The sequence below is a fragment of the Nosocomiicoccus sp. HMSC067E10 genome (assembly GCF_001810835.1).
In the GTDB taxonomy this organism is placed as follows: domain Bacteria; phylum Bacillota; class Bacilli; order Staphylococcales; family Salinicoccaceae; genus Nosocomiicoccus; species Nosocomiicoccus ampullae_A.
Map to the genome: position 1 here is coordinate 115344 of NZ_KV802761.1, position 55188 is coordinate 170531.

Genomic DNA, 55188 nt, shown 5'->3' on the forward strand with positions numbered 1-55188 from the left:
CGTTTGAAACAAAAAGAAACGCAAATTAACTTTAATGATGACATGACATTTCTCATGAATGATTTAGATAATGAAATTCAAAAAATTAAACGTCACGGTCATGAAGTGTTATGTGAAAAAACAGAAGATGAAGATACGTATATCATTAATATAAAAATTAAAAAGTAGGAGAGATGCAGAAATGAGTCGTATAGAAAGTATTCGTGTTTCTGACATCAAACCGAATCCATATCAGCCGAGACTGCATTTTGACGAAAAAGAGTTAAATGCATTAAAAGTTTCTATACAAGAAAACGGACTACTTCAACCGATTATTGTGCGTCAAACTGTTATCGGGTATACGTTAATTGCTGGAGAGAGAAGATGGCGTGCGTTTAAAGCGTTAAACTTAGAAACTATCGATGCGATTGTCAAAGAAATGTCAGATGAAGAAATGATGACATATGCGATAATTGAAAACTTACAACGTGAAGATTTAGATCCATTTGAGGAAGCGATGAGTTACAAAAAATATATGGAAACGTTGAATCTCAATCAATCAGAAACGGCTAAAAAGCTTGGTAAATCGAGATCATATATCGCGAACATGATTCGTTTATTAAATTTACCTCATTCAGTAATACAACTTATACAAGATGGTAAACTAACAACAGCACACGGACGAACATTACTCAGTTTAAAAAATCAGTTACATATTGAAGAAATCGCTAAACGAATTGTCGATGAAAAGTGGAATGTTCGTGAGACAGAACGTTTTGTACGTAAATTCGAAGCGACTAAAAAAACAGAAAAGAAATATGTCGAAAAACCCGCACCAATCGCACGTGTGGAACAGTCCTTAAAACGACGGTTAGGTACGGATGTCGATATTAAACAAGTCGGCAAAAAGGGACAAATTGTTTTATCTTTTACGAGTGTTGAAGAGTATAAGCGACTCGTCACATTACTGAGTGAAATAGGAGAGGATTAAATGATTCTAAAATGGCTAACGTTGATGGCAGTCGAAGCGATCGATACACCATTAGATACGAGTTTTTTAGATACGATATGGAAAAAAATCACATCTGTAGAACTATGGGTTAACGTTGGAGAACGTGTATTATGGTCAATTTTTATAGTCATTTTAGGGATGATTATTATAAAAATTGTCAATCGGATTATCGAAAATTTCTTACTAAAAAAAATATCGCTACGTCCTGGTAAAGCACAAATTAGTTTAAAGCGTAATAAAACACTTCTAAGTATGTTACAAAATAGCGTGACGGTATTTGGATGGTTCGTTATTGTCGTGACAATATTAGAAATATTTAACATACCTGTTGGAACACTACTCGCTGGGGCAGGGATTGCTGGTTTAGCAATCGGTTTTGGTGCACAAAGTTTAGTTAAAGATATGATTACTGGGTTCTTTATCATTTTAGAAAATCAGTTCGACAAAGGTGACTTTGTTAAATTTACTAATCAAGGATCACCAATTGCAGAAGGACAAGTCGTATATCTCGGACTGAGAAGTTCGAAAGTTTTAGGTTATAACTCTGAAATGTATATGGTGCCAAATGGTACAATAGGAGAAGTTGTGAATTTTTCTAAAGAAAATTCGATTGCGTTCTTAGAGTTTTACTTACCGATTGACACAGATATTAGTCGAGTTGAGAGATTATTAAGTGTATATGTTGAAGAAAATTGGCAGAAAAATGAAAGTATCGTAGAACCACCACAATTACTCGGTGTTCAAGATTTCATTAGTGGTCAATTACAATATAGAATCATGTTTATTACGCGTCCAATGGAACAATTCCAGGTGCTACGTGATTATCGTAAAAATATTCAAACACTTCTTAAAAACAATGAAATTATTCTCGGTGTTCCATCTGTGGAATTTAATGAAGAAAAGAAGTAAAGAGGTTAATATATGAGTAAAGAATTCCAGCTTGGCAGTATTGTTGAGATGAAAAAACCACATCCATGTGGAAATAATGAATTTAAAGTCACGCGTCTTGGTGCAGATATCAAAATTAAATGTACAGCGTGTGATCGTACGATTATGTTACCGAGACCAGAGTTTATAAAACGTATAAAGCATGTCAAACAATTTTAATTTGAGGAGAGAAAATAATGGCATTAACAGCAGGAATCGTCGGATTACCAAACGTTGGTAAATCTACTTTATTTAACGCAATTACTAAGGCAGGGGCACTTGCTGCGAACTATCCATTCGCAACAATCGACCCAAACGTCGGAATCGTAGACGTACCAGATGAAAGACTTGATAAGTTAACTGAAATCGTCGTACCAAAAAAGACAGTCCCAACAGCATTTGAATTTACAGATATCGCAGGTATCGTAAAAGGTGCATCAAAAGGGGAAGGTTTAGGTAACAAGTTCTTATCTCACATCCGTGAAGTAGACGCAATTTGTCAGGTCGTTCGTGCATTCGATGACGACAACATTACACACGTTTCAGGTAGAGTCGATCCAATTGATGACATCGAAGTAATTAATATGGAGTTAATTTTTGCAGACTTAGAAAGTATCGAAAGACGCTTACCACGTGTTGAAAAAATGGCGCGTCAAAAAGATAAGGACGCAATGTTTGAAACAGATGTATTAACTAAAATTAAAGTCGCACTTGAAGAAAACAAACCAGTACGCTCAGTTTCACTGACAGCTGAAGAAAAAGCAGTTGTAAAACATTTAAACTTCTTAACACAAAAGCCAATTATATACGTGGCAAACGTTGCTGAAGATGAATTAGCTGATTTAGAAAAAAACGAATATTTAAAGAAAATCATCGATTACGCAAAAGCGGAAGATGCACAAGTTGTACCAGTATCTGCGCGTGTCGAAGAAGAAATGGCAGTACTCGACGATGAAGATAAGAACGAATTTTTAGAAGCACTCGGCCTTGAAGAATCAGGACTTGATAAATTAATTCGTCAAACATACGACTTATTAGGACTTGCGACATACTTCACAGCGGGCGTTCAAGAAGTACGCGCATGGACGTTTAAAAAAGGAATGACTGCACCAGAATGTGCTGGAATTATCCATACAGATTTCCAAAAAGGATTTATCCGTGCGGAAGTAATGAGTTACGATGATCTCGTAGAACTAGGAAGTGAAGCGGCTGTAAAAGAAGCGGGTAAATCACGATTAGAAGGAAAAGATTATATTATGCAAGACGGAGACGTCGTGCACTTTAGATTTAACGTATAAAAACTAGTCAATAACTGCATCACTAAATGATGCAGTTTTTAATTTATTAATTTTAAATGTAGGTTTATAATAATTATAAATTTATAGAGGGGTGATTGTGATAAGAAAAATTATAAAATTCGTTTCAGTAATAATTTTGAGTATTTTACTAATTAGCCAGGATTATAAGTATTCTTTTGCGCAAAACCAACAACCAAATTTACATAAATTCAAAATTGAAGAAGACATATCTGTTTATTCTAAAAATGAACATTTAAAAGGACTTGACAATGGCGCAGGTGCTATCGCAAGAAGTCTTGGATATTCACGTACAAATTACTTATCACACGGACAAAGAGTTTATAAAAGTAATAAAAATAAAACTCCTCTCTACATTACTAGAGATATAGACTCACATAGTGGAGGCTACTGGAAAGGTGCTAAAACTGTAAAAAATCTTCAAAGTAAAAAAACTAGAGACGGTACTTATGATAAAAATCTTAGACGTCTGGGTGATTAAATGAATACACCATTTAACATTGATCTTAGTCAAACCAACATTAGTCCTTACCTGCATGCAAGAAAAACAAATAGAGTAAGATTCGATTTTGATTGTGTAAATGAATATATTTTTAACTTTATTATAAGTTTATTTAAAGAAGATGAATCCTTTCATATCTTTTATCTAGACAGTTACTCAATTAATGGATTATCACGAGAAATATTAAATTTAAAATTAAAAAGTTATATGGATGCGTTTAAGAATAAACATGATTTTAAACTAAAACAAGTGAACTATACAGAAGAGGACGACTTAATTGAATATATTTTTGCTGAAATTAAAAATGTAAGTCCTGAGGTAATTCGTTATTATTATCAATATATGAAATCATTAGATGCTGAAGATAATTATCTTTATTTTTATAATAAAAATTTCATTGTTTATATAACTACAGATGTATTGGATGTTGTGAGTAGTGATAAGGAATTTATTAAACGTATAAAACATTCAATTATTTCATATGATAAATATTATGAGTGATTTAATAGTTAAATATAAAAGAATATCTCACATTAACAATTGTATTTCGTAAACCTAACTGGTATAATATCTGATTGTGAGTAATGAAAATTATTCCTTGCCAAAACGAATGTTTTGGCCGCAAAGTCCATAAGGAGGTGTAAAGATGAAAAGAGCATACGAGATTTTATATATCGTACGTCCGGATTTAGAAGAAGACGCAGTAAAACAACTCGTTGAGCGTTTTGACGAAGTGCTTACTTCTAACGGTGCTGAAATCATCGAATCTAAAGAGTGGGGTAAACGTCGTTTAGCTTACGAAATCGAAGACTACAAAGACGGTTTATACCAAATTGTTAAATTAGATGCAGAAGATTCAAAAGCAGTTGACGAATTTGACCGTCTTGCTAAAATCAGCAACGACATCATTCGTCACATCGTAGTTCGCGACGAAGAACGCGAAGAAAAGTAATGAATAGAAAATGGAGATGATTACATGCTGAATCGTGTCGTTTTAGTTGGCCGTCTCACAAGAGATCCTGAACTCCGCGCTGGTCAAAGTGGTGTACAAGTAGGTAACTTTACCTTAGCAGTCAACAGACCATTTACTGACAGAAACGGAGAACGTGGTGCTGACTTTATCAACTGTGTTGTATTTAGAAAACAAGCAGAAAACGTTAAAAACTACGTTCAAAAAGGTAGTTTAGTAGGCGTTGATGGAAGACTCCAATCACGTAGCTACGAAAACAAAGAAGGCCAAAGAGTATATGTTACAGAAGTAGTATGTGACAGTGTTCAGTTCTTAGAACCGAAAAATCGACAAAACAGCAGTAATCAGGCAAGTCATGCGGCAGAAAGTTATTCTGAGCCGTATAACAGCGGAAATCAATCTTACGGTTCACGTCCACCTGAGAATCCATTTGCGAATTCTACAGGAAACGTAGACATTAGTGAAGACGATTTACCGTTCTAACATAGAGAATTTAATTTTATAACTACGAATTGTATGTGTATTAGTAGTGTTAAAACTGAAATCAATGTGTGGATTTCGGTGTGTGCAAACCGAGACAATCGTCTCGGTTTATTTTTTTACATAAGTTATTTTAAAATATTTATATAGTGTGTTTAATGCTAATTTTAAGGAGTTTAGTTATGAGTTTTATAAATAAAAGACAGTCGATCATACTGTTTGTACTTATGTCGGTGACATTTGTATTGGTCGCATGTCAAAATAATTCATCTTCAAATAAAGAGGAATCACCGAGTAAAGACAAAACGGTAGAAGAAAAAGAAGAAGAAAAAGTAAAAACGATAGAACCAGAAGTTGTAACGATATATGTACGTGAAAACTTACAAGAACCATTTGAGGAAATTGCGAAAAACTTCCAAGAAAGTCATGAAGACATCATTCTCGACGTTAAATATTTAAAAAATGATGAAATGATCGATGAAACAATCAATAATGATAAAAATGCAATTGTATTTACAACAGAAGATATTGTAAATGAAATGATTGATGAAAAATTAATCGAACATAAAGACACTGGTGTTGGCATGATGGATGAGCTTGTATTATTTACAAAAGTAGATTCACCAGATATTCAAAAGACATCAGATATCGATGAAGATACGCGTATTGCTATCTTAAACCCTGAGCTTTATGAAGAGGGTGAGTTGAGCAAAAAAGTATTTGAAGACGATGAATTTAAAGATGTAAGCACGACAGACAATCTAATTCTCGGCGATAGTGTAGACGATGTAAAACAAGACATTGCAAATAACAATGCATCTGTTGGAGTCTTATATCTATCAGAAGTTGAAGCAGATGAAGATTATCATGTCCTGAAACGATTACCACGTAACATTGTTGAACCGTATATCTACAAAGTAGGAATTATAAAAAAGGAAGAGCTCGAGAGTAGCACACGAACTGTTTATAGTTACCTATTATCAAACGATAGTTTAGATGTATTCTCTGAGTATGGGTATATTATTTAAATGAAAAGAATACTATTCTTAATCTCACTTATTTTTGTATTAGTATTAACTGCTTGTAGTAATGATTCAAAACAAGAAAGTAAAAAAGAGACAAAAGCAGAAACGATTACAGTATCTGCAGCAGCAAGTTTACAAGATGCGCTAAATGAAGTAATCGAAGAGTACAACAAAGAAAGTGACGTAAAAATCGATCTCAACTATGGTGGTTCAGGCGCGTTACGTGAACAGATTTTAAAAGGTGCACCAGTTGATCTATTTATTTCAGCGTCACAAGATGATTTTAAACAAGTCGATGACGAAGGGTTAATTTTTGAAAAGAAAGATTACCTTGAAAACAAACTCGTTTTAATTCGTCCTGAAGACGGTACTGTAAATTCAATTGATGATTTAAAATACGTATCACAAATCGCAATTGGTGAGGTAGAAACAGTACCAGCAGGAAAGTATGCAAAAGAAGCGTTCACATCTCTTAATTTGTTTGATGAATTAGAGAGTAAATTTATATATGCAAGTGATGTACGTGCAGTACTCACTTACGTTGCTCAAGGTGAAGTAGACGCTGGGGTTGTTTATGAAACAGATGCTGAAACTGAAAAAGACAACGTCGATATCGTCGATGAATTTGGTAGCGACACACATAAACCGATCATTTATCCGATTGGGACACTAAGTGAGTCTGAATCAGTAAAGGAATTTTATGATTTCTTAAATAGTGACGCTGTATTAGATATCTTTAAAAAGTACGGTTTTACTGTAGAGTAGGGTTTATATGAATATTACTGATATGGCCTTTTGGACCCCGGTAATTTTATCGCTAAAAGTGGCGTCAGTTGCACTTATACTTGCATTTATATTTGGTGTACTTGCAGCGCGTCTCATGACGAAGTATCAATTTAAAGGTAAAGTCGTTTTAGAAACGATACTCATGTTGCCAATTGTACTTCCACCAACAGTAGTTGGATTTATACTCATTATCGTATTTGGTAAAAAGTCGTATATCGGTCAGCTGATACATATGATTTTTGATCACGGAGTACTCTTTACGATATATGCAGCAATTATCGCGAGTACGGTTGTTGCATTCCCTTTAATGTATCAATCGGCGAAAAATGGTTTTTTATCAATCGACCAACATATTATTGAAGCGGCACGTGTTGATGGGAATTCAGAAGCACGTATATTTTTTAAAATAATTATCCCGCTGTCAAAAAATTTACTCATTACAGGTGCGATGTTAAGTTTCGCACGTGCACTCGGTGAATTCGGAGCGACGTTAATGTTTGCAGGTAATATCCCTGGTAAAACACAGACGTTACCTACAGCAGTATACTCAGCGATTCAATCTGGTAACATGACACTCGCTTGGATGTGGGTGATTTCCATTATTACAATTAGTTTTGTAATGATGCTATTTATCCGCGTAAAAGAAAATTGACATTAAAAATTAAACACTATATAATAGTAAAGCACATAAAAACACACTACTATACACGTTTTGAATATGTAGTTATAGATACGAATATCGATCACATACATCGATAGTGAATCTATAATCAAGAGGAGGATTACTATGGCAGGTCCAAGAAGAGGCGGTCGTCGTCGTAGAAAAGTTTGCTACTTTACTGCAAACGGAATTACGCACATCGACTATAAAGAAGTAGATCTTCTGAAAAAATTCATTTCAGAACGTGGTAAAATTTTACCAAGACGTGTTACAGGTACTTCAGCGAAGTATCAACGTCAGTTAACAACTGCAATTAAACGTGCACGTCACATGGGATTACTTCCTTTCATTAAAGAAGAAGCTTAATCTTAACACCCTCACTGTACTAGAGGTTACAGCGAGGGTATTTTTTTGTTTTATCTTGAAAACGGTTGCTTTATAGGCTAAAAATATTTTATGATTACTATAACTATAAGTGGAGGTGTCTTCCATGGAAAACACTAAAAAAAGTCTATTTCAAAAAATGTTAGACGTGATTGAAAAAATTGGATCACGTTTACCGGATCCCTTTGTACTATTTTTAATATTTGCAGTCTTAATAGTTGTTATATCAGTTATTGCAACAAGTCTTGGTGCATCAACAGTACACCCTTCAACAGGTGAAGTTGTTGAAGTTAAAAGTTTACTGTCACGTGAGGGTATTGAATTTATATTAACTGAGACAGTGACGAACTTTACAGGATTCGCACCACTTGGTCTTGTTTTAGCGATGATGCTCGGTGTCGGACTTGTAGAAAAAGTCGGATTTTTTGATTATGTAATTAGAAAAACATTACTTAAAGCACCACCATTTATACTTACGTATACAGTTGTGTTTGTTGGTATTATGGGGAACATTGCGTCAGATGCTTCCGCAGTTATCATTCCACCACTCGCTGCGCTCGTGTTCTATAAAGTAGGTCGTCACCCACTTGCTGGTCTTGCAGCAGGTTTCGCGGGTGCAGGTGCCGGATTTACAGCGAACTTATTAGTCGCGGGTACAGACGTATTACTTTCTGGTATTTCTACAGAAGCGGCGAGAATTATCGATCCAGAATTTGTAGTAACTCCGTTAGATAACTACTTCTTTAACGTAGTATCAGTATTTATGCTAACGATTATCGGTGGGTTAATTACAACAAGATTCATTGAGCCAAGACTCGGTACATATGAAGGTGCAGTAGAAGATGAAGAAGAAACTGAAGTCCAAAATGGTGGACGTGGTGTACTATTAGCGGTAATCGCATCAGTGATTTATTGGGGACTTATCGTTGGTGGATTCTTCTTACCAAACTCATATTTAGCAGGAGAAGACGGTGGATTTTTAAATTCTCCATTATTAAAAGGAATTGTACCTGTTATTTTAGTATGGTTCATGATTGTTGGTGTGACGTTTGGCTTTACGACAAAAGTGTTAAAGACTTCAACAGATGTCACTAATAAAATGGCGGAAGCGATAAAAGATATGGCACCTTATATCGTATTAGTGTTTGCGATTGCTCAGTTCATCGCGTACTTTAACTGGTCTAACTTAGCAATTTGGTTAGCAGTAAACGGTGCAGCATTCTTTGAAAGTATCCAATTCACAGGTATTCCGCTAATTATTCTATATGTCATATTTACTGGTTTATTAAACTTCTTAATTACTTCAGGATCAGCAAAATGGGCATTAGAAGCACCGGTATTTATACCGATGTTTATGCAACTCGGTTATGACCCAGCATTTGTACAAGCAGCATACAGAATCGCAGACTCTAGTATGAACATCGTAACACCACTGTATCCTTTAATGATTGTTATTATTTCATTTATGAGACGTTACGATAAAAATTCAAATATTGGAACATATATGTCATTAATGATTCCATACGCATTCTCATTCTTATTTGCATGGATCATATTACTATTAGTGTTCTACTATACAGGCCTGCCACTCGGACCAGGTGCATATACGTTATTAGAATCTAGAGGATAGAAGGGATATTTATGGACGAGCTAATTAAGTATGCAAAAGAAAATCGTAGGTTACTACATCAAGTTCCAGAAGTTGGATTTACAGAGTATATTACGACATACTTAATTTATGAAAGACTGTCTCAAACAAACTTTAATTTATATGTTGGAGACGACGCACTCGATATTGACACGCAAGTCGGTTTACCGAGTGATGACGTAATGGCAAACACATATCAACGTGCATTAGATTACGGAGTACCGTCTTCATTTCTAGAAAAAATACACCCGTATAAAACAGGTGTAGTTGCGACAATCGATACAAATCAAAAAGGACCTCATGTGGTCCTTCGATTTGATATCGACGCGTTACCAATTAAGGAAAGTAATGAGATTGAACACGTTCCGTTTAAAGAAGGATTTCAGTCGAAACATGACGGTGAGATGCATGCTTGTGGTCATGACGCTCATGCAGCGATTGGAATTAGTGTAGCGACGTATATCGACGAACATATCGATGAGTTAACAGGAAAGTACACAATTATATTTCAAAACTCTGAAGAAGGCGTTAGAGGTGCGGCAAGTTATGCTAAAAAAGGTTGGTTAGATGATGCGGACTACTTTTTAAGTGGACACGTCGGGACAATCAGCGAAGAAGTCGGTACAGTAGGAGCGACGGCGACAAACTTTTTAGCAAGTACAAAGTTCAACGTTGAGCTTTTCGGTCAGTCATCTCACGCGGGGTCTAATCCGCAAGACGGCAACAACGCACTTCTCGCAGCATCAGCGATTGCTTTATCATTAAATACGATCGCACCACATAGAGAAGGTGCAACAAGGCTAAACGTCGGTACACTGCAAGCAGGACAAGGTAGAAATATTATACCGGATTATGCAAAACTCGAATGTGAGTCACGTGGAGAAACGACACAGTTAAATGAATATATGTTTGAACGTGCAAAAGAGATTATCGAAAACGGTGCAAAGATGTACGGCTGTGAGAGTAAAATTACGATTGAAGGATTTGCACCGAGTGCGACATGTTCTAAAGAGATGATCGATGTTGTGAAAAGTGCGACTGTAAATAACGATGCTGTAACAACGATTGTCGACGAAGTTTCTATGGACGCATCAGAAGACGCAGCAGTATTTATAAATATTGTTCAGGGAAATAATGGAAAAGCAACGTATTTAATTTTTCCATACTACTTAAAGTACGGTCACCATCATCCGTCGTTTGATGTTGATGAAGCGGTTCTAGAAGTTGCGATTACGACATTTATTAATATTTTAAATGAGTTAAAATGAAGGATTTGAAATTAATGAAACATGAAGAATTTATAAAAGATATTATTGAGTCAAAATCAAAATTTTTAAACGAGGTTAGTACGTATATATTTGAACATCCAGAGACGCGCTTTCAAGAATATAATTCATCAAAAAAGTTAATCGAAACGTTAAAACATGAAGGATTCGAAGTTGAAGAAAATGTCGCAAATATCGATACGGCATTTTTAGGAAAATTTGGTTCTGGGAAACCAGTCATTGGTTTTCTTGGAGAATTCGATGCATTATCTGGTTTAAGTCAAGAGCCAGGCATTGCTGAGCATAGTCCTATTGAAGATGGAGGGAATGGTCACGGTTGTGGACATAACCTACTCGGTATCGGGTCACTTGCTGCAGCAATCGCTGTAAAAGAATATCTCGAAGCTAATAATCTAGAAGGAACTGTAATTTACTACGGAACGCCAGGAGAAGAAGGCGGATCTGGTAAAACATTTATGAGTCGTGAAGGCGTATTTGATGATTTAGATTATGCATTTTGTTGGCATCCAGCGCCAATTAACGCTGTAATGATGAACAAAACACTCGCAAACTATCAAGTGAAGTTTAAATTTAAAGGTACGAGTGCACACGCTGCACAATCTCCTGAACTTGGTCGTAGTGCGTTAGACGCTGTAGAACTTATGAACGTTGGCGTTAACTATATGCGTGAACATATGAGTGACACGGCGCGTGTCCATTACGCAGTGTTAAATACAGGAGGAACTTCTCCTAACGTCGTTCAATCAGACGCAGAAGTGTTGTATTTAATCCGTGCAGAAACGTTAAAAGAAACACGCGAATTATTTGAACGTGTTAAAAAGATAGCTCAAGGTGCTGCATTAATGACAGAAACAGAATCATCATTTGAAATTCAAAAAGCATGTTCAGACTACGAACCGAACCGCGCACTTGAAGCGGTCATGTACGATTATCTTAAAAAAGAAGAAGCGGAAATTACTTTTACAGATGAAGAACTCAAATTCGCTCAAAAAATTGTCGATACACTTTCAGATAGTGAAAAAGAAGGAGCAATTAAAGCCAATGAGAGTTTTGGTGCGGCTGTAGATGGCGAAAAAGTAATCGGAAAACCATTAAGTGACGTCGTTCATGATTACGTTGTAACGGGCAAGGTAATGCTCGGATCAACAGACGTTGCAGATGTAAGTTGGGTCACTCCAACTGCACAAATATCTGCAGCAACGTCAGCATTTGGAACACCACTTCATACGTGGCAAATGACAGCGCAAGGTCTATCAAGTTATGCATTTAAAGGGATGTACAGAGCAGCGAGAGTGATGGCAAATACAGCAGTTCACGTACTTCATGACGAAACACTTCTAAGTGAAATGAAAGAAGAACACGAAGAAAAACTAAAAAAACAACCATATGAAAACCCGATTCCAAAAGATGTAAACCCGCAACCATAAAAAACGAAGAGAGGATATTATCCTCTCTTCGTTTTTTTATTATTCCCTTCTATAAATGAACGCTCAGAGTTCAGCCCATAGCTATCCAGTATTTCTACAAATTCTTCATCTTCTAATACGTGATTCGCCTCAGATTTTGGCTTTAAATCTGTTTCATCATCTATTTCGACTTCTTTTTTACCATCATTGATAATAAGTATAAACTCACCGTTTATAAGTGCTTCATGATACGTATTTAAACTCTCGCCATCTAGGTTAAAGCGGCGTGATATGAGTGATTCTGGAGATTTGTTAAAAAGCCCTCCAACGGTTCTTTCCCATATCGTTCCATCACCTTTTACAAATTCAACATCTGTATTATGTTTAAATTCTTTCGTTGGTCGTTTATTACTGACTACAGTCATTTGGCGCGTCTTAATAAAATTTAATTTTAATTCAGTAATTTTATCAACGAGCGATTTTTCGTCTTGGAATGTATATAGCGTCATCATTTCAACCCCTATTATTGATCTATGTACTTAAATGATACCATAATCGTCTATATGATAACTCGCTCTGTTATAAGTTGTACTTTTATAATTTATAGGATATGTTTATATCAAATATATTTATGAGGTAAAAATAATGTTGAAAGAATTGATGTTCTATTTAAAAGATAAACGACAACGACTCAAATGGACTCAGCGCGATTTATCTCTTGAGAGTTCAATTAGCCAAACGGTAATTTCACGCATTGAAAATGGACACGATACGGGAAGTGTACGAGAGTTTTTTGCCTTGTTAGAAACGTTAGATATCGACAGAGAAGAATTCATCATGCAACTCGATTTAATTAGTCCGAGAAAGCAATTAGATGACGCAAGAAAACATAAAGATTTTACTAAAATGAAACAAGTACTTGAAGGTATTCCAAGCTACATACGTGAGAAAAATTCATACTTAAATACATATTGTATATACCATGAAGCACTTTTAAGCTATAGAGCAGACGATTTAGTTCGTGCAATCCACTTGTTACAAGAAGCTAAATCAATGCTAGAAATATACAATCCTATCGACGTGATACTCGCAGAGGTTCATTTAATGATAGGGATTATAGAGTTACAGTTAGGACGAGAAGCGTTTCAACATTTTAAAAAAGCGAATCATGTTATCAAAAATGTCCTTGTTACTCGACAAAACTTTAAACATATCATAAGAGTTTATGGTAACTTAGCAGCAATTTATTGCCGTAAAGGATGGTTTCATCTTGTAAAAAGAGAGTTAGACAATGCAACAGCGCTACAAAAGCAATTCGAGTCGACGTATTTAAAAACAGACATCGAGTATTCACGACTGTTGTTATACATGAATACAAAGGACCCCTTACTACATGATCAATTCACGTATATGAAATGCTTATTAAAAGATTATCCAAATGAGAAAATCAAGCAAAGCTTAAGCAATATTCGTATACGAATAGATTAAAATTAATCGATAACATTTAAAATACGCTCTGCTATAATCGATTTAAATTTACAATCATTTAAATTAAGAGGAGAGATATTTAATGAGAATGTTATATTTAGTCACTACGATGTTAATTACAATACAACAGTTGGACGACTGCATCTGTCCGGATTTTATTATTTTTTAAAATAGTGAGGCATATTGATGAAGTCGTTAAATGATCGATTATTGATATGTGATATTTTAGAATGCAAGAAACGTGAAAGCAGCTGCGACGAAGTAAAGCGTTACTGTGATTATTGTATCGATATTATTAAAAGCGGAATTAGCAGTATGTATAAAGAAGTGTTCCAGTTTTTAGAAATGGATGAAGAAATTAACAACCAACTGATTAAAGAAGTAAATCGAATTATTAAGATGTATGAAGAAGTTGAACATTTATTAAAACACAATGATGCGTTATACAAACGATATCAACATCAACTATTTACTGGATTTACAGACCATCTATGTGAGAGCTATTATCTATTTTTAAAACGTCATAACAAAGTAACGATTCCGCGTCACCCTGGAAAACGTAAATCATTAAAAGAATATCGAAACTTTTTAAAGCGCTTTAATTACTCGATACGAGAGGAATATTTATTTGTAAATGAAAAAGAAGATACGAATTGATGTGCTACCCTAAAGTTGGATTTTAGTGTCCAACTTTAGGGGTGCAGCTCAAATTAACGTCTCTTCTTTTTCATTAATTTTAGTAATTGTCTCTTTTACTTAGATCGATTTTTTCTTCATCTTCAAGTTGTACTTGCGCTATACTCTGATACGGAATATAAAGTACGTATTGATCAGCATCCATAGCGTTACTAAACTCTGTTTCTTCATAAGGAGTAAATTGTAAATCTTCAGTAGCTCGCTCTTCGCCGTCTTTATCAGTAAATAAAGACTCAAACTTTTGCCATAAATTTCCTTCTCCCATACGAATTTCTACATCATGCTCGCGAGTAAATTCTGTCGGAGGAGAATGTTTTGAGAAAAGAATGACACGTCTTTCATCGACACCTTCGTGTCTTAATTGTTGTACTCTTTTACTTACGTTACCGATATCATCATACACTTCTATATTTCTATTTTGTTCCATAATAGAACACCTCGTTTATTTTATAGTCATACTTATATCTACCCTAAATAAGTTCATGTAAACAGATATAATTAAATTCATACACAATTTAGACAATTTAAAATATTTAATCTTGAAAATAATATACTTTAAATACGTTTTAGACTGGTCTATAATAGTACTAATCTATTTTAGGAGGCTAGTTCAATGTGGGAAAACAAATTTACTAAAGAAGGATTGACGTTTGACGACGTACTACTTATGCCAGCTCATTCAGAAATTCTACCAAGAGAAGTAGACACAAGTGTGCAACTGACTGACAAAATTAAGCTCGGCATTCCAATAATCTCTGCAGGTATGGATACTGTTACAGAGTCTAAAATGGCGATTGCGATTGCACGCCAAGGTGGTTTAGGTGTTATTCACAAAAATATGTCAATCGAAGCACAATGCGAAGAAGTAGAGAAAGTTAAACGTTCAGAAAACGGTGTAATTACAGATCCATTCTTCTTAACAAAAGAAGAAAAAGTATTCGCAGCTGAACATTTAATGGGTAAATATCGTATTTCAGGTGTTCCAATTGTAAATAATCCAGAAGAGAAAAAACTCATTGGCATCCTAACAAATCGTGACTTACGTTTTATTACAGACTATTCAGTAGTAATTGATGACGTAATGACTAAAGAAAATCTGATTACAGCACCAGAAGGGACTACGTTAGAAGATGCACAGAGCATTCTTCAACAACATCGTATTGAAAAGCTTCCAATTGTCGATGAAAACAACGTATTAAAAGGTTTAATTACGATTAAAGACATCGAAAAAGTCATCGAATTCCCAAATGCTGCTAAAGATGAGCATGGACGCTTACTTGTAGCTGCAGCAGTTGGTATTTCTAGAGATACAGACAAACGTATTGAAGAATTAGTAAAAGCTGGTGTAGATGCGTTAGTTATCGACACAGCACACGGACATTCAGCAGGCGTTTTAAACGCAATCAAAAAGATTGTTGAAGAATATCCAGAAGTCGAAGTAATCGCAGGAAACGTTGCCACAGCTGAAGGTACGAGAGCTTTAATTGAAGCGGGTGTTGACGCAGTTAAAGTAGGTATTGGACCAGGATCTATTTGTACAACGCGTGTCGTTACAGGTGTTGGTGTACCACAAATCACTGCAATTTATGACTGTGCAACTGAAGCACGTAAACATGGTAAATCAATCATCGCAGATGGTGGTATTAAATTATCAGGAGATATCGTTAAAGCTTTAGCAGCAGGCGGACATGTCGTAATGCTAGGTAGTTTACTCGCAGGTACGACAGAATCTCCAGGTGAAATTGAAATGTTCCAAGGTCGTCGTTATAAAACATATCGTGGTATGGGATCGCTCGGTGCAATGGAACAAGGTTCAAGTGACCGTTACTTCCAAGATGAAAAAGAAGCGACTAAATACGTTCCTGAAGGTATCGAAGGTCGTACAGAGTACAAAGGACCTGTAGCAGATACAATTTATCAGTTAATGGGTGGATTACGTTCAGGTATGGGTTACACAGGCTCTAAAGACCTTAAAGCATTAAGAGAAAACAGTCGATTCACACGTATTACGTCAGCTGGACTTATCGAAAGTCACCCACATAACGTTCAAGTTACTAAAGAAGCTCCGAACTACTCTATTTAAGAGAGAGGCTATAAACTTATGGAAATGGCAAAAGAACAAGAACTTATTATTGTAATAGATTACGGTAGTCAATATAACATGCTTTTAACACGTCGTATTCGTGATTTAGGTGTATATAGTGAATTACGTAATCCAAGTATTACTTTAGAAGAAATTAAAGAACTAAATCCTAAAGGTATCGTATTATCAGGTGGACCAAAATCAGTATACGAAGAAGATGCATATACTGTTGATAAAGGTATTTTTGACTTAGGAATACCAGTTCTCGGTGTCACGTATGGTATGCAGTTAATTGCATACAATAACGGTGGAGAAGTAAAACCATTAGACAACGCATTTTCAGGTGTTGATACGATTGAACTTAATACTGAAAGTCCATTATTTAAAGGATTAGACAAAGAAGTTAACGTTGCGATGAGTTACCACGACGAAGTGGCGTCAATCGGTGATGACTATGAGATCATCGGAAGTACGAAAGACTCAAAATACGCAGCAATTCAGCATAAATCAAAACCTATTTACGGTATTCAGTTCCACCCAGAATCAAAATCAACAGAGAATGGTGATACATTCATCGAAAACTTCGTAAGAGATATTTGTGAATGTCACGGTGAATGGACGATGGGTAACTTTATCGACATCGAAGTTGAGAAAATTCGTGAAGAAGTTGGCGACAAAAAAGTAATCTGTGCGATGAGTGGTGGAGTAGATTCATCAGTTGTTGCGGTACTTATGCAAAAGGCGATTGGCGACAATTTAACATGTATCTTTGTAGATCACGGCTTACTTCGTAAAGGTGAAGCGGAAATGGTAATGGAAGCGTTCGGTAAAGGATTTAACATCAACATCATTAAAGTCGACGCACAAGACCGTTTCTTAGGAAAATTAAAAGGTGTGTCTGATCCAGAACAAAAACGTAAAATCATCGGTAACGAATTTATTTATGTATTTGACGATGAAGCGGCGAAACTTAAAGATATCGACTACCTTGCACAAGGTACGATTTACTCAGACGTCGTTGAATCAGGATCTGAAACGTCAGAAACAATTAAGTCACACCATAACGTTGGTGGATTACCAGAAGATATGGAATTTAAACTCATAGAACCAATCGCGACACTCTTTAAAGACGAAGTGCGCCAATTAGGACTTGAGTTAGGTATTCCTGAAGAACTCGTATGGCGTCAACCATTCCCAGGACCAGGTCTAGGAATTCGTGTCCTCGGAGAAGTGACAGAAGAAAAATTAGAAATCGTTCGTGAAACAGACTATATTTTACGCGATGAAATTCAAAAAGCAGGCTTAAATAAGAGCATTTGGCAATACTTCACAATATTACCAGGTATCCGATCAGTCGGTGTAAAAGATGATAAAAGAACGTACGACTACACAGTAGGAATTCGTGCAGTACACAGTGTAGACGGAATGTCATCAGACTTTGCGAAAATCGACTGGGATGTACTTGAAAAGATTTCAAAACGCATGGTAAAAGAAGTTAAAAATGTAAACCGTGTCGTGTATGATATTACTAGCAAACCACCAGCAACAATTGAGTGGGAATAATAACAAAACCGTAGCCAAGACAGATGTGCTACCGAGAAGTTGGGCTTTTAGAAATAAGCAGATTGTAAGGCATGTTTCCTGAATTGTTCAGGTGACATGCCTTTTAATTTTATCTTTATCATATTGTCTATACTATTAAATTATTAGGAGTTTATAATTAATCGGACAAATTCATCGACAACTTTTAAGTTTAAGCTCTCTTCTTTATAAGCTAGCCACGTATTTCTATAAATGTTTTCATCATTATCTTGGATTGGCATCGTATATAAGCTATTTTCATTTTGAATGTTAATGCCTGGAACGATTGTATAACCAAGTCCTCGTTTTACCATTTCAATGCTCGTTTCTATTCGGTCGACTTCCATTGTTGTATAGATTGGAGAATTATAATTATCTCTCCACCACTTATCGATTGTGTTTTTTAAACTGAGGTCTGTTAGATATTGTATATAGTTTTCTTCTGGTAATGATTCTAAATCAATTTTGTTTGTAGAAATAATATGTAGGTTATCCTTTTCAAGTATGTGCTTTTTACTGTTCCACTTAAAATCTCCTCTTAGAAATGCGACGTGGATTGTTTCGTTTTGGAGCTTTTCTAATATTTCACTACTCCATCCGGTTACGAGTTCAACTTCAATATTCGGATATTTTTTAATAAAATTTTCCAGTAAATCTGGTAATTCATAATGCGCATAGTTACTCGAAGACCCGATGCGAATGGTCCCTTGAAGTTCATCTTTCATATTTTTTAAATGATCCAGTAGCTTTCTTTCTTCTTTTAACATTCTCTTTGAATGTTCAACTAAATAAATACCTTCAGCAGTAAAAGAGATTCCTTTATTTCCTCGATGTAAAATTTGTATTCCAAGAGATGATTCGATTTGTTTAATTCTGTAAGTTAATGATGGTTGTGTCGTGTACAATCGTTTAGCGGTGCGTGTTAAATTCATTTCTTCATATAGAGTAATTAATAATACCCAATCTTTCGTATCCATTTTTAACCTCTTGATATAAATAAATTCTATTAGTTTATATTTAATATATATATTTTACTTATGTCAAACGATTTCATAAAATTTATATAAGAGAACTTTTAAAAGGAGTAATAAAAATATGGAATATAAATTTGACATTGTCGTTGTAGGTACTGGTAATGCTGCGTTATCAGCAGCAGTTGCTGCAAGTGAAGAAGGTAAAAAAGTATTGATGTTAGAAAAGGGACCAAAAAATAATAGAGGCGGAAACTCGTTTTTCACAGACGGCGCGATACGCTTTGCATATAAGGATTTAGATAGCTATAGAGAAATCGTGTCGGATATTTCAGAAGATGATGAAATCGTACTTCCGAAATACGATAGTGAAGACTTCTATAATGACATGATGAAAGTCACGCAAGGTAAATCGAAACCTGAACTCGCAAGACATCTCGTAGAAAATTCATATGACACAATTCTTTGGATGAAAAAACAAGGCGTAGAATTTATAGCAAATGAAAATCAGTATTTTGAAAAAGACGGTGTAAAAACGTTTTGGGGAGGATTACCTACAAAAACATATCGTAAAGGGATTGGTTTAGTAGAAGCATTATTTAAAAAAGCTGAAGAGAACGGTGTAGAAATATGGTATAGCTCACCTGCAGTTAAACTTGAAGCAAGTAATAATAAAATTACTGGTGTACACGTGAATAAAGACGGTGAGAACGTACAAATTGCTGCAGATGCAGTCATATTAGCATGTGGTGGATTCGAAGCAGACGCTAAAAAGCGTACAGAAAATCTAGGTGAAGAATGGTCTGAAGCAGTCGTTCGAGGCACAAAACATAATACAGGTGACGGTATTTCTATGGCGTTAGAAGTCGGGGCTGTAAAAGCTGGACAGTATGATGGATGTCACGCACATACGACAGATTACAATGCACCAAAATTCGGTGATTTCGAAAAGCCTGGCGATATATACAAAAAATCCTCATATCCACTCGGTTTAATTGTAAACGCTGAAGGTAATCGATTTGTAGATGAGGGTGCGGATTTTAGAAACTATACGTACGCAAAATATGGAAAAGAGACGTTAAAACAAACAGATCATAAAGCGTTTCAAATTTACGATAGCCAAGTAAAACCACTCCTACGTGTAGAATACGAAATAGACGAAGCGACTAAAATCGAAGCAAATACTTTAGAAGAACTTGCTGAAAAAATGAATGTCGATACAAAACAATTTTTAAAAACAATTGAAGAATATAACAACGCGGTTGTTGATGGTGACTACAATCCGAGTGTTAAAGATGGTAAATCAACATCTGGTCTCGACCCTAAAAAATCAAACTGGGCATTAAAATTTAACGAAGCGCCGTTTTATGCATATCCTGTCACTTGTGGAATTACGTTTACGTTCGGTGGTATTAAAGTAAACGACAAAGCAGAAGTATTAAATGAAAATGACACACCAATCACAGGGCTATATGCAGCTGGTGAGATGGTCGGTGAATTATTCTATCATAACTATCCAGGTGGATCAGGACTCATGTCAGGATCAGTATTCGGAAAAACAGCAGGGAAAAATGCTGCGAAATTATAAATAGAGACGATATCATCGTATAATGAATAAATAACAATCTAATTAGGAGAGATACGATGAATATTGGCTTAATTGGTGCAGGTGCGATTGGACAGTTTTTATTAAAACATACGAAAGAACGTAGTGACTTACGTATTACGAATATTTTAGTACGAGATAAATCTAAGTATCAGCATTTAGAAGAGGCGTATAATGTAGATCTGTATACGGATCTGAACGAATTTTTAAACTCAAACATTGATATTGTAGTAGAAGCCGCGAATGTTGAAGTAGTTAAAACGTATTTAAAAGATGTCTTAAACGTAAAAGATATGATGGTAATCAGTATCGGTGCGTTTAGTGACACTTCGTTATTAGAGAGTGTAAGTGCGAGTCAACATAAACTCTATTTACCATCAGGCGCAGTTGGTGGTCTAGATTTAATACAAAACGTAAACACTCTAAATCATTTAAGTAGTGTCACACTTACGACGACAAAACCAGCATCATCACTTGTAGACGATGAACTATCAGAACCAACAGTCGTATTCGAAGGTGATGCAAAAGACGCCATCGACAAATTTCCTAAAAACATGAACGTATCAATTATTTTATCTCTCGCAGGATTAGGGATAGAAAAAACAAAAGTTCGACTCATCGCGGATCCGAATGCGACAGAAAATGTACACCACGTAAAAGTAACGGGAGAATTCGGAGAAGCGACAATTGAAGTTAAAAATCATCCGTTAAAAGAAAATCCAAAGACAAGTGCACTTGCAGCTCTTAGTGTCTTAAGTTCGTTAGAGCGTCTTGATAGTAATGTTTTTATTGGATGAACTTCGTAGAATAAACAAAGGACGTATTCTAAAATGTTTTAGAGTACGTCCTTTTAATTATGAATATTATTCAACTTCATAGAATCCCATATATTCATTTCCAGAATAATTTCGTAGTAGTATATTCAGACCATGATTTTCAAGGTGAGTAAAATCTGAGAAAATACCTGTATATAATTTCTCGTTTTTAGGATGCTTTTTAAAATCTGTAAATAATAAAGAGACTTCATTTTTATCTTTATCCAGAACATCTATGGATAAATTCGTGCCATTTAATTTATAAGAGCCAGGATAACTTTCACCAAGATATTGAATAGAAACTTTATTGTTTTTATTAAAATCAAAGATTAAGTAAGCACTGTTTGTCGAGAGATCATCTAACGTATTACCAATCTGAATCACAGTAAACACAGAGAGCTTTTTGTCGGTTAATTCATTAGCTTCTGAAGAACATCCGTTCAGCAGGAAAGCTACAGATAAGATAAGAGCAATACATAGTTTCTTCATTATGAAATCCTCCTTATATATAGTAATTTTATTATAAGATAAAATAATTTTAAATTTCAATTATTTTATCTTATAAAACACTTTTTACTTAATGAATACCAAACATATTGTTTAAATACTTGCTGATTATATTTACTTTAAATTCAAACTATACTTTCTACACTAAGTATAAAAATACCCTTAAAGTTGATTGTCGTTTTCAACTTTAAGGGAGTAGGTCATTGTGATGTACCTGTTATTTTTTGTTCTGCTCTTGTTCTAAGATATGATCAATGATTAGGTCGACCATTGCTTCTACACCGTCTGCGTTTAAGTGAATACCGTCTGGTTCAAAGTATTCGACATGTCCTTCTGATGCTTTGTACCAGTCGATGACTGTGACGTTTTCAAATTCTTCTCCTGCAGTGTGTATTTTTTTGTTAACATTGCCTTCCCAGTCTCTTGGGACACGTATTGTCACGAGGTAAATGTTTGCACGGTTAAATGTTTGAATGAAGTCTTCAAGTTGTTCTAATGAAAAGTCTCCGTTTGTTCCAAGTTCGAGTACGATGTTTTCGTTTTCGCTATTAAAGTGTGGGTATTTCGTTCTTGAAATTTCAATTGCTTGGTACATTTGACGTCCGACTTCACCGTTGATGACGGCGTTTGGTATACGGTATTGTATGTTACTACCGATATTTACCATGATTGAGTCTCCGATAAATAGTGGCGATGCATGTGATAAATATTCACTCGCAAAGTCTTGTTTTTCTTTTTCAAGTTCGGCTTGTTCTTCTTTGTCAGCTTCTTCTTGAGCGATTCTCGCTTTTTCATCGGTAAATTGCTTATGATTTTTCTTTATGTTCCATGCAACGCTTTTTGGTGTACTAGAAAACTGCATCGTACCATCTTCAGTGTTGAATGATGATTGTTTGTTCACATCTTTATGGAGGTGATCAAAAATTCCGAGCAATGTGACGAGTAAACCTGCGACTAAAATGACACTTACTGTGGATTTCACAATGAGTGCGCGACTCGTGTTATATGCGGGCTTAAAGAAGTTAAACCCTTGTTTACGAATCGGTGTTTCAACAAATCTAAATGACAACTCTGCAGCAATACAAGTCAGTACTACTTGTAATAGGATGACGTGAAGCGGGATTTGTCCTGCTACGTAATGCATGTTCATAAAGACGATAATCGGATAATGCCATAAGTAAAGACTATATGAACGTGTTCCGATCCAGAGCATCACCGGGTTTGATAATGCATGACCAAGTTTTGACACTGGATGTACACTCGCAGCAATTGCTGGAAGTGTTAATAGAGTGACAAAAAACAGTCCGCCGGCATATAACCAGTTTGAGTAATCTTTTGTAAACATCATAAACAAAATGAGTATGATGAGTGACGTAATACCAATAGTATCAATCACTTGTTGATACCTTTTAGGTGTTTCTGTTTTTAAGTTAAATGGTGGCCAAATGAATGCAAGTAATACACCGAGTAAAATCGTATGTGCACGTGTATCTGTTCCGAAATACACGCGTGAGTTGTCCATATCTGGCACCATGAATAAAGTCATTAAAAAGAGAGACACAAAAGTCATTAGTAAAACAGCTATCGGCATCGTTTTATTTGAACGCCCGAATTTAAGTAATAAGACGAAAATCACAGGCCAAATGATATAAAACTGCTCTTCAATTGCTAAACTCCATAAGTGCATTAAAGGTTTTGGTTCACTTGCTTCGAAGTAACTCACATCTTCAAATATGTACCACCAGTTCGACACGTAAAAGAGTGCAGCGAGTGAATCGTGTTTAATTGTTTTAATCATTTGAGGTTCAAATATTAACGTATAAAGGATGACGACCCCGATTAAAAAGAACACAGCCGGGATTAGTCGTTTAATACGGCGAATCCAAAAGGCGATTAAATCGATAGATCCTTTTGATTGGTACTCATGAATGAGTAAACTTGTAATTAAATATCCTGAAATTACAAAGAACGTATCTACACCTAAAAATCCACCAGGAAGCCATAGTGGATTTAAATGATATATAATAATCGCAATAACAGCGATTGCCCGTAGGCCATCGAGTCCTGTTAAATAGCGTTTCGGTTTTACTGAAAAATGAAATTTATCCGGCATGAGTATCTGTGCCTCTCTATAATATGATTCAATATAATAATTTTATAATATAGAATGTTACTGTACCATGTCAATTGTTACACGAAAAAGACAAAAATAAATCGTTATCATTACTAATTATACCATTTTTATTATTTGATATAATGAAATTGTGTAAAAATAAATTGACGAAAATTCAAAATAACGGGGGTTACATTATGTTTAATCAAACAGATACTTTACAGTTTTTAGAAGACTTACTTAATATCAATAGTCCAACAGGATATACGAAACAAGCGATAGATTTCTTAAGAACTGAAATAGAAGCACTCGGTGTAAAAACTTCGACGACACATAAAGGGAATTTAATTGCGTATATCGAGGGAGAAGATACGTCAGTGACGCGTGCATTATCTGGACACGTGGATACGCTTGGTTTAATGGTACGCTCTATTAATAGTGACGGTACGTTAAATTTAACAAAACTTGGAGGTCCTCTGACACCAACATTAGACGGAGAATACTGTGACATTATTACGAGAAGCGGTCATGTTTATACAGGTACGATACTATCGACGTCACCATCGATTCACGTATTTAAAGACGCGTCTAAAAAAGAAAGAGAAATCGATAACTTAGTCGTAAAGATAGACGAACGTGTCGCGTCAAAAGAAGATGTTGAACGTAAACTTGGTATTCAAAACGGTGATATCGTCGCGTATGATCCGAAGACTGTAGTGACATCATCTGGTTTTGTAAAATCGAGATTTTTAGATGATAAAGCATCTGTAGCGTTATTAGTAAGTCTCATTAAAGCAATTAAAGCAGAAGACGTTAAACCGAAAACAAACTTACAGTTTATATTCACAGCGTACGAAGAAGTCGGTCACGGTGCATCATATTTACCTGAAGAAATTACAGAGCTTCTTGCGGTAGATATGGGCTGTATTGGAGAAGACCTAAGCTGTACAGAATACGACGTCAGTATTTGTGCAAAAGACTCATCAGGTCCGTATGATTACGAAATGGTTTCGAGTTTAATAGAATACGCAAAACAAGAAGAACTAGGGTTCGCTGTAGATATTTACCCAATGTACGGCAGTGATGCGAGTGCAGCACTGAGTGGTGGCGCAAATATTAAGGCCGCGTTAATTGGACCAGGCGTTGCAAACAGCCACGGCATGGAACGTACGCACGTCGACGCGTTACTCAATACGTTTAAATTACTCGTGAAATATGTAGAAAACTAATGATGAAGTGGCATAAAACAGTCATGATATCCGCGCCGATTGATGAGGTGTTTCATCTATTTAAAGTTGAAAACTTCCATAAAGTGAAGCCTGAGTTGAAGCGGATCGAAGAGATTCGTAAGACTCCTAACAAGAAAGGTAGCACGTATAAAGTGACGCATGAGGAACACGGTAAAACGATACAGTATATCGTGACGCTCGATAGGTATGAGAACGAAGCGGACTCTAAGTTACTATGCTTTTCTTATACAATTAACAAATTCTTTCAAAAGAGTGCACAATATAAGTTGATAAAAAAACAACAAAGGGAGACTGAACTCATCTACAGCGGAGAGATGCGCGGTAAATATTTCCTAGGAAATATTATATTGAAGATGTTATCAAAATCTCAACACGACCAGACGATTGAGACGTTTCTCTTACGCATAAAAAATTTGTATAAAGATTGATAGATAAAAAAACCTCTTTCCCGTTCAGATGAGTGGGGAAGAGGTTTTTAATCACTTTTACGGTCTAACTTCTAATTTTTTTGGATTTACAAACTCATAGCCTTTATATCTCAGGCCTTCAAGTATTTTTGGGAGTGCGTCTCTCGTCCATTGACGGTCGTGCATAAGTAAGTTTGCTCCGTGATCGAGGTATTCTGAATGTACCATCTTATATTCGAGAATGTCTTTGTCGAGGTATCCAGGAGTTGCATCGTATCCATACGTCCAGTTCATGGACTGCATACCTTTATTTTTTAAAATTTGTTCAGAAGCTTCTGTATTAATACCAAAAGGAGCGCGGAAGAATCTGGGTTTTTCTCCGGTAATTTCTTCGATGAGATTATTTGTTGATATAATTTCTTCGTTTACTGCTTCATAAGATAACTTTGATAAGTCTGGGTGATTTTGTGTGTGGTTTCCAATTTCAAAACCTAAATTATAAATTTCTTTTAACACATTTTTACCGCGCTCCGAGTTTAAAAACATTCCGTTTACAAAAAAGATTGCAGGTGCGTCGTACTCTTTTAATATATATGCGATGTCTAGCGCATAATCTGCGGGTGCATCATCAAACGTGAGTAACGCAACTTGTGTGTTAGTACCTTCTTCGATTGGAAGGACTCTATACGTTTCGTGATCTATATAATACTCTCTCGCTATTTCTTCATCTTCTTCTACAATTTCAGTTTCAGTGTCTTCTTCACTCTCATCATGATCATTTTCGTCTTCTTCAGGTTCAGTTTCCTCTTCAACAATTGTTTCAGTGTTGTCATCAGTTTGTTCGGGTACTTTTTCTGTATGTTCTTGAGTGTCTTCTTTTGATGTACATGCAGATAAAATAAGGAAAGATAGTAGTAACATATAAAGAATTTTCTTCATAACAATTAAACACCTCTTACTTCATATTATATATGAAATTTTAAGAAGTTTAATAAACTTAAAGGAATTTCTATGAAAGATTAGTATAATAATGTTAAACATGTTTATTGAGGTGGTATAAGTGAGTAAAGAAGCTTTATTGATTGTTGATATGAGTAACGACTTTGTAGATTTAGACGGGCCATTAAACGTTGGAGAAGCTGGACCTGCCATTACGCCTTATATACGAGATTTAGCGGACGAATTTTTACAAGATGGTAAGTATGTGGTGATTTCTATGGATGACCATGCGCCGGATGATGCGCACTTTGATTCTTGGCCAGTGCATAACGTAACAGGGACAAAAGGACAAGAGTTATATGGACCACTTAAAGAATGGTACGATGAAAACAAAGATAATGATCACATTATTTATTCAATGAAAGAAAACTATAATGCATTTTTTAACACTGGTTTAGATGAAGTGTTACGTGAGCGTGACGTTGATACGGTACACATTTGTGGAGTCGCAACGGATATTTGTGTGTTTTTAACAGCGTCAGGTGCAGATGCGAATGGTTTTAAAACAGTCATCCACAAACGTGGAGTCGCGACGTTTACAGATCAACAAGAGTCGAGTCTAGAACATATGGCGCGTTGCTTCCATTCAGAAATTGTAGAATAAAATTACATACATAATATTGAATAGGAGGAGTAATATGTTTGATTTAAAGAAAAAAGTTGCACTTGTTACAGGTGGCGCGAACGGAATTGGTAAAGGGATTTCGACGATGCTTCAAAAAGCTGGAGCATTCGTTATTATTGCAGATTTAGACAAAGAAAACGGTGAAAAAGTCGCAAAAGAATTAAACGGAGAATTTTACGAGCTAGATGTGACAAATCTTGATGGTATCGAAAAAACGGTCGACAGCATCGTTGAATCTCACGGAAAAATCGATATCCTCGCTTCAAATACAGGGATATTCCCTCAAAAATTCATTGAAGACATGTCTGAAGCAGATTACGACAAAGTACTTGACGTTAACTTAAAATCATCTGTCTTTGTAAGTAAAGCTGTGTTAAAGCATATGAAAAAGGCGAATTACGGCCGTGTTATCTTTACATCTTCAGTAACAGGACCAATCACTGGATATCCAGGGTGGGCACATTACGGTGCGTCAAAAGCAGCACAACTTGGATTTATGAGAAGTGCAGCGTTAGAGTATGCAAAGTACGGTGTAACAGTAAACAGTGTGCAACCAGGTAACGTATTAACAGAAGGGTTAAAAGCCCAAGGTGAGGAATATTTAGAAGGTACAAAATCTATCATTCCGATGCATGAATTAGGAAAGCCCGAGGATATTGGTGCAGCAGTTGCATTCTTTGCATCTGACGAAGCGGGTTATATTACAGGACAAAGTATCGTCGTCGATGGTGGACAGATTTTACCAGAAGAACCAGACGGTATTTTATAGAACGATTTGAAAGTTTAAATGGAGCGTATTTTTATGAAAAAAATGATTGGACTTTCAGTGCTTACGATATTTTTAGTCGGATGTACTGGAAACAACGGCATTATTAATAAAGACGATCACAAAGTAACTTCAACGCCTGCTGAAACAAATGAGCAGGTAGAAGAAGAAGTTGTCGAAGAGACACCACTTGTAACGGAAGAAAATGTGTTTACAGAAGGTACGATCGAACAACTCGTAAACCCAGCGTATGCATTATCTGAAACATATGAACCGTCTGACTTAGTACTCGTTGACTTACTGAGCACGCAAGAGACATATTTAAGAAGTGAAGCATATGAGGCACTAAAAGAACTATTTGAAGCTGCAAATGAAGAAGGTCTACAACTTTATGCAGTGTCTGGATATCGATCATATGCAATGCAAGAAACGCTTTACAATAACTATGTATATCAACATGGACAAGAAGAAGCCGATCGATTTAGTGCAAAGCCAGGGACAAGTGAACACCAAACAGGACTTGTGATGGACGTCAGTAGTGAAAGTGCGTGGTTTGGTTTATCAGAAAGCTTTGAAGCAACACCAGAAGGTGAGTTTGTAAAAAACAACGCACATAAATATGGATTTGTCGTTCGTTATTTAAAAGGTAAAGAAGATATTACGGGGTATATGTATGAACCGTGGCATATACGTTACTTTGGTAAAGAACTCGCACAAGAATTATACGATAGCGGGTTAACATACGAAGAATATCTAGAAAATAACAATATATCATTAACACCAGTAAGTGAAGTAAAATAAATTTCAATAATACTAACGCCTTTTGACCAATCAACATCTCTTCTGAAAAAGATATATCTCTTTTATAGTTGTACAATATATTGTACAATTCGATTAGGGGATGATAGTAATGAGTGTAGAAACATATTCAAATGCAAGAAAAAATTTCAGACAATTAATTAATCAGGTAAATGAAAATAGCGAAGTGATAACAATCACAACAAATGAACATAATGCTGTTTTGATGTCTGAGGAAGATTATAATTCTATTATGGAAACTTTTTATTTACAAAAAAATCCATACAATAACGAGCACTTAAAACGTTCAATTTCACAATTAGAAAATGATGAAATAGTTAAGGATAATATTGATGACTAAACTACTCATTACATTTTCAACTGATGCTTTTGAAGACTATAAAGAGTGGCAAATACAAGATAGAAAAACTTTGAAAAAAATTAACCAACTCATCAAAAGTATTGAGAGAGATGGAGTACTTGAAGGTATCGGAAAACCAGAAAAATTAAAAGGAAATTTAAGTGGCTGGTATAGTAGGAGAATTACACAGGAACATAGACTTGTATATAAGATTGATAAAGGATCAATTATGATTGCTTCATGTAAATATCATTATAAATAAATGCAGTGTATACTATGTATAAACATCGTTGATTAATGAAAATATGAGCTAGAAAAGTGGAAATATAATGAACGATATAATTAACGGAAAAGAGATATAAAGCAAGATTCGTGTTGTTTAAACAGAATCTTGCTTTTTTATTTCTTAACAGTGATTAAGTCAACTGATACAGGTCGGTTTTTATATTGAGATAGTATTATTCATACAAAACGTTGAATTATTTATCTATTTTCGTTACATTTTAGAAAAGAGAACGCTTTTTGTGAGGAGTGTGTCGGATGGATATTAAGCAGTTTTCCGAGGATTCTTTAACGATTTACCTCGGTGACACAGTGGATGTTGAGACGAATCAAAAATTGATGATTTTAAAATCGATAATTGAGTCATGGAATTTTCATGGCATTTATGAAATTGTACCGTCTTATACGTCGCTTACGATTCATTATAACTTATTAGAAACTGATGTGACAAAGTTAAAAGAGAAGCTAGGTGAAGTGGATACGGCTCTACTCGACATTTCTGAGTTGTCTTATAAAGTTGTCGAGATACCGGTATGTTACGGCGGAGACTATGGGCCAGACATCGAACGTTTTGTAACGGATGAGTTTACAGAAGACGATTTAATACATCTTCATGCAGGTAGAGAGTATCATATTTTTATGCTCGGATTTATGCCAGGATTTCCGTTTCTCGGTGGGTTAGATGAAAAACTATATAAAGAACGTTTAGACAACCCACGTACAAAAATCCCTGGAGGATCTGTAGGAATTGGGGGAGAGCAAACGGGTGTGTATCCGTTTGATAGTCCAGGTGGTTGGAATATTATCGGTCGTACGCCAGTCCCGTTATACGATAATAATCGAAGTGAACCGATACTGTATGAAGCAGGAGACCGTATTGTGTTCCGTTCAATTTCTGAAGAAGAATATGACACGATTGTCGAGGCATATAATAACGGTGTTTATAAAGCAAAAGTGACGAAGCGAGGTAGTAATAATGACAATTAAAATTATTCATCCTGGAATGTATACGACAATACAAGATAGAGGGCGTTATGGATATGAGTCACTCGGTTTTTCACCAGCTGGTGCGATGGATTATGAGAGTTATTATTTAGCAAACCAGTTGATCGGTAACGACTTAAACACGCCTGTCTTAGAGATGACATTAAAAGGCGCGAAGTTTCAAGTGACGAGCAACGTGACAATTGGAACGGCTGGAGCAGATATGCCGCTACTCATAAACGATGAAGAATATAGAGTCGGAGCAGCGATTGATTTAGTAAAAGGCGATATCGTTGAATTTGGATACGCGCGTCACGGTGTGCGTACATATGTCGCATTTTTAGGTGGATTTGATATCGATGAAGAACTTGGGAGTTATTCTACTCATTCGAGAAGTAAAATTGGTGGGTTCCAAGGTAGAGCACTTCAACCGTTTGACGTCTTATATATAAACGGTGGGCTCGCGCGACATGGTTATAAAGTTGTAACGAAAGAGCTCGACACGTCAAACGTAATTAGAGTAGTTAAGGGACAACAATATGACCGCTTCGATGAGGAAAACTTAGATCACTTTTTCCATAGCGAATATACAGTATCAAAAGAAAGTGACCGAATGGGATATCGTTTAGATGGTGAATCTGTTGAAGCAACGAATCATGATATTATTAGCGAAACGATTCTATTCGGGAGTATTCAAGTGCCTAAAAATGGAAAGCCAATTATATTACTTTCAGACCGACAAACAGCGGGTGGTTATACAAAAATTGCGACCGTTGCGAAAGTAGACATTCAAAAAATCGCACAAAAGAAACCTGGAGATAAAATACAATTTAAACTCATCACGATTGAAGAAGCGACTGAGCTATATAAAGAACAGTTACGCGCCATTCATAATAAAGAGTTTATCGGAACGACAAAAGAGTTTAATAACGTAAGACGCCCAGTTTCACAGCGTATTCATACATTAATTGGAGGTAAAGCGTAATGGATATCAATACAGTAAAAGAACTGATTAAACTATTGAACGATGAGAATTTATCGGTTTTAAAAATAGAAAGTGATGATATTAAAGTACACCTTGAACGTGATACGAATGTTTCAAAAGGAGGTAGTCAGAAAGTTGTAACGAACACGCCTGTCGAACGTAAAGAAACAAACACACCAGCAGACCCTTCGAAATATGTAGAAATTACAGCACCTCAGATCGGTACATTCTATACAAAGAAAGATGAACATAGCAGTGAAAACTTCGTCGAGATTGGTGACCGAATTGAAGTGGGTGACCAAATTGGTTACATTGAAGCGATGAAAATGTTTAACGATTTAAAATCAGACGTCTCTGGAATTGTTAGAGAAATCGTCGTACACAATGGAGAAGATGTAGAATACGGGGATGTACTCGTCCGAGTAGAACCGGAGGGTAATTAGTATGAGAAAAGTATTAATTGCAAACCGCGGAGAGATTGCGGTACGTATCATTCGTACGTTAAAAGAAATGAACATGACGAGTGTTGCGGTATATTCTACAGCTGACAAAAACTCGCTCCACGTGGCGATTGCGAACGAAGCATATGCAATTGGTGGACCAAAAAGTATCGATAGTTATTTAAACATCGATGCGATTTTAACTGCAGCTGAATTATCTGGAGCCGACGCGATACATCCAGGTTATGGATTTTTATCAGAATCAGCGGAGTTTGCGAGACGCGTCGAAGAAGCGGGACTGATTTTTATTGGACCAACTGCAGATATGATGGAAAAAATGGGTAACAAATCGATGGCGCGTGAAACGATGGCGAGTGTTGGAGTACCTGTAATCCCAGGAAGTGACGGGATCATCGACTCTGCTGACGACGTAAAAGAGATTGCGAAAGTCCATAACTACCCACTCGTCATAAAAGCTGTGTCAGGTGGCGGCGGTAAAGGGATGCGTTTTGCGTATAGTGACAAAGACGTAGACAAACTATATTATGACGCTAAAAACGAAGCGAAAAATGCGTTTAATGATGACAGACTATACGTAGAAAAGTTTATCGAGAAAGCACGACATATCGAAGTTCAAGTCATTGGTGATGGTAAAGGTGATGCGGTTCACTTATATGAGAGGGACTGTTCAATTCAGCGTAACAACCAAAAGCTGTTAGAAGAAGCACCCGCTGCTATTTTATCTGACGAAGAACGTAAATACATTACAGAAACGACACGTGACGCGATGAAACAGTTAAAATATCGCGGTGCTGGAACGGTCGAGTACTTATATGTTGAAGAAGAAAAGAAATTTTACTTTATTGAAATGAATACACGTGTGCAAGTCGAACATACAATTACAGAAGAAGTGACAGGTAAAGACATTATTAAAGCACAAATCATGGTCGCTTATGACGGTGAAATAGGTTTTACTCAAGACGACGTGAGTTTAAATGGTCACGCAATTGAAGCACGTATTAACGCTGAAGATCCGATGCACCAATTTAGACCGTCTCCTGGTAAAATCGAAGAGCTGCACTTCGGGCTTGGGCGTAATGTGCGAATTGACTCACATTTATACACGGGGTATACGATACCTCCGTATTACGACTCGATGGTCGCAAAACTCATCGTAAAAGATGATGACCGTGACTCTGCACTTACAAAACTCAAACTTGTCATCGGAGAAACAGTCATTGAGCCGATTAAAACGAACTTAGACTTTCAATTTTTCTTACTGTCACATCACAAAGTAATTGCGAATGATTATGATATCAAATTTATTTACGAAGAAAATATTATCGATACGGAGTGATAACGATGACACTAACAATTGATTTAAATGCAGACTTAGGCGAAAGTTTCGGGAACTATACAATCGGAAATGATGACAAAATTATTCCGCTTATTTCGTCAGCAAACGTCGCATGTGGTTTTCACGCGAGCGACCCTAAAGTAATGTTAGAAACAGTTAAACTCATTAAAGAATCAGGCGCGGGGCTCGGAGCTCATCCAGGATTCCCAGACAAAGAAGGATTCGGACGTAGGTATATGGACTGTACAGATGAAGAAATTTATAGTATGGTATTGTATCAACTTTCTGCGCTAGACGGTATTGCGAGAACAGTCGGAGTTGAAATGAATCACGTCAAACCACACGGTGCATTATATAACGCAACGTTTACAGATAAAAACCTCGCCCGCGTAATCGCACAAGCCGTCAAAGACTTTAATCCAAATTTAAAGTTAATGGGGCTATCGGAAAACAACCTCGTAAAAGCTGGAGAAGAAATAGGTTTACAAGTGGTACATGAAGTGTTTTTAGATCGTGCGTATGAAAACGACGGTACACTTGTCTCTAGACGTAAAGAGGGTGCGATGATTACAGATAGTAAACTAGCAGTTGAACGCGGGATTAGAATGCTTATTGAAGGTAAAGTAGAAGCAATAGACGGCACAGACATAGACATTAAAGCAGATAGTATTTGTGTACACGGTGATGGTGAAAAAGCACTACAATTTGTAAGAGAAATTAAATCTGCACTTGAAGCAAAAGGAATTGAAATACAAACGATGTAATCAAGATGAAGGAGTGAACTTATGCAAGGTGAAAAACAAAAATTAACAGCGTCACAACGTAGGCTACTATTTGGCGCAGTATTCTTGATGGCTACGTCATCAATTGGTCCAGCATTTTTAACACAGACGACAGTATTTACTGAACAGTTTTTAGCGAGTTTTGGATTTGCGATTTTAATATCAATTATCATTGATATCGGCGCACAATCAAATGTATGGCGTGTGTTATCAGTTAGCGGGAAACGTGGACAAGATGTTGCGAATGAGGTATTTCCTGGTTTAGGATCATTTATCGCAATTTTAATCGTGATCGGAGGATTTGCGTTTAACATCGGTAACGTTGCAGGCGCAGGGCTCGGTTTCAATGCGATATTTGGTTGGGATGTGCGAATTGGTGCAGCAATTACAGGAATATTTGCGATTATCATTTTCCTCATTAAAAATGGAAGAGCCGTAATGGACATCGTCACGCAAGGGCTCGGTATACTAATGATTTTAATCGTGTTATACGTTGCGATTGAATCAAAACCAGATATCGGTGAAGCAGCATTTAGAACGATTGTGCCTGAAGATCCACTATCAATGTTACTTCCAATTGTTACTATTGTAGGTGGGACAGTTGGAGGATATATCACGTTTGCCGGAGCACACCGTTTAATTGAAGCGGGTGTGACAGGTAAAGAGAATTTACATTTCGTATCTAAAGCAGCAAACTATGGGATTATTACAACAGGTGTCATGCGTACGTTACTATTCTTAGCAGTACTTGGTGTACTTGCTCAAGGTGCAGTGCTAGATCCAGATAACCCACCAGCGTCAGTATTCCAATTTGCGCTTGGAGACATCGGAGTAAAAGTATTCGGTGTCGTATTACTCGCTGCAGCACTATCTTCAGTCATCGGTGCGGCATATACGAGTGCGAGTTTCTTACGCGGATTTGGAAAAGTGTTTGATAAGCACAACAACCTCATCATCATAGCTTTCATTTTAGCATCGACGATTGTTTTCGTATTCATCGGTAGACCTGTAACACTACTCATACTTGCAGGTGCATTCAACGGACTCATTCTACCAGTCACACTCGCTGCGATCCTACTCGCATCGAGAAAGAAAAGTATCGTTGGAGATTACCGCCATCCAACAGCATGGTTAATATTTGGAGTAATAGCAGTTATCGTTACTGCAGTAGCAGGGATACTATCGTTAGAGGGACTTGCACAACTTTGGAATGGATAAAGTAATAGAAGTTCGCGTATAATCGAACTATATGACAAAACAAATTTATGATTATAGTATGGATTTAAATTTTATATAAAAAGCACCCTGAAGTTGGATCAAAGCCTAACTTCAGGGTTATTTATTATTATGAGATGATCTTCTATAATAAGTTAAAGGAATAAGGAAGAATCAGGTAATTTTTTTATTTCTTCCAATACTTGATTAGGAGATTTTTCCTCGATATGCCAAGTTCTGTACGTCGTTTTTTTTATAAATTCATTTAACAATATCTCCACTTCTTTTATGCAAATTTGCATATATAAAATTTTGTCAAATTGTTGTATGATTAAGTTAATACGCATATATGAATGAGGTATAGATCCAATCATAGGTGAAATATAAACAAGAGTATTACTATACATACATAAACTTATATTAATAAGTAATGGAACCAGCTAGTATTTGTAAGAGGTGCTATATTATGAGAAATATATTCATTTATTTTGCAAGTGTCTTAGTTCTAACGACAGGTGGTCTCATATATAATTTTGCGATAAGTTATTATATATTAGACGTTACAAAGTCTCCCTTATTATTTTCAATTAATACTGTAATAATGAGTGTTGGAACAATCATCTCACTCCCGATAATGGGTACTTTTATAGATAAGTATAACAGGAAATCTATAATAATATTTTTGGAAGGGCTTTCTTGTTTAAGTCTTATTTTGCTTCTAACATATATTTATATTTATGGTTTTAATATTTATTTTCTATTTTTTATTACAGCGATTAGATCGTTCATCGTGCCGGTTGTTTCTAATGCTTTTGATGCTTCACTCACTCAATTATTTAACGAAGATAAAATTCAAAATATTTTAGGGCAGGTTGGAACGATAAGAACAACAGTGTTTTTATTAGGACCATTAATAGCAGGAGTTATCTATGGCTTTGTTACCTTAGAAACTATGATATTAATATTTTTAATTTTACAATTTATTTCTTTACTTTTAAATTTCTTTTTAGTGTTTGATGAATATGAGACTAATCCGATAAAAGAACATGAAGACAAAGAAAACATTATAAAATATGTGGTGAGAAAGAATAAAGAAGCCTTTAAATATATTGAAAAAAATGATGTCTTATGGCGGATTATTCTTTTAGCAATGATTATTAATAGTGTTGGTGCAGCAAGTTTCAGTGTTTTACCAGATACAATAATGATTAAAGAATTATCATTCGATCCATATTATGTCGGAATAGCTAGTTCCATAATGGGCTTAGGATCCTTATTAGCTACATTAGTTCTTTCGAGGTTGAAACTAAACAATCCCTTAAAAGCAATGAAAATGGCATTTTTAGTACTAGCTATAGTAATGACTACCTTTACATTACCTGTATACGTTAATATGAACAATATTTATAGCTTGGTATATCTATCGCTGATAGGATTGACTATGGCTTTTACATTTCAATTTGTATCAATACCAATGATGAGTTATATGCAAAAGAGTATCGATAACCAATTCAAAGGAAGAGTTTTTTCTCTGTTAAATACTTTAGGAAATGTTTTGTTGCCTATTGGAACTTTAATATTTGGAGCTCTTTATGAAATGAAAATATATTTTTCAGCTAACTTATTTTCTTCAATCATAGTTATTATTGTTGCTTCCTTATTATTAAATAATAGTGTGATTAGGAAGAGCAAAACAATATATAATAACAAAATTCAACTATAGAAGGAGGGATGAAAATGGTACTAAAATTACAAGAGTTAAATCCATTTTCATCCTTAATACCAATCTATTATAGATTTTTTCTGAATGCCGAAACACACCTAAAGTTGGATTCTAGTATTCAACTTTAGGTGTTTAGTTCAAAATCTCTCTTTTACCGTTTCTATACTAAATCCAATCGCTCTTTATAGCACTTACGACATACAGGGACGTATTCTTCGTCACCGATTTGAATCGATTCACCGACATTTGTCGGAATATTATTATGTAATCTCATGTTTAATGTCGCTTTTTTATTGCAGAACTGACAAACCGTTTTTAATTCGTCAATAGCATCAGCGAGTTCCAGTAGTGTACGACTGCCTTCAAACAATTCATTTCTAAAATCTGTTTTTAAACCGAAAGCAATGACAGGAATATCGAGTAAGTCTGGAATATCGCTTAAATTATGAATGTCTTTTTTCGATAAAAATTGAGCTTCATCGATTAAAACTGCAAATACTTTTTCTTTCTCATTCTCTTTTTTAACTTTTTCAAAGATATCATCCGTTATATACTCTGCTTCGAGTTCTAAGCCGACTCTAGATTTTATTTTTTTATACCCACTTCTTGAATCAATCGGTGTTGTATACGCCAAGCATCTCTTACCTTGAGTCGTATATTGATGATGCGTCGTGATAATTTGATTACTTTTGTTACTTTGCATTGTCCCGTAACGAAAATAAAGTTTCGCCATAATAATCCCAACCTTTATATAATCAGCAACAATTTTATCATGAATTTCAGTTTTATGTATTATAAAAGTCTATTCTCGTGTAACATAATAATAGAATAGATAATGTTAGGGACGATTGTATGGGGCTATTTAAACAAGCAACAGAGTTTATTGAAATGATGTACGACGAGTTAAAATTAGGTGATCCAGCGAATAGGTTAAGCGAGATTAAAAAAGAGATTGATGAGACGAACCATTACACACATACGTCTAAAGAGTTAGAATACGGAGCACGTGTTGCTTGGCGTAATTCGAACCGTTGTATTGGTAGATTATACTGGGAAAGTCTCGTCGTTAGAGACGAGAGACATATCGATAATGAAGCGGATTTTGTTGAATCGATTGAAACGCATATTAATGATGCGACAAATGGTGGTAAAATTGTGCCGATGATTTCAGTGTATAGTAATGATATTAAGCTATATAACGAACAACTTATACGTTACGCAGGATATGATAATGTCGGAGATCCGAGGTCGAGAGCAGCGACTAAACAAGCAGAAAAGGTCGGTTGGAAGAGTGAACCAGGTGACTTTAATGTGTTGCCTCTTTTATATAGAGTAGGTGATGGAGAGATTCATTATCATGAATACCGTGAAGGCCTTATTAAAGAAGTAGACATCGAACATCATCATTATCCAAAGTTAAAAGATTTAGGTCTTAAATGGTACGCGGTACCGATTATTAGTTGTATGGATTTAGAAATAGGTGGAATTTATTACCATACAACACCGTTTAATGGCTGGTATATGGAAACAGAAATCGCGGTTAGAAATTTTACCGATGATTATCGATATAACAAATTAGAAAGTATCGCTAAAGCACTAGAATTAGACATGTCGAAGACGACGACATATTGGAGAGACCGAGCGCTCGTAGAAATTAGCTACGCAGTTTATCACTCGTTTAGAGATAGTAAAGTAACGATGGTCGATCATATTACAGCATCTAAACAATTTAAAACATTTGAACGATTAGAACAAGAAGCGAGACGTACAGTAACAGGAAAGTGGAGCTGGCTCGCACCCCCGTTATCACCGTCTCTGACTCATAACTATCATTACGGATTTGATAACACAATGAGGTCACCAAATTTCTTATATCGAGAAAACAAATGCCCCATGCATTAAAAATATTTCTTAGGAAATAATGAGACTGTAGATAACTCTTAAGAGGTCTACAGTCTTTTTTGTTATCTTTATTTATTTACTAACGCTCCTGTTGAGGAGAGTCTATATTTTAATTCGACTTTTGAGATAGTTAAGCTATATGTTTTCTCTAAGTATTTAACCATTTTATTTAATGACATTGGATTCTTTGTATAGATATCTTTTAACACGTCACTTTTTGACTGAACGTTAAGATCGTTAGTGTAAATGATTGGTGAACTGAAGCTTTGAGGGTATATGTTTTGTCTCGTTGCTAAAATTCTCTCTAACGTATAATCATTTAAGTAATCGAACAACTCGTGTTTAAATCCATGTTTTTTTAAGAAGGGTAGTGTAAAGTATTTATGTTTCTTCGTAAATTGTTTCACTTCATAGATGAAACTATCCACCATCGGTTTGGAAATTCCAAGATTTATTAAGTAAGTATAGTGGATGAGTTCATTTGGGCTAAGTCTAAAGATAATTAAATCTCTTTCGAGTTTGTATGTCTCAGAGTACCATTGTTGTGCTTTAAAAATTTCACGCGTATCAGTTTCAAATACTTCTTTAGAGATAATCCACGCTTTAATTGCTTCATGTGCATTGTTAAACGTGTCTTTGTAAATAATGGCGCTACCTTTTGTCGTATAGCCAAGATTATGGAATAATTGCTTACTCGGAATGAGTTCTTTATTTGCAATTTCAGATAAATCAGCCATGACGTCAGAGACTAAATAAATCGGTTCAGTGAGACGTTTTTTCGCTTCTTTATAAAACGACTCACATTTAGGAATCGTATTATGGCAACGAATGATTCCGTCAAATATATAGTCGACGTGTTGATTAGAAATATACGTAAACATCGTATCTCTGTGTAACCCGTAGTCATTTTGTAAATGATCGAGGAGTTCATTTAACGATCTACCGGTGAACTGACATACTTTATCTTCTATAAAATTTTGGTGGCTGCACCCGACTTGAATCGTACTAATTCTAATGATGGAAATGACGTCGTTAAATTTTGATAGACCGACTTTATTCATAAGACTACCGAGTTCATATCCATTTATAAGACCAATCTTCGACAGCGTTTTTTTATGATTTTCGTATACGAATTGTAATCCGTAGCTCCCTTTTAACGTCGATAATATATCGTTAATGATTTGAAACGTGTCTTGTGTGATGTTCGTATCATAGTATCTAAACTGATGTTTAATACTCTTTACGACAGAATATGAGTTGTCGATAATCGATTCAAACCGACGTATATCTGTTGGTTTAATATTTAGCACAGGGTTAGTTGTTAATTCGTTCATATATATTTCGTAAAATGATTCGAGTGCAAACGATTGGTCTTTATATCGATATACTAAATCTTCAAAGAGATTCGTGCTCGATTGTGTCACGACGTTACCTTCACTGTTTATAAACATCTTTTCAAAGTAGAGAAGGCGATCCAATTCCTCTTTTGTTAATATGTGGTCTTTAACGATTGCTTCGACGTCAGTTGAGAAATCATTAGTTTCAAATTTATTATATAAGTACGATATTACGTCATCATCTAATTGAAACACATACTGAAACGTATCACGAGGCATATTGTACTTTGTGATGTATTTACTATAATCATTCTCTTTTAAGTAATGCGGAATAAAATTCGCATTGATACGAGAAACATAAGTCAGTACAGTCGTTCTTGACACGCCAGTACTCTTACCGATTTCACGAACACTGACACCGTCTAGGCGCATTAAATACGTGGCTTTATTTGGAAAATCAAATGCGAGAACGTCTTTTAGAGACCAACGTTTGACGTAGTATTTATCTTTAACTTTTACAATAATTTCGTCATCTGTTAAAGCTGCTAGAGTTTCATATACTTTTTCTTTACCGTTTGAATAAAAATTATTCGATGATTGAATTAATCTTGCGACATCAATAGGCTGATCAATATCGTGTTCGACGAGTAATACGTATGAAATCACATCAATATATTTTTCAGAAAAAACGCTTTCAAATTCTTTTATAGCGGCTTGAGCTTTCTTATATATGGACCCGGCACCACGTTTTAAGTGGTAGTCATATTGTTCTTTAGAGAGCTGTTTTAATTGCTGAATAGTTTCAAAACCAGCATTTTTTAATGAGCGATGGACAGATGGTGTCATTCCGAAGCCTTTCAGTAAATCGATGTGCATTAAATCATCGACAGAAAGCGTGGCATTCTCTTCATATAACACGCTACAAATTCTTCGGATTTGAATATCTAATTCGCTATAGTTTGATAACACACGTTTGTTACTATATACGAAGTCGATCAATCTATACTCATCTTTAACGAGTGGTTTTACTGCGTTGAGTAGCTTTTTGTTATGTACGGATAACACAAATAATGAAATCGACACAAGAACTCCCTCCTTCATTATTTAAATAATTATGATTATTATATCACTTCATTTTAATAATGAAAGCGTTATTTTGTATAAAAGTAAAATAAAAAACTGTAATCTAGTGAGTGAATCACTAAATTACAGTTTTATGTTTATAAGTTACCCATTACTTTACGAATTTTAGGTCCTAAAATAATTAATATAACAGCAACGATAATTGCAAATGAACCTAAGTACATGAAGTACGCTTTCGTATCAATGAGGTCATATAATTTAACCATTTGTGCGTTCAGGCCTTGTGCCATTGCATTGGATAAGAACCAAACAGACATCATTTGTGATTGGAACGCTACAGGTGCAAGTCGTGTAGTAGTTGAAAGTCCGATTGGTGATACGAATAACTCACCAATTGTAACAAGGAAGAAGCTTAACACGAGCCATAATGGATGTATTAACCCTTCTGTACTTAAAGGAACAATCATAATTAAGTACGCTGCTCCGGCAAGTAATACGCCGACTGTAAACTTTGTGACAGTTGACGGGTTACGATCTCCAAGTTTCACCCATAGTCTAGAAATAATCGGTGCAAAAAATACGATGAATAACGGGTTTAATGACTGGAACCAAGCAGCTGGTATATTGAAATCAATTAAACCATTTGTAATATTTGCTACGCTTAATTCTGTTTTAGTATCTGCAAATGCTGCAAGTACTGTTGCTCCTTGTTCTTGAATCATCCAGAATACAACAGATGCTAAAAAGAGCGGAATGTAAGCAAATAAATGCGAGCGCTCCTTCTTGGATACTTTTTTCGATAGGATCATTTTCGTAATTAAAACAGTCGGTAAAATGACACCTAAAAATGTAATGAAGTTAGCGAATGCACCAATTGTTAATGTATTCGTCATTAAAGTAATTGTTATAAATAGCACTATCGCAATGATTGTGACTGCTGCGATAATACCGAATTTTTTCTTTTCTTCAGCTTTTAATGGATCGGATGGTTTTAAGCCGAGATCGCCAAGGTTTTTCTTGTTTGTGATTACATAAGTTAATAACCCAAAGAACATTCCGACAGCTGCAAGAGCAAATCCTGCATGGAAGCCGTATTTAACTTGTAATGTTCCAACGAGTAACGGTGAAATTAAACTTCCTAAGTTAATGGACATATAAAATAATGTAAATCCACTGTCGACCCTCGGGTCGTCTTTTTCATATAACATACCAACATTTGTAGATATATTTGGTTTTAATAATCCGGTACCAATAATGAGTAGAAGTAATGCAATCATTAAAACAGTAAAGTTATTTGGCAGTGCGAGTAAGATGTGACCAAGCATGATGAGTATTCCACCATAAAAAATCGAATGGCGAATACCAAATACTCTATCTGCGAGCCATCCTCCGATAATACCACTCATGTAAATTAACGCACCGTAAATCGATACGATTTGTAACGCAGTAGACTGTTCAAGTCCGAATCCGCCTTTTGTTACTGAGTAGTATAAGTAGTAGGCTAGAATCGCTTTCATACCATAGTAACTAAAACGTTCCCAAAATTCAGTAAAGAATAATGTAGATAACCCTCTCGGTTGACCAAAGAATCCTTTATCTGGAATTGACTGCTTGCTTGAATTATTGTCAGTCATATAAAATCCCCTTTGATTAAATTATAAAATGAACATAAGCTAGTGTAACACAATTTTAAATATTTCGTAGAAATAAAAACGAGAAGCTTAAATAAAGCTTCTCTTTAAAAGTAAAAATTAAACTAATTTTTTATATGCGCCAATTGCTGCTGACATATCGTAGTATGATGCACCGACTGATTTGAAGATTGTAATGTCTTTTTCATCTCTTTCAAATTCTTGATCTAATGCATCGTTTAAACCGATTGCTTTTTCCCACTTAAAGTCACCAGTTTTAACAGCGTGAATGAATTCACCTGCTTCTTCGATTACACCGTCGACGTCGTCGAATATGACGTGGCGTGCACGTTTAATTGAGTCGGTATGAATTTCACGCATCTCTGGCATATATGATCCGAGACCATTAATGTGTGCGCCGTCTTTTACATGTTCGTCTTCAAATACTGCTTCAGTAGAGTTTGTTGCGGTATTGATGATGTCTGAATCACGTGTTACGTCGTTGACGTTTTCACATATTTCGATTTCTGCTTTTACACCATGTGCTTCAAGACGTGCTTTAAAATCATCACATTTACTTAACGTACGGTTAAAGAGGCGAATCGTTTTAATATCGCGCACTTCAAGTACACCGAGTGCTTGCTCAAACGCCATACCGCCTGTTCCGATGATACCTAATTCTTTTGCATCTTTTTTAGCGAGTAAGTCTGTAGCGATACCCGTCATCGCACCGGTACGTAATCGTGTTAAATAACTCGCACTGAGTACTGCGACGTTTTCACCGTGCTCGAGTTCTGTCAGTACAGTAACTGCTTGAGTTGCAGGGTAGCCGTCTTTAGCATTGTCCGGGTAGATCGAGATAATTTTCACTGCTGAAAATTTCTCTTTATTATCAACACACGGCATGTAAAGCATTACTTTATCGCCATCTACAGGAATAACAGTACGCTGTTCCATTTTAATAAGACCCTCATTTAAAGTCTGTAAAGTATTGTGCGTATCTTTAATTGCTTCGTCCATTTTATAGACTTGTTCGATTTCTTGATCGTTAAAAGTCTTCACTTAAAACCCTCCGTAAATTAAACTTTTTCTGTAGTAATCTTGCTTTCTTCAACTTGTGGCTTATGTTTAATTTGTAACACACTGACTTAAATTAATAAAGCGTGCTGAACGTTTTGTTCAACACGCTTTTAGTATTTTAGATTAAACCAATCCATTTCCAGTATGTTGCACTGAATAGGAATATTAAGAGTAACCCGATAATTGTGAGTGGGACACCTGCTTTAAAGTATTGTTTAACAGTAAATGTTTCTGTACCGTATGCGAGCATTCCTTGTGGTGAACTGATTGGTAGTAGGAATCCAAAGCTGATTACAAATTGTTGAATTAATACGAAACCTATTGCTTGGTCACCTAAGTCTAATGTCGCTGTAAGTGATATAAATACCGGAATTAACGCCGCTGCTAAACTTGTCGCACTCGCAAATCCTAAGTGGATGAGTACGTTAAAGATTGATACGATAATGATCGTTGCAAGAATCGGCATTGAGTCTAATCCAAGTGATCCGAATGTTTTATCACTTAACCACTGCGCGCCACCTGTGTTTAGTAGTAAACTACCGAGTGAGATACCCGCACCGAACACGATTACTGTGCCCCATGGGATATATTTGACAGCGTCTTCCCATTTAATGACGCCGATTTTAGGCATTAACATAATCGCAATCGCTACTAAAGTTAACGATGAAGAATCGATTGGGTGGAGTACTTTTTCAGTTGCCCATCCGAGAAGTAGTAATACTGAGATGATGATTAAACGCCACTCACGTCCAGAGATTTTACCCATGTCATCGAGCTGTTGTTTAATCATTTCAGAACCACCAGGTACTTCATCGTACTCAGGTTTCATGACTTTCATCATGACAAAGTAAAGGACTATAGACATTAAGATCGACCACGGAGCTGCGTATAAGAACCATTCACCCCATGAAATGTCGACGCCCATCGTGTCGCTAATAAAGTTTACTGCAACTAAGTTTTGCGCTGCTGCAGTTTTAATACCGATGTTCCAAATAGATACGGCTTGTACTGCAGTGATGACGAGTAAACCTGCGAGTTTACTATCTTTTGAAATATTAAACGCTGTAATCATACCGATTAAAATCGGGATAACTGCTCCAGCACGTGCTGTTGCAGATGGAACGAAGAACGCTAAAATAATCGCAACGATAATACTACCGATGACGATACGTGACGTCTTATTACCAACGAGAGATAAGACGACGAGCGCTAAACGTTTGTGTAAATTTGTCGCTTGCATCGCTGCAGCTAAAAATAGTGCTGCTGCTACAAGGACGAGTGCAGATGACGAGTACCCACTAAACGCCAGTGATAATGAGTTTTTCGTACCGACTAAGTCACTACCTGACGCTGCTCCTTTTGTTAAGTAATCTCCTAATTCACCTGCTGGACTAAACCCGATGAGTAATATAATCAGTGCGAGAATCATTACTGAAGGTGTCGGATAAGATACCGCTTCAGTCACCCACATAATGACAGCAAATGCTAAAATCGCAAGCGCCATATGTGCAACGACTGGTAAACCGTCTGGTGTCGGCATAAGTAATATAGCAAATAATACGACGAAAGCTACAACCGTCCAAACGATGTTCATAGAACGTTTTTTATTTTGTGTTTGATCGTTTTCACGACTCATCAAACCATCCCTTTCTATACTATTAAATCAAATAATAGTCTCACTCTTATTATAAAGGCTATCTATGTGAAAATAAATACAAACTGTGACGATATTGTTATAGTTTAAATCGTCATTACATATATAGACGTTTTTCATCGATGTTAACCTAAAAATACTAGATTTATAGCACTTTCTAAAAGAAATCGAGTGGACAAATAATCGTTTAAATTGCACAATTAAAGTAATCATATGTGAAACGGAGATAATAACATGAAACGACCTGTATTTATAGGGCTTGCGGTATTATTTGTAGTATTTATCGTGTTTGCAGGTTTTAAGATCGCAAACCATCAAAAGTATGCGAATGTGTACGAAGAAATATATTCGATTTCGAAAACGAAGTATGCATCTTCATCGACCGTGTTTGATAAAGAAAAAGACGCGATTGAAACAAAGTATGAAGATGTTAAAGAAATCGATGAAATGCGCGTACAATATAATTTTTCAGATGTTGACGGTGGATTTGTCGTCGAATTGTTTGATGGGGCTAGTGTGTATACCGTGCGTTATAATGCTTCGGATAAAGTGCTGTACGAATCGTTTTCTGGTGATGAAAGTAAAGAAGCGGAGTTAAAGGAAGTGTTTAAACGTGAGTTTTTAGAAGACTGGTTTAATACACGTGCGAGTCGATTTAGTATGGATAATTTAGGAGACGTTGAAGTCATTAATGAATAAAAAAACGGGTAATGAGTTATTTTTCATGCTTCTCATACCCGCTTCTCGTTAATTTTTTTCGTATATCTCTTTTGTTAAATGGGAAAGTTAAACCGATTAATGTTTCGCTTTCTGTATCGCTATTAAGTGCTTGCTTCATATACGATTTACCGACTAAATATTCCCCGTCTCTATAATAATTTGAATTAAAACCTTCAACTGTATCAAAACTCTTTACGCCATCGAGCAGCTCTTTTCGAAGGCGTTTTTTTCTGTTACTAAGTTCTGAAGTTTTAATATGTCCTTCTTTAGTCGTAAAGATTTTAGTTTTCTCGATCGATATTGGTTGATTATCTTTGTATGTAATTTTGACGATAGATGACGTATTGTGGACGTTATCGATATTTTTATAAATCTCTTCGTTATCGTCTAGAGTTGTTAAACTCTCTTCTATGAGTAGATACGCTTTTGTATCACGATGAGATTTTTTAAAACGATTGTCAAACCAAATGGAAATAAAAACAATAAATACCAAAAGTAATACGATAAATATCCAACCACTAAGCGTAGTAGGCATCGATAGCTGATTGTAAAGCATAAGTCACCTTCTTCTATGTAGTCGTTAATACTTTACACACATTTACTAAAAAAGAAACATAAAAAATCACTTTACTTTTTGTAATCGCTTACTTATATTTAAAGTATCTTTACTTTAAGGAGGTTGTATTGTGAAGGAGAAAAAAGAAAAGTGGTATAAACGTCTGGAAATGCCAGATGCATTCGTCATTATATTTAGTATCGTACTACTCGCGGCTGTTTTATCTTACTTAATACCAGCTGGGACATTTGTACGTGAAGAGGTTGACGGAGTAACGCGTGTCATTCCAGGAAGTTATACGTATGTAGAATCTAACCCTGCGAATGTATTGGATTTATTTGTTTCGATACAAAAAGGGATGATCGACACAGCGAATATTATATTTTTAATTTTGATAGTCGGTGGAATCGTTAAGATTATTGAATATACTGGTGCGATTGATGCCGGAATAAACGTCCTAATTCAAAAGACAAAGGGCCGTTATATGGTTTTAATTACTCTCGTTGCCTTAACGTTTGGTATTTTAGCATCTATGGGACTCGTAGCGAACGCGGTAATCGCATTTGTACCGATTGGTATTGCGTTAGCTAGAAACTTGAAACTCGACGCGATCATTGGAGTATCGATGATTTACCTCGGCTATTATGCCGGGATGGTTGCAGGTATTTTTGACCCAGTTGTATTAGTGTTCGCACAAACGATAGCAGAACTTCCACTATTTTCTGGTATGACATTACGTGTATTTATATTTATCGGTATGATTTTATCGGTCATTATATTTACAAATCGTTACGCGAAAAAAGTAAAAAATGATCCGTCAAAATCTATATTAGGTAATCGACCATTTAATGACGATGAAGGAATCACAAATATTGAACCTCCGAAATTTACTGTATTACACGGAATTAACTTACTCATTTTCGTCGGATATCTCGGGTTTTTCATCTGGGGAGCATTTACGAGAAGTTGGGGAATTAATGAGTTAGTTGGTGTATTTTTAATGATGGGCTTTACAGTTGGATTTGTGTCACGTATTTCGCCTAACAAATTCGTTAAAATATTTATTGAAGGTGCGCGTGGTATTACATACGGTGCTTTAGTCGTTGGTCTCGCGCGTGCGGTCGTTATTATATTAGAAAACAGTCAAATTCTTGATACGATTGTAAATGCAACGCTCGTACCGTTACAAGCGATGCCGACATATATTGGCGGACTTATGTTATTTGTGTTTAACTTACTATTTAACTTCCTCGTAACGTCTGGTACTGGGCAAGCGGCCATCGTTATGCCATTAATGGTTCCGATTACGGATGTCATAGGAATTACAAGACAAACAGGTGTATTAGCATTTATACTCGGTGACGGTATTACAAATATCGTGGCACCGACGTCTGGTGTACTTATGGCAGTACTTGCGGTTGGTGGAGTGAAGTGGACGGACTGGCTGAAATTCGTTTGGCCGATATTACTTTCATGGATTGTAATTGGAACACTTGCGCTTCTATATGCGCTCGTTACAGGATACGGCCCATACTAATATCGGTTGCTTAAGGATAAAAATAACTTTACACTTATGACACAAAACAATTTAAGGTGGTTTTGAAATGAAAAAGTTATTCTCTATATTTTTATCTTTAGCAGTTTTAGTCACACTTGCTGCTTGTAGTAATGATGATAACAGTGAGGAAGTAAAAAGCGCAAAACAACAAGAACCAGTTGAAAATAAAGAAGAGACTAGCGAACCTAAAGAAGAGGAAAGTGAAACTAAAGAAGAGACTGTCACATACGAGAAAGAAGAGCAGGGTATTTTAGTGACGGTTGATTTAATTCATAAAGGTGAGGAACTAATCCGACAAGTTACGACAACAAAAGCAGATTACGAAGCCATTAACGTTTCTAATAAAGATGAGGCAAAGCAAAGATTTGAAGACATCGATGCTTTTGAAGCGTATGAAGGTGAAGAAGGTTTAAATTACGATGTAGAATTTAAAGAAGATCATTTCATAGAAACGATCGAAGTCGAGTATTCAAAAATAAGCCCAGAAAAGCTAAATGAATTAGTACGTCCAGCAGAAGATAACAAGACTGGTGAAATACAAAAAATAAGCCTTGATTTAACGATTAAGGAACTCGAACAAGCAGGATTTAAACTTAAGGAAAAATAAAATTTTTGACAAGATTTATATAACATTATACAATTAGTTCGAATTCGAAATAATTTTAAGGGGTGACATTTTATGACGAGGCAAAGCGATGCTTTAAAAACATTCGTGGCACTTAAACGTACGACAGATAATTTTTTTAAGCGAGTTAAAGCAGATATAAAATGTCACGGCCTGACTGTGAATGAGTTTGCGGTACTTGAAGTGTTATATAACAAAGGGCCACAACCCATTCAACAAATTAAAGAAAAAATACTCATCGCGAGTAGTTCAACGACGTATGTGATCGATAGTTTAGAAAAACGTAATTATGTCGTTCGTACACAAGATCTATCGGATAAGCGTACGTATCATGCGAGTCTGACTGAAAAGGGATATCAGTTGATTGATTCGGTGTTTCCAAGTCATGCTCAAATGATTGAATCATGCTTTCAAGATTTAGATGATGCGTCGTTAACTCAGCTTAGAGAATTATTAAAAATAGTTTCAACTCGAGTATCTAAATGATGCCGAGTTTGTTTTTATGATATATTTCGAATTCGAAATAATGTAGGAGGTAAAATTATGGAAAACAAACTTCTAGGACTCCACCACGTAACGGCAATGACAAAAGATGCGATAGAAAATTATAAGTTTTTCACTGAAATTTTAGGCATGCGACTCGTGAAAAAGACAGTCAATCAAGATGATATTTATACGTACCATACATTTTTTGCAGATGATGTTGGGAATGCAGGTACGGATATGACATTTTTTGATTTCCCAAATCAAGTTAAAGGTAAAAAAGGCACAAACTCTCTCTATAGAACGTCATTTCGCGTACCAAGTGACGCGGCAATTGAATATTACAAAAAACGTTTTGAAACATTTAATGTCACACACGAAGAAATCACTGAATTTAATGGGCATAAAGTTTTACGCTTTGAAGATGATGAAGAGCAATACTATCAACTTATATCTGACGAAGATAACAGAGGTGTTCAAGCAGGAATTCCGTGGAAAAATGGTCCGGTACCAAAGGAATATGCGATATACGGACTTGGGCCAATGGTCATTAAAGTCAGTTATTATGATGCGTTTATTGACATGTTACAAAATGTGTACGACATGGAAGTTGTATCTAAGAATGACACGTATACTATTTTAACGATGGGTGAAGGCGGTAATGGAGCTGAATTGCACGTGTTCCACGATGAAAAGAGTGAAGACTCTAAACAAGGTTATGGAGAAATTCACCATGTGGCATTTCGCGTAAAAGATGATGAAGCATTGAATAACTGGGTTCAGCGCTATAAAGAACACCGTGTGCCTAACTCAGGAATCATCGATCGATTTTATTTTAAAGCGTTATACGCAAGAATTGGTCATATTCTCTTTGAAATCTCAACAGATGGACCAGGATTTATGACCGATGAACCATACGAAACACTCGGTGAATCATTAGCATTGCCGCCAGCTTTAGAACATAGACGTGAAGATATCGAAACGAGAGTTCGTCCGTTTGACACTTCAAGGAAGTAGGTGAATGTTATGCACTATATATTTAACAAGGGCCAAAAAGGTAAACCGATATTCTTGCTTCTACATGGAACAGGATCAGACGAAAGAGGATTACTGCCACTCGCAAACATATTAGATGATTCATATGGCGTGTTATCAGTTAGAGGTAATGTTCAAGAAAACGGCATGAACCGATATTTTAAACGACTTAGTTTCGGTCAGTATGACTTAGAAGATTTAAATTATAGAGGGCAAGAATTGCTCGATTTTCTACAAGAAATATCAAAATCTGAAGGGTTCGACCTAAAGGATCTAATTCCAGTTGGATTTTCAAATGGCGCAAATATCGCAATTCACTTACTACTACGTGAAGATGTTGATTTTAAGCGGTCAATACTATTCGCACCACTTTATCCATTAGATCTAACTGATAACAGTAAAGATATGTCGAACCTAAAAGTGTTTTTATCAGTCGGGGATAACGATCCAATGGTGACACTAGAAGATAACGAATATGTAGAACAACTTTTTACTTCACGTGGAGCAAAAGTAACAACAGTTCATGTAAATGGACATGAAATTACAACTGATGCAGTTGAGAAAGCAAAAACATGGTTATTAAATCATTAAATTTATAAGGAAGAAGGAATTAAAATGACAACATTTAAATTAGACAAATCACACAGCTCAGTAGAATTTTCTGTAAAACATATGATGGTATCTACAGTGAAAGGTAGATTCACAGAATTTGATGGAGAAATTTCAGGTGATCTTGAAGACTTAAGCACATTACAAGTTAAAGGAATTGCGCATGTAGATTCAATCGAAACTAAAAATGCAGATCGTGACAATCATTTAAGATCCGCAGACTTTTTCGATGTAGAAAAATACCCTGAAATAGAATTCGTCTCGAAAACGGTAACAGACAATACGATTACAGGTGATTTAAAAATAAAAGATGAAGTTCATGAAGAAACTTTTGAATTTGAACATAACGGCGTGCACAAAAATCCATTTACAGATTCTTACGTGACGGGAGTTATTTTAAGAGGTACGATCAACCGCGAAAAATATGGACTTACTTGGAACCAACCGTTAGAAGCTGGAGGCGTCATGGTAGGTAAAGACGTCAAATTTGAAATCGGTGCAGAATTCGAAATCGCAGAATAATTTGTATAATTTTCAGAAAACATGTTGACATTCGTTTTTGAATGAATTACAGTTATATCCAACAATTTAATTTATCTTATCCAGAGAGGTGGAGGGACTGGCCCTTTGAAGCCTCGGCAGCGAGCATTTTATATGTGTTGTGCCAATTCCAGTAGCGTTTAGCTAGTAGATAAGAATAGTGCGACCCTATTTTTATCTATATAAAAATAGGGTTTTTTATTTTGTAATTTGCGTTGGAAGGTGAATTTTGTGATTCAAATTGAAAATGTCTCAAAGACATTTAATCGTAAAGGTGTAACAACCGAAGCACTAAAAAACGTTTCACTGGATATAAAAGAAGGTGAAATATACGGTATTGTCGGCTTTAGTGGCGCTGGGAAAAGTACGTTACTCCGTACGATCAACCACTTAACGACGCCGACAAGTGGCGAAGTCATCGTAGATGGTAAACATCTAAGCAAAGCGAATAGTAAAGAAATTCGTGAGATTAAAAAAGATATCGGTATGATATTCCAACATTTTAACTTGCTGAATTCAAAAACAGTATTTAAAAACGTGGCAATGCCGCTAATTTTATCTGGTACACCGAAAGAAGAAATTGAAAAAAGAGTAAACGAACTCCTTGATTTCGTCGGTTTAAAGGATAAAGCACAGAATTACCCAGATGAGTTGTCAGGTGGTCAAAAACAACGTATCGGAATCGCAAGAGCGCTCGCAACACAACCAAAAATTTTACTCTGTGACGAAGCGACGAGTGCTTTAGACCCTGAAACGACAGCATCGATTTTATCTTTACTTAAGAGAGTAAATGAAGAATATAACATTACGATTTTACTCATCACGCACGAAATGAGTGTCGTAAGAGAAATTTGTGACAAAGTTGCGATTATGGAAAATGGTGAAGTGATAGAGTCTGGTAGCGTGTTTGATATATTCTCAAATCCAAGCACGAGAACGGGTGTTAAATTCGTAAACACAGTCATGCATAGCGAAGTTCCGGACTTCGTACTTAGACTATTAAGCGACGATATAAAGCGTCATATTTATCGACTCAATTTCATCGCAGATAGTGCAGGCAAACCCATACTTAGTCAATTGTCAAAACGCTATGACGTTGAAGCGAGCGTGTTGTTTGGAAACATTACAGAGCTTCAACGTACACCGTTTGGTAATCTAATTGTCGAATTTATCGGTGAAGCGGATGAAATCGAGAAAGTTAAAGCATTTTTAACAGAACAAGAGGTCTTATATAGTGAGGTGACAAGAAATGCTAGTGAGTACTGATCGAATTTTAATTGCACTCGTTGAAACACTTCAAATGGTGACGATATCGTTTGTCTTTAGTATTTTACTCGGGATTCCACTTGGGGTGTTACTATACGTCACGAGAAATGGCGGAATTTTAGAAGAAAAAATAACATTCACTATTTTGAGTTTCGTTATTAACATTTTAAGATCAATTCCATTCATCATCTTACTCGTTGCAATTATACCGTTTACGAGACTCATCGTCGGAAGCTCAATTGGAACGGCGGCTGCGATTGTACCGATGGTCGTCTATGCAGGACCATATGTTGCAAGGCTCGTAGAATCATCGCTACTAGAAGTAGATGACGGAGTATTGGAAGCGGCAGATGCGATGGGCGCAACGCCTCTACAAACAATCTTTAGATTCGTTATCCCGGAAGCGTTAGGTTCACTCATCTTAAACTTCACAATCGCTACGATCGGTTTAGTTGGAGCATCAGCGATGGCTGGAACTGTTGGTGGTGGAGGAATTGGAGACTTAGCCATTACTTACGGTTATCAAAGATTTGATGGTATGACGATGTTAGTCACAGTAGTTATCCTCGTCGTTTTAGTTCAAGGATTACAGTCACTTGGAAATGGATTATCAAGAATAGTTAGAAGAAAGTAAAAATTAAAAGGGGAAATTTTATAATGAATAAATTACATGTATTATTTTTAGCACTTATATCTATCGTTGTCCTTAGCGCATGTGGTAATAACGAAAAAGTGAAAATTGGAGTTAGTGGTACAGATACGACAGTTTGGGATTTTGTCGCTGAAAAAGCGAAAAAAGAAGGTATTGATATTGAAATCGTATCGTTTAATGACTACGTTCAACCAAACACTGCACTTGCTGACGGTGATATCGATGCGAACGCATTCCAAACAGTTGCGTACTTCGATGAGTTTATTAAAGAAAGAGATTTAGACTTAGTACCGATTGCAACGACGAACTTAGCGCCGATGGGAATTTATTCTAACAAAATCAAAGATTTAAGCGAGTTAAAAGAAGGAGACACAATCGCATTACCAAACGACGTTTCAAACCAAGGGCGTGCGTTAATGCTTTTAGAAGAAGCGGGAGTTATTAAATTAGTCGATAACTATAACGGTTTAGATTCAATCGAAGATGCGATTGTTGAAAACAAGAAAAATATCGTATTTAAAGAAGTTGCGCCAGCTCAAATTCCAAGAACGTTAGATGACGTTACAGCTGGAGCGATCAACAACGGAATCGCAAGTGATGCAGGTTTTGATATTCAAAACGATTCAATTTTCTTAGAAGACGACACAGCAACGCCTTACGTTAACATTATCGCAGTCCGCGCTGAAGATAAAGATAACGAAACACTGAATAGAATTGCTGAACTTTACCAAGAAGATGATACGAAACAACTAATCTTAGATACTTATGGTGGTGCGTTAATTCCAACGTTCATTCCACTTGAAGATATTGGTTGGTAATAGAAAAATCCACTTTTAAAATGATGTGTTACCCAAGTTGTACTATTTGGTATTATACTGATTTTAAGGTATGTCTCTTGAAGAATTCAGGAGACATACTTTTAATTTGAGCTAAATTCTATATTTTTATAATAATCGATGCATTCAATTAGAAGCTTATGCGCCCTCTTATGACAGTATGAAAGAAGATCTGTCGAAAGTAAGAGAATATTTAATTAATGATAGGAAGTTAAATCCAGACATTGTAAATACATTGATGAGTAAAGGATTTATCCGACAAGATGAGAGAAATAATGCCGTTTATACATGGGTGAATAATGGAGAAATTGTTGGTCATAATTCAGAGGAGAGTTATAAGAAAAAAGATGGTGGAAGATACAAGCATATAGCGAGTGGTGCAAATCAAAAATTTGGTTTCTCATT

60 protein-coding genes and 1 riboswitch (1 of these 61 cut by a window edge) are annotated in these 55188 nt (G+C 35.8%); of the genes, 48 read left to right on the forward strand and 12 right to left on the reverse strand.

Annotation, left to right across the window (positions count from 1 at the left end; translation table 11 throughout):
- From HMPREF2767_RS03660 to HMPREF2767_RS03735, 16 genes are all read left to right on the forward strand, one after another.
- On the forward strand, positions 1-168 hold the final stretch of the coding sequence (locus HMPREF2767_RS03660; RefSeq protein WP_068129056.1) for a ParB/RepB/Spo0J family partition protein. 642 nt of this gene lie to the left of the window's left edge; 168 of the gene's 810 nt are visible here — the last part of the coding sequence; the start codon falls outside the window, past its left edge; the stop codon is at positions 166-168.
- Between the two features lie 13 nt (positions 169-181).
- Complete coding sequence (locus HMPREF2767_RS03665; protein ID WP_070622648.1) at positions 182-970, forward strand: ParB/RepB/Spo0J family partition protein; 789 nt, start codon at positions 182-184, stop codon at positions 968-970.
- On the forward strand, positions 971-1900 hold the full coding sequence (locus HMPREF2767_RS03670; RefSeq protein ID WP_144265376.1) for a mechanosensitive ion channel family protein: 930 nt from the start codon (positions 971-973) through the stop codon (positions 1898-1900).
- A gap of 12 nt (positions 1901-1912) precedes the next feature.
- Positions 1913-2098, forward strand: a complete 186-nt coding sequence (locus HMPREF2767_RS03675) for a DUF951 domain-containing protein (RefSeq protein WP_068129053.1) — start codon at positions 1913-1915, stop codon at positions 2096-2098.
- A gap of 17 nt (positions 2099-2115) precedes the next feature.
- Positions 2116-3216, forward strand: coding sequence for a redox-regulated ATPase YchF (gene ychF / locus HMPREF2767_RS03680; RefSeq protein WP_070622649.1), 1101 nt, complete (start codon positions 2116-2118; stop codon positions 3214-3216).
- A gap of 97 nt (positions 3217-3313) precedes the next feature.
- Entirely contained in the window at positions 3314-3715 is a 402-nt protein-coding gene (locus tag HMPREF2767_RS08935; RefSeq protein WP_070622650.1) for a toxin C-terminal domain-containing protein, read from the forward strand.
- A complete protein-coding gene (locus HMPREF2767_RS03690) occupies positions 3716-4237 on the forward strand; it encodes a hypothetical protein (protein ID WP_070457175.1) in 522 nt (173 codons plus the stop codon). It abuts the gene before it with no gap.
- A 145-nt stretch (positions 4238-4382) separates the two neighbouring features.
- A complete protein-coding gene (gene rpsF / locus HMPREF2767_RS03695) occupies positions 4383-4688 on the forward strand; it encodes a 30S ribosomal protein S6 (RefSeq protein WP_040928935.1) in 306 nt (101 codons plus the stop codon).
- 24 nt (positions 4689-4712) lie between these two features.
- A complete protein-coding gene (gene ssb / locus HMPREF2767_RS03700) occupies positions 4713-5189 on the forward strand; it encodes a single-stranded DNA-binding protein (RefSeq protein ID WP_068129049.1) in 477 nt (158 codons plus the stop codon).
- 179 nt (positions 5190-5368) lie between these two features.
- Complete coding sequence (gene modA / locus HMPREF2767_RS03705; protein WP_070622651.1) at positions 5369-6214, forward strand: molybdate ABC transporter substrate-binding protein; 846 nt, start codon at positions 5369-5371, stop codon at positions 6212-6214.
- Positions 6215-6976, forward strand: coding sequence for a molybdate ABC transporter substrate-binding protein (gene modA, locus HMPREF2767_RS03710; RefSeq protein WP_070622652.1), 762 nt, complete (start codon positions 6215-6217; stop codon positions 6974-6976).
- Positions 6977-6983: 7 nt separating this feature from the next.
- Positions 6984-7649, forward strand: coding sequence for a molybdate ABC transporter permease subunit (gene modB / locus HMPREF2767_RS03715; RefSeq protein WP_083286855.1), 666 nt, complete (start codon positions 6984-6986; stop codon positions 7647-7649).
- 135 nt (positions 7650-7784) lie between these two features.
- Positions 7785-8024, forward strand: coding sequence for a 30S ribosomal protein S18 (gene rpsR / locus HMPREF2767_RS03720; protein ID WP_040928931.1), 240 nt, complete (start codon positions 7785-7787; stop codon positions 8022-8024).
- 124 nt (positions 8025-8148) lie between these two features.
- The gene (locus tag HMPREF2767_RS03725; protein WP_070622653.1) at positions 8149-9672 is read left to right on the forward strand and encodes an AbgT family transporter; all 1524 of its coding nucleotides are present in this window, start codon (positions 8149-8151) and stop codon (positions 9670-9672) included.
- Between the two features lie 11 nt (positions 9673-9683).
- Positions 9684-10958: an amidohydrolase gene (locus HMPREF2767_RS03730; RefSeq protein ID WP_083302048.1), complete on the forward strand. Its 1275-nt coding sequence runs from the start codon at positions 9684-9686 to the stop codon at positions 10956-10958.
- 14 nt (positions 10959-10972) lie between these two features.
- Positions 10973-12403, forward strand: coding sequence for a M20 family metallopeptidase (locus tag HMPREF2767_RS03735; protein WP_070622655.1), 1431 nt, complete (start codon positions 10973-10975; stop codon positions 12401-12403).
- 17 nt (positions 12404-12420) lie between these two features.
- On the opposite strand, the gene HMPREF2767_RS03740 is transcribed toward HMPREF2767_RS03735, so the two are convergent.
- Positions 12421-12894: a general stress protein gene (locus HMPREF2767_RS03740; RefSeq protein ID WP_143861254.1), complete on the reverse strand. Its 474-nt coding sequence runs from the start codon at positions 12892-12894 to the stop codon at positions 12421-12423.
- 133 nt (positions 12895-13027) lie between these two features.
- Between HMPREF2767_RS03740 and HMPREF2767_RS03745 the strand changes: the two genes are divergently transcribed.
- Both HMPREF2767_RS03745 and HMPREF2767_RS03750 read left to right on the forward strand, forming a co-directional pair.
- Positions 13028-13870 carry a helix-turn-helix domain-containing protein gene (locus HMPREF2767_RS03745; RefSeq protein WP_070622656.1) on the forward strand — a complete coding sequence of 281 codons (843 nt, stop codon included), beginning with the start codon at positions 13028-13030 and terminating at the stop codon, positions 13868-13870.
- A 186-nt stretch (positions 13871-14056) separates the two neighbouring features.
- Positions 14057-14527: a hypothetical protein gene (locus HMPREF2767_RS03750; RefSeq protein ID WP_070622657.1), complete on the forward strand. Its 471-nt coding sequence runs from the start codon at positions 14057-14059 to the stop codon at positions 14525-14527.
- Between the two features lie 79 nt (positions 14528-14606).
- On the opposite strand, the gene HMPREF2767_RS03755 is transcribed toward HMPREF2767_RS03750, so the two are convergent.
- Positions 14607-14993 (reverse strand): general stress protein, encoded by a 387-nt coding sequence (locus HMPREF2767_RS03755; RefSeq protein ID WP_070622658.1) that lies wholly within the window; start codon positions 14991-14993, stop codon positions 14607-14609.
- 186 nt (positions 14994-15179) lie between these two features.
- On the opposite strand from HMPREF2767_RS03755, the gene guaB reads away from it, so the two are divergent.
- Positions 15180-16649, forward strand: coding sequence for an IMP dehydrogenase (gene guaB, locus HMPREF2767_RS03760; protein ID WP_068129028.1), 1470 nt, complete (start codon positions 15180-15182; stop codon positions 16647-16649).
- An 18-nt stretch (positions 16650-16667) separates the two neighbouring features.
- Positions 16668-18212, forward strand: a complete 1545-nt coding sequence (gene guaA, locus HMPREF2767_RS03765; protein WP_070457180.1) for a glutamine-hydrolyzing GMP synthase — start codon at positions 16668-16670, stop codon at positions 18210-18212.
- Positions 18213-18355: 143 nt separating this feature from the next.
- Here guaA and HMPREF2767_RS03770 read toward each other — a convergent pair whose 3' ends face one another.
- Positions 18356-19207 (reverse strand): LysR family transcriptional regulator, encoded by an 852-nt coding sequence (locus HMPREF2767_RS03770; protein WP_070622659.1) that lies wholly within the window; start codon positions 19205-19207, stop codon positions 18356-18358.
- 118 nt (positions 19208-19325) lie between these two features.
- Between HMPREF2767_RS03770 and tcuA the strand changes: the two genes are divergently transcribed.
- Positions 19326-20789: an FAD-dependent tricarballylate dehydrogenase TcuA gene (tcuA, locus tag HMPREF2767_RS03775; RefSeq protein ID WP_070622660.1), complete on the forward strand. Its 1464-nt coding sequence runs from the start codon at positions 19326-19328 to the stop codon at positions 20787-20789.
- A gap of 56 nt (positions 20790-20845) precedes the next feature.
- Positions 20846-21604 carry an aspartate dehydrogenase gene (gene nadX / locus HMPREF2767_RS03780; RefSeq protein WP_068129021.1) on the forward strand — a complete coding sequence of 253 codons (759 nt, stop codon included), beginning with the start codon at positions 20846-20848 and terminating at the stop codon, positions 21602-21604.
- A 66-nt stretch (positions 21605-21670) separates the two neighbouring features.
- Here the strand turns inward: nadX and HMPREF2767_RS03785 are convergent, their stop codons facing one another.
- Together HMPREF2767_RS03785 and HMPREF2767_RS03790 are read right to left on the reverse strand one after the other, a co-directional pair.
- The gene (locus HMPREF2767_RS03785) at positions 21671-22111 is read right to left on the reverse strand and encodes a hypothetical protein (protein ID WP_070622661.1); all 441 of its coding nucleotides are present in this window, start codon (positions 22109-22111) and stop codon (positions 21671-21673) included.
- Between the two features lie 235 nt (positions 22112-22346).
- A complete protein-coding gene (locus tag HMPREF2767_RS03790) occupies positions 22347-24242 on the reverse strand; it encodes an acyltransferase family protein (RefSeq protein WP_070457191.1) in 1896 nt (631 codons plus the stop codon).
- 197 nt (positions 24243-24439) lie between these two features.
- On the opposite strand from HMPREF2767_RS03790, the gene HMPREF2767_RS03795 reads away from it, so the two are divergent.
- A complete protein-coding gene (locus tag HMPREF2767_RS03795; RefSeq protein ID WP_070457192.1) occupies positions 24440-25471 on the forward strand; it encodes a M42 family metallopeptidase in 1032 nt (343 codons plus the stop codon).
- Positions 25471-25920 carry an SRPBCC family protein gene (locus HMPREF2767_RS03800; protein WP_070622662.1) on the forward strand — a complete coding sequence of 150 codons (450 nt, stop codon included), beginning with the start codon at positions 25471-25473 and terminating at the stop codon, positions 25918-25920. Before HMPREF2767_RS03795 ends, HMPREF2767_RS03800 begins: the two co-directional genes overlap by 1 nt.
- A gap of 57 nt (positions 25921-25977) precedes the next feature.
- Here HMPREF2767_RS03800 and HMPREF2767_RS03805 read toward each other — a convergent pair whose 3' ends face one another.
- Positions 25978-26838: a polysaccharide deacetylase family protein gene (locus HMPREF2767_RS03805; RefSeq protein ID WP_068129011.1), complete on the reverse strand. Its 861-nt coding sequence runs from the start codon at positions 26836-26838 to the stop codon at positions 25978-25980.
- Between the two features lie 121 nt (positions 26839-26959).
- Here HMPREF2767_RS03805 and HMPREF2767_RS03810 point away from each other — a divergent pair, with 121 nt between their 5' ends.
- The 12 genes from HMPREF2767_RS03810 to HMPREF2767_RS03865 all read left to right on the forward strand — a co-directional run bounded on the left by HMPREF2767_RS03810 (position 26960) and on the right by HMPREF2767_RS03865 (position 37216).
- Positions 26960-27502, forward strand: coding sequence for a cysteine hydrolase family protein (locus HMPREF2767_RS03810; RefSeq protein WP_083302049.1), 543 nt, complete (start codon positions 26960-26962; stop codon positions 27500-27502).
- Positions 27503-27536: 34 nt separating this feature from the next.
- The gene (locus tag HMPREF2767_RS03815; protein WP_070622663.1) at positions 27537-28292 is read left to right on the forward strand and encodes an SDR family NAD(P)-dependent oxidoreductase; all 756 of its coding nucleotides are present in this window, start codon (positions 27537-27539) and stop codon (positions 28290-28292) included.
- Positions 28293-28325: 33 nt separating this feature from the next.
- Positions 28326-29090 carry a M15 family metallopeptidase gene (locus HMPREF2767_RS03820; protein WP_070457199.1) on the forward strand — a complete coding sequence of 255 codons (765 nt, stop codon included), beginning with the start codon at positions 28326-28328 and terminating at the stop codon, positions 29088-29090.
- Between the two features lie 109 nt (positions 29091-29199).
- The gene (locus HMPREF2767_RS03825; RefSeq protein WP_070457200.1) at positions 29200-29448 is read left to right on the forward strand and encodes a type II toxin-antitoxin system Phd/YefM family antitoxin; all 249 of its coding nucleotides are present in this window, start codon (positions 29200-29202) and stop codon (positions 29446-29448) included.
- Positions 29441-29710: a Txe/YoeB family addiction module toxin gene (locus tag HMPREF2767_RS03830; protein WP_068129005.1), complete on the forward strand. Its 270-nt coding sequence runs from the start codon at positions 29441-29443 to the stop codon at positions 29708-29710. The genes HMPREF2767_RS03825 and HMPREF2767_RS03830 overlap by 8 nt, the downstream gene beginning before the upstream one ends.
- A 278-nt stretch (positions 29711-29988) precedes the next feature.
- On the forward strand, positions 29989-30717 hold the full coding sequence (pxpB, locus tag HMPREF2767_RS03835; protein WP_070622664.1) for a 5-oxoprolinase subunit PxpB: 729 nt from the start codon (positions 29989-29991) through the stop codon (positions 30715-30717).
- Entirely contained in the window at positions 30707-31699 is a 993-nt protein-coding gene (locus HMPREF2767_RS03840) for a 5-oxoprolinase subunit C family protein (RefSeq protein WP_070457202.1), read from the forward strand. Before pxpB ends, HMPREF2767_RS03840 begins: the two co-directional genes overlap by 11 nt.
- Positions 31699-32142 carry an acetyl-CoA carboxylase biotin carboxyl carrier protein gene (locus HMPREF2767_RS03845; RefSeq protein ID WP_070457203.1) on the forward strand — a complete coding sequence of 148 codons (444 nt, stop codon included), beginning with the start codon at positions 31699-31701 and terminating at the stop codon, positions 32140-32142. The genes HMPREF2767_RS03840 and HMPREF2767_RS03845 overlap by 1 nt, the downstream gene beginning before the upstream one ends.
- 1 nt (position 32143) lies before the next feature.
- A complete protein-coding gene (locus HMPREF2767_RS03850; protein ID WP_070457204.1) occupies positions 32144-33496 on the forward strand; it encodes an acetyl-CoA carboxylase biotin carboxylase subunit in 1353 nt (450 codons plus the stop codon).
- Between the two features lie 5 nt (positions 33497-33501).
- Entirely contained in the window at positions 33502-34260 is a 759-nt protein-coding gene (locus HMPREF2767_RS03855; protein WP_068128996.1) for a LamB/YcsF family protein, read from the forward strand.
- 21 nt (positions 34261-34281) lie between these two features.
- Complete coding sequence (locus tag HMPREF2767_RS03860; protein WP_070622665.1) at positions 34282-35496, forward strand: NRAMP family divalent metal transporter; 1215 nt, start codon at positions 34282-34284, stop codon at positions 35494-35496.
- A gap of 427 nt (positions 35497-35923) precedes the next feature.
- Positions 35924-37216 (forward strand): MFS transporter, encoded by a 1293-nt coding sequence (locus HMPREF2767_RS03865; RefSeq protein ID WP_083302050.1) that lies wholly within the window; start codon positions 35924-35926, stop codon positions 37214-37216.
- 160 nt (positions 37217-37376) lie between these two features.
- On the opposite strand, the gene HMPREF2767_RS03870 is transcribed toward HMPREF2767_RS03865, so the two are convergent.
- Positions 37377-37949 carry a thymidine kinase gene (locus tag HMPREF2767_RS03870; RefSeq protein ID WP_068130989.1) on the reverse strand — a complete coding sequence of 191 codons (573 nt, stop codon included), beginning with the start codon at positions 37947-37949 and terminating at the stop codon, positions 37377-37379.
- A gap of 119 nt (positions 37950-38068) precedes the next feature.
- On the opposite strand from HMPREF2767_RS03870, the gene HMPREF2767_RS03875 reads away from it, so the two are divergent.
- On the forward strand, positions 38069-39118 hold the full coding sequence (locus HMPREF2767_RS03875; protein WP_070622666.1) for a nitric oxide synthase oxygenase: 1050 nt from the start codon (positions 38069-38071) through the stop codon (positions 39116-39118).
- 68 nt (positions 39119-39186) lie between these two features.
- Here HMPREF2767_RS03875 and HMPREF2767_RS03880 read toward each other — a convergent pair whose 3' ends face one another.
- The 4 genes from HMPREF2767_RS03880 to HMPREF2767_RS03895 all read right to left on the reverse strand — a co-directional run bounded on the left by HMPREF2767_RS03880 (position 39187) and on the right by HMPREF2767_RS03895 (position 45843).
- Entirely contained in the window at positions 39187-41538 is a 2352-nt protein-coding gene (locus HMPREF2767_RS03880) for a hypothetical protein (protein WP_070622667.1), read from the reverse strand.
- A 137-nt stretch (positions 41539-41675) separates the two neighbouring features.
- On the reverse strand, positions 41676-43172 hold the full coding sequence (locus HMPREF2767_RS03885) for a peptide MFS transporter (RefSeq protein ID WP_070457211.1): 1497 nt from the start codon (positions 43170-43172) through the stop codon (positions 41676-41678).
- Positions 43173-43289: 117 nt separating this feature from the next.
- On the reverse strand, positions 43290-44231 hold the full coding sequence (locus tag HMPREF2767_RS03890; RefSeq protein ID WP_070622668.1) for an ornithine cyclodeaminase family protein: 942 nt from the start codon (positions 44229-44231) through the stop codon (positions 43290-43292).
- A gap of 136 nt (positions 44232-44367) precedes the next feature.
- A complete protein-coding gene (locus HMPREF2767_RS03895; RefSeq protein WP_371440758.1) occupies positions 44368-45843 on the reverse strand; it encodes an SLC13 family permease in 1476 nt (491 codons plus the stop codon).
- 294 nt (positions 45844-46137) lie between these two features.
- Between HMPREF2767_RS03895 and HMPREF2767_RS03900 the strand changes: the two genes are divergently transcribed.
- Positions 46138-46602 carry a hypothetical protein gene (locus HMPREF2767_RS03900; RefSeq protein ID WP_070622670.1) on the forward strand — a complete coding sequence of 155 codons (465 nt, stop codon included), beginning with the start codon at positions 46138-46140 and terminating at the stop codon, positions 46600-46602.
- A gap of 16 nt (positions 46603-46618) precedes the next feature.
- Here the strand turns inward: HMPREF2767_RS03900 and HMPREF2767_RS03905 are convergent, their stop codons facing one another.
- The gene (locus HMPREF2767_RS03905; protein WP_144265395.1) at positions 46619-47179 is read right to left on the reverse strand and encodes a hypothetical protein; all 561 of its coding nucleotides are present in this window, start codon (positions 47177-47179) and stop codon (positions 46619-46621) included.
- Between the two features lie 130 nt (positions 47180-47309).
- Between HMPREF2767_RS03905 and HMPREF2767_RS03910 the strand changes: the two genes are divergently transcribed.
- The 10 genes from HMPREF2767_RS03910 to HMPREF2767_RS03955 all read left to right on the forward strand — a co-directional run.
- Positions 47310-48716 (forward strand): YfcC family protein, encoded by a 1407-nt coding sequence (locus HMPREF2767_RS03910; RefSeq protein ID WP_210391805.1) that lies wholly within the window; start codon positions 47310-47312, stop codon positions 48714-48716.
- Between the two features lie 67 nt (positions 48717-48783).
- Positions 48784-49344 carry a DUF1307 domain-containing protein gene (locus HMPREF2767_RS03915; RefSeq protein WP_070622673.1) on the forward strand — a complete coding sequence of 187 codons (561 nt, stop codon included), beginning with the start codon at positions 48784-48786 and terminating at the stop codon, positions 49342-49344.
- A gap of 72 nt (positions 49345-49416) precedes the next feature.
- Positions 49417-49848 (forward strand): MarR family winged helix-turn-helix transcriptional regulator, encoded by a 432-nt coding sequence (locus HMPREF2767_RS03920; RefSeq protein WP_070457216.1) that lies wholly within the window; start codon positions 49417-49419, stop codon positions 49846-49848.
- Between the two features lie 57 nt (positions 49849-49905).
- Positions 49906-50862 carry a ring-cleaving dioxygenase gene (locus HMPREF2767_RS03925; protein ID WP_070622674.1) on the forward strand — a complete coding sequence of 319 codons (957 nt, stop codon included), beginning with the start codon at positions 49906-49908 and terminating at the stop codon, positions 50860-50862.
- 9 nt (positions 50863-50871) lie between these two features.
- Entirely contained in the window at positions 50872-51471 is a 600-nt protein-coding gene (locus tag HMPREF2767_RS03930; RefSeq protein WP_070622675.1) for an alpha/beta hydrolase, read from the forward strand.
- A gap of 24 nt (positions 51472-51495) precedes the next feature.
- A complete protein-coding gene (locus HMPREF2767_RS03935) occupies positions 51496-52011 on the forward strand; it encodes a YceI family protein (protein ID WP_070622676.1) in 516 nt (171 codons plus the stop codon).
- A gap of 73 nt (positions 52012-52084) precedes the next feature.
- A riboswitch (SAM riboswitch) is annotated at positions 52085-52187 on the forward strand.
- A 73-nt stretch (positions 52188-52260) separates the two neighbouring features.
- On the forward strand, positions 52261-53295 hold the full coding sequence (locus HMPREF2767_RS03940; RefSeq protein WP_070622677.1) for a methionine ABC transporter ATP-binding protein: 1035 nt from the start codon (positions 52261-52263) through the stop codon (positions 53293-53295).
- Positions 53279-53929: a methionine ABC transporter permease gene (locus HMPREF2767_RS03945; RefSeq protein WP_070622678.1), complete on the forward strand. Its 651-nt coding sequence runs from the start codon at positions 53279-53281 to the stop codon at positions 53927-53929. The genes HMPREF2767_RS03940 and HMPREF2767_RS03945 overlap by 17 nt, the downstream gene beginning before the upstream one ends.
- A 23-nt stretch (positions 53930-53952) precedes the next feature.
- On the forward strand, positions 53953-54765 hold the full coding sequence (locus HMPREF2767_RS03950) for a MetQ/NlpA family ABC transporter substrate-binding protein (RefSeq protein ID WP_070622679.1): 813 nt from the start codon (positions 53953-53955) through the stop codon (positions 54763-54765).
- Positions 54766-54943: 178 nt separating this feature from the next.
- On the forward strand, positions 54944-55188 hold a 245-nt coding region (locus HMPREF2767_RS03955; RefSeq protein ID WP_148128999.1), incomplete at its 3' end, for a DUF3991 domain-containing protein.

Bases quoted from the DNA above. Each gene is read 5' to 3' on its own strand.
- HMPREF2767_RS03665 (WP_070622648.1), top strand. From the start codon at position 182: ATGAGTCGTATAGAAAGTATTCGTGTTTCTGACATCAAACCGAATCCA.
- HMPREF2767_RS03670 (WP_144265376.1), top strand. From the start codon at position 971: ATGATTCTAAAATGGCTAACGTTGATGGCAGTCGAAGCGATCGATACA.
- HMPREF2767_RS03675 (WP_068129053.1), top strand. From the start codon at position 1,913: ATGAGTAAAGAATTCCAGCTTGGCAGTATTGTTGAGATGAAAAAACCA.
- ychF (WP_070622649.1), top strand. From the start codon at position 2,116: ATGGCATTAACAGCAGGAATCGTCGGATTACCAAACGTTGGTAAATCT.
- HMPREF2767_RS03690 (WP_070457175.1), top strand. From the start codon at position 3,716: ATGAATACACCATTTAACATTGATCTTAGTCAAACCAACATTAGTCCT.
- rpsF (WP_040928935.1), top strand. From the start codon at position 4,383: ATGAAAAGAGCATACGAGATTTTATATATCGTACGTCCGGATTTAGAA.
- ssb (WP_068129049.1), top strand. From the start codon at position 4,713: ATGCTGAATCGTGTCGTTTTAGTTGGCCGTCTCACAAGAGATCCTGAA.
- modA (WP_070622651.1), top strand. From the start codon at position 5,369: ATGAGTTTTATAAATAAAAGACAGTCGATCATACTGTTTGTACTTATG.
- modA (WP_070622652.1), top strand. From the start codon at position 6,215: ATGAAAAGAATACTATTCTTAATCTCACTTATTTTTGTATTAGTATTA.
- modB (WP_083286855.1), top strand. From the start codon at position 6,984: ATGAATATTACTGATATGGCCTTTTGGACCCCGGTAATTTTATCGCTA.
- rpsR (WP_040928931.1), top strand. From the start codon at position 7,785: ATGGCAGGTCCAAGAAGAGGCGGTCGTCGTCGTAGAAAAGTTTGCTAC.
- HMPREF2767_RS03725 (WP_070622653.1), top strand. From the start codon at position 8,149: ATGGAAAACACTAAAAAAAGTCTATTTCAAAAAATGTTAGACGTGATT.
- HMPREF2767_RS03730 (WP_083302048.1), top strand. From the start codon at position 9,684: ATGGACGAGCTAATTAAGTATGCAAAAGAAAATCGTAGGTTACTACAT.
- HMPREF2767_RS03735 (WP_070622655.1), top strand. From the start codon at position 10,973: ATGAAACATGAAGAATTTATAAAAGATATTATTGAGTCAAAATCAAAA.
- HMPREF2767_RS03740 (WP_143861254.1), bottom strand. From the start codon at position 12,894: ATGATGACGCTATATACATTCCAAGACGAAAAATCGCTCGTTGATAAA.
- HMPREF2767_RS03745 (WP_070622656.1), top strand. From the start codon at position 13,028: ATGTTGAAAGAATTGATGTTCTATTTAAAAGATAAACGACAACGACTC.
- HMPREF2767_RS03750 (WP_070622657.1), top strand. From the start codon at position 14,057: ATGAAGTCGTTAAATGATCGATTATTGATATGTGATATTTTAGAATGC.
- HMPREF2767_RS03755 (WP_070622658.1), bottom strand. From the start codon at position 14,993: ATGGAACAAAATAGAAATATAGAAGTGTATGATGATATCGGTAACGTA.
- guaB (WP_068129028.1), top strand. From the start codon at position 15,180: ATGTGGGAAAACAAATTTACTAAAGAAGGATTGACGTTTGACGACGTA.
- guaA (WP_070457180.1), top strand. From the start codon at position 16,668: ATGGAAATGGCAAAAGAACAAGAACTTATTATTGTAATAGATTACGGT.
- HMPREF2767_RS03770 (WP_070622659.1), bottom strand. From the start codon at position 19,207: ATGGATACGAAAGATTGGGTATTATTAATTACTCTATATGAAGAAATG.
- tcuA (WP_070622660.1), top strand. From the start codon at position 19,326: ATGGAATATAAATTTGACATTGTCGTTGTAGGTACTGGTAATGCTGCG.
- nadX (WP_068129021.1), top strand. From the start codon at position 20,846: ATGAATATTGGCTTAATTGGTGCAGGTGCGATTGGACAGTTTTTATTA.
- HMPREF2767_RS03785 (WP_070622661.1), bottom strand. From the start codon at position 22,111: ATGAAGAAACTATGTATTGCTCTTATCTTATCTGTAGCTTTCCTGCTG.
- HMPREF2767_RS03790 (WP_070457191.1), bottom strand. From the start codon at position 24,242: ATGCCGGATAAATTTCATTTTTCAGTAAAACCGAAACGCTATTTAACA.
- HMPREF2767_RS03795 (WP_070457192.1), top strand. From the start codon at position 24,440: ATGTTTAATCAAACAGATACTTTACAGTTTTTAGAAGACTTACTTAAT.
- HMPREF2767_RS03800 (WP_070622662.1), top strand. From the start codon at position 25,471: ATGATGAAGTGGCATAAAACAGTCATGATATCCGCGCCGATTGATGAG.
- HMPREF2767_RS03805 (WP_068129011.1), bottom strand. From the start codon at position 26,838: ATGAAGAAAATTCTTTATATGTTACTACTATCTTTCCTTATTTTATCT.
- HMPREF2767_RS03815 (WP_070622663.1), top strand. From the start codon at position 27,537: ATGTTTGATTTAAAGAAAAAAGTTGCACTTGTTACAGGTGGCGCGAAC.
- HMPREF2767_RS03820 (WP_070457199.1), top strand. From the start codon at position 28,326: ATGAAAAAAATGATTGGACTTTCAGTGCTTACGATATTTTTAGTCGGA.
- HMPREF2767_RS03825 (WP_070457200.1), top strand. From the start codon at position 29,200: ATGAGTGTAGAAACATATTCAAATGCAAGAAAAAATTTCAGACAATTA.
- HMPREF2767_RS03830 (WP_068129005.1), top strand. From the start codon at position 29,441: ATGACTAAACTACTCATTACATTTTCAACTGATGCTTTTGAAGACTAT.
- pxpB (WP_070622664.1), top strand. From the start codon at position 29,989: ATGGATATTAAGCAGTTTTCCGAGGATTCTTTAACGATTTACCTCGGT.
- HMPREF2767_RS03840 (WP_070457202.1), top strand. From the start codon at position 30,707: ATGACAATTAAAATTATTCATCCTGGAATGTATACGACAATACAAGAT.
- HMPREF2767_RS03845 (WP_070457203.1), top strand. From the start codon at position 31,699: ATGGATATCAATACAGTAAAAGAACTGATTAAACTATTGAACGATGAG.
- HMPREF2767_RS03850 (WP_070457204.1), top strand. From the start codon at position 32,144: ATGAGAAAAGTATTAATTGCAAACCGCGGAGAGATTGCGGTACGTATC.
- HMPREF2767_RS03855 (WP_068128996.1), top strand. From the start codon at position 33,502: ATGACACTAACAATTGATTTAAATGCAGACTTAGGCGAAAGTTTCGGG.
- HMPREF2767_RS03860 (WP_070622665.1), top strand. From the start codon at position 34,282: ATGCAAGGTGAAAAACAAAAATTAACAGCGTCACAACGTAGGCTACTA.
- HMPREF2767_RS03865 (WP_083302050.1), top strand. From the start codon at position 35,924: ATGGAACCAGCTAGTATTTGTAAGAGGTGCTATATTATGAGAAATATA.
- HMPREF2767_RS03870 (WP_068130989.1), bottom strand. From the start codon at position 37,949: ATGGCGAAACTTTATTTTCGTTACGGGACAATGCAAAGTAACAAAAGT.
- HMPREF2767_RS03875 (WP_070622666.1), top strand. From the start codon at position 38,069: ATGGGGCTATTTAAACAAGCAACAGAGTTTATTGAAATGATGTACGAC.
- HMPREF2767_RS03885 (WP_070457211.1), bottom strand. From the start codon at position 43,172: ATGACTGACAATAATTCAAGCAAGCAGTCAATTCCAGATAAAGGATTC.
- HMPREF2767_RS03895 (WP_371440758.1), bottom strand. From the start codon at position 45,843: ATGAACATCGTTTGGACGGTTGTAGCTTTCGTCGTATTATTTGCTATA.
- HMPREF2767_RS03900 (WP_070622670.1), top strand. From the start codon at position 46,138: ATGAAACGACCTGTATTTATAGGGCTTGCGGTATTATTTGTAGTATTT.
- HMPREF2767_RS03905 (WP_144265395.1), bottom strand. From the start codon at position 47,179: ATGCTTTACAATCAGCTATCGATGCCTACTACGCTTAGTGGTTGGATA.
- HMPREF2767_RS03915 (WP_070622673.1), top strand. From the start codon at position 48,784: ATGAAAAAGTTATTCTCTATATTTTTATCTTTAGCAGTTTTAGTCACA.
- HMPREF2767_RS03920 (WP_070457216.1), top strand. From the start codon at position 49,417: ATGACGAGGCAAAGCGATGCTTTAAAAACATTCGTGGCACTTAAACGT.
- HMPREF2767_RS03925 (WP_070622674.1), top strand. From the start codon at position 49,906: ATGGAAAACAAACTTCTAGGACTCCACCACGTAACGGCAATGACAAAA.
- HMPREF2767_RS03930 (WP_070622675.1), top strand. From the start codon at position 50,872: ATGCACTATATATTTAACAAGGGCCAAAAAGGTAAACCGATATTCTTG.
- HMPREF2767_RS03935 (WP_070622676.1), top strand. From the start codon at position 51,496: ATGACAACATTTAAATTAGACAAATCACACAGCTCAGTAGAATTTTCT.
- HMPREF2767_RS03945 (WP_070622678.1), top strand. From the start codon at position 53,279: ATGCTAGTGAGTACTGATCGAATTTTAATTGCACTCGTTGAAACACTT.
- HMPREF2767_RS03950 (WP_070622679.1), top strand. From the start codon at position 53,953: ATGAATAAATTACATGTATTATTTTTAGCACTTATATCTATCGTTGTC.